This is a genomic window from Thalassobacillus sp. CUG 92003, assembly GCF_013618635.1.
Taxonomy (GTDB): Bacteria; Bacillota; Bacilli; order Bacillales; family Halobacillaceae; genus CUG-92003.
In genome coordinates this window covers 230,687-288,357 of the sequence record NZ_JABLSJ010000001.1, presented here as the reverse complement: position 1 = coordinate 288,357, position 57,671 = coordinate 230,687, and the positions used below count along the sequence as shown (strand labels likewise).

Sequence of the window (57,671 nt, the reverse complement as noted above, 5' to 3'; positions counted from 1 at the left end):
AATCAATCTTATGCAACTCCCCATCTAACTTGCCTGTTTGGGGGTTTCTTTTACGAAATTCTGTACCAAAACTTCGTTGACCATTTCCCATTTGCAAATTATTAATACAACCGAACCCTACATTATCAAATAGCATAACGTTGATTTTTTTATTTTCTTGGATACTTGTCACTAATTCGCTATGCAACATTAAGTAGCTACCATCTCCAACCATGGCATACACTTCTTTATTCGGCTCAGCCATTTTCGCTCCTAGAGCTCCAGCTATTTCATACCCCATACACGAATAACCATATTCCATGTGATAGGTTCCTGGTTGTTTGCTAATCCACATTCTTTGCATATCTCCCGGAAGGCTTCCTGCAGCACCTACTACAATGGCGTCATTTTCAACAGAGTGATTGATCTTTCCTAAAACAGCTGTTTGTGTAAGAGAGGAGTTAAGAACATCGCGATACTCTTCAAGCTCTTCATCCAAATGACCTGCTATTTCTGGAGCAAAACCTTCCGTATAAAATTCCGTTTCATAAAGTCGGTTCAATTCTTCTTTCCATTGTTGTTGAGCTGCCTCAATTTCACCATTATAACTGCTTTTGTATCCCGCCTCCTCTAGCGAATCAGCCAGAGACTTGATCCCTTCTTTAGCATCAGCAACTATTTTCGTGGCATCAAATTTCCCTGCATGGTATTCTGAAATATTGATCGTCACGAAATCTACACTTTCCTGTTGAAAAAGTTGTTTAGAAGCAGTAGTAAAGTCAGAAAAACGTGTCCCTATACCGATCACGACATCTGCTTGTCGTGCTAATTCATTTCCTGCAGCATTACCTGTAACACCCAATCCTCCAAGGTTTAGAGGGTGTGTGTTAGCAAGAGAGCTCTTCCCTGCTTGTGTCTCCGCCCATGGGATTTGAAACTGCTCGGCTAAAGTGGCCAAAACTTCACCTGCTTCGGAATAACGGACTCCTCCTCCACATACAATGAATGGTTTTTTCTTTAATTTAATGATATTCACTGCTTCATCAACCTCAGTTTGATCGGGTTCTAGACGTTTAACCCGATGAACGCGTTTTTTAAAGAAGTATTCCGGAAAGTCATATGCCTCGCCTTGGACATCTTGAGGTAGAGATACAGTCACTGCTCCTGTATCAGCAGGATTGGTCAGGACACGCATGGCGTTAATCATGGCGGTCATTAATTGTTCTGGGCGACTAATACGGTCCCAATATTTACTTACAGGACGGAAAGCATCGTTCGTGGTTAAAGTATGATCATGCAGCTGTTCTACCTGTTGCAGCACGGGATCCGGCTGTCTGCTTGCAAACGTGTCTCCTGGTAATAATAAAAGGGGGATTTGATTAGTGGAAGCCGTGGCAGCAGCAGTTATCATATTAGCTGAACCTGGACCTACTGAAGAGGCACAAGCAATTAATTGCCTACGACGATTTTGCTTAGCAAAAGCTGTGGCTGCATGAGCCATTCCTTGCTCATTTCTCCCTTGGTAGACCTCTAAATCTCCTGGATTTTCTTCTAATGCTTGACCTAACCCCAAAACATTACCGTGTCCATAGATCGTAGAAATTCCCTTGAACATTCTGTTCTCATTTCCCTCAAATTCTATAAATTGTTGATTTAAAAACTTTATTAATGCCTGTGCTGTGGTCATTTTCATATATGTTCACCCCATAATTAAAATTAAAAAAGGAGGAGTTTCCTCTCCTCCTTTAATTTTTTATACCCAACGAGAGGTAATGACTTTTTTTCTTGTATAAAATTCAATTCCATCTTTCCCGTTAGCATGTAAATCTCCGTAAAAGGAGTCCTTCCATCCAGAGAAAGGGAAAAATGCCATTGGAGCGGGCACTCCAATATTGACTCCAAGCATCCCTGCATCAATTGTTTCACGAAATTGCCGAACACTTCCCCCATTATTTGTAAAGATGCACGCTCCGTTAGCGAACTTAGATGAATTTGTTAGTTCTACTGCTCCCTCCAAGTTTTTCACGCGTGCTACTGATAGAACGGGAGCAAATATCTCATCTTGCCAAATTTTCATTTGACTGCTTACTTCATCGAATATGGTCGGCCCGACGAAGTACCCATGTTCTTGAACCTCATCTTCTCTGCCATCGCGAATCAACTTCGCACCTTCCTGCTCGCCTGTTTCGATGTATTGCAAGGTGCGTTTTTTATGCTCATCACGTATGACAGGACCGAGAAAGACACTCTCATCAAGACCATTTCCAATTTTAATTTCATTTGTTTTCTGTACCAGTTTCTCAACAAATTCATCAGCAACACTTTCTTCAACCGCTACTACAGAACAGGACATACATCGCTCTCCAGCAGAACCAAATGCAGCGTTTAGTACTTGAGTAGCAGCATTTTCCAAGTTTGCATCATTTAAAATAATAGAATGGTTTTTCGCCCCTGCCAGAGCTTGTACCCTTTTTAAATTTTCTGTGCCTCGCTTGTAGACATATTCTGCTACAGGTTGAGATCCAACAAAAGAAATAGCTTCTACTTCAGGGCTGTCCAGAAGCCCGTTCACCACATCATGTGCCCCGTGCACGATATTAAAGACGCCCTTAGGTAACCCTGCTTCTTCAAATAATTCAGCCAATCGATTTGCCAACAGAGGCGTCCGTTCAGAGGGTTTCAGTACAAATGAATTCCCTGTAACAATAGCGGTCGGAAACATCCAACATGGCACCATCATCGGAAAGTTAAATGGAGTGATACCTCCCACAACACCAATTGGGTAGCGGTACATCCCCGACTCTAGCCCAGATGCAATGGAAGGCAACTGTTCTCCCATCATTAAAGAAGGGGCACTGGCAGCAAATTCTACACATTCAATTCCGCGTTGAACTTCTCCGTATGCTTCTTTAAAGTTCTTACCATTTTCTTTGGTGATTAACTCAGCCAATTCATCCCAGTGTTCCACAAGTAACTGCTGATACTTGAACATTATTCTCGCTCGTTTTGGAACAGCTATCTCCCGCCATTCCTTTTGAGCTTCTTTGGCGACTTCGACGGCATCATCTAAATCTTCCTTAGAAGAAATAGGGACATGGGCTAACACTTCTCCGGTAGCTGGATTGTAGACCTCTTCTGATTTTTCGCTTTTTGCTTCCACCCATTTTCCACCGACATAATTCTTCATCAATTCCACTGTTGTATGAGCCACCTGATATTACCTCCTTGCTAAATTTATAAAGCTTTATGACCGTTGCTTAGCTTTTTCGATGAACGAATTTACCTCCGAAGTTGTGGGCATCGCATCAGAACAACTATGTTTTGAAATAACAATAGCTGCAGAAGCACTGCCATATTCCATCGCTTTGGGCAGTTCCCATTGATTCAACAACCCATATATGAAAGCAGACGCGTAGGCATCACCAGCGCCGAATGTTTTCAATACCTTAGTTTCAAAGGTGCCCCCGGTAAACGCTTGGCCAGCTTTTGTATAAGCAATTGATCCTTTTACTCCATGTTTAATCACCACAATCTCAGCTTTATGATTAAACCATTTGTTCGCTGTTTTATAATCATCATTTTCTTCTGATTCAAATTGCTCCATCATATCAAATTCTTCCCTTGTACCAATTATGACGTCACATTTTTCCGAGGCTAAATTGAAATATACTGCTGTTTCTCCTTCTGATGCCCAGGTGTAAGGACGGTAATCGATATCCAAAATCACTTTCGTGTCATGTTTGTTAGCATAATCCAATGCAAGGAATACAGCTTCTCGTGATGGATTTGCGGATAAGGCGGTTCCGGAAATTAACAAAGCCTTAGCACGCTTAATGTAATCCTCTGATACTTCTTCGGGTTTCAATAGTAAATCAGCTACATTGTCTCTATACATTAATATACTGCAGTCCTCGGGGCTTTTAATTTCTGTAAAAGCAAGCCCTGTAACAGCACCTGTTTTATCAACCGACACCCCTTCTGTACTTATTTCATTTTTTTTCAAATACCTCGTGATAAAGCGACCATGCTGATCATCAGAAATCTTACCGATAAAACCTGTTTGCAACCCTAACCTAGATGCACCAATAGTGATATTAGCCGGAGAACCTCCTACATATTTTGTAAAAGATTCCGTCTCTTCCATGGGGCAGTTTATTTGATCTGTATTTAAATCCAGACATAATCTCCCTAGCCCTACTAGATCGTATAAACGGTCTTGCACAAAATTAAGATTATACATGTACATCCCTCCTTACCAATTAAATAACCATTCATGTTGTGGATCTGTGTGAAATTTCCACGTTCTTTTTGGTCCTGCCATAACGTTCAAATAATATGAATCGTATCCTGAAATCGCAGATACTGGATGGTATCCTTTTGGTACGAGAACCACATTGTCGTGTCCTACTGCCATGGATTCGTCTAAAGAACGATCATCCGTGTAAACTCTTTGAAAGACGAAGCCTTTATCAGGGTTTAACTTGTGGTAATACGTTTCTTCCAATTTAGACTCGTGGGGTAAATTCAATTCATCATGTTTATGGGGGGGGTAACTTGATGTGTTGCCCTCCGGAGTGTAGACTTCTACGATCAGCAAACTGTCTGCCGCTTCTTCTTCCGGAAGGATATTGTGTATCTTACGTGAGGTGTTTCCTTCACCACGATCCTCTACTCCGACATCTTCGGGGGGAATAAGTCTCGCTCGATAGTTACCCTTACCAGGAGCTTTACAAAAAGCGACTTCTGCCACTGTTAAAGCTTCCACCTTAATATCATCCTTACTAGGTACGTAGACAGAATAAGGAGGTATTTTTTCAAACACATCCATTCGTTTTCCGATATTCTCAAATTTCTCTTGTGTGGTATTTACTGATACTCTGCCACTTAATACAACTACACATATTTCCTCGTCATTCGTCTGTTGATCGATAATGTCTCCTTCTTGCAACAGATATACTTGAAAACCAACATGTTCCCAACCTGCACTCGTTGGGTTTATGTCAATTCTCTTACCATCTTTTGCAGTTGTTTTAGACTGTACTAATAAATCTGACATTTTCAGCCTCCTAGATTAAAATAGTAAGGTAAGCGCTTAACTCAACATGTAAAAATTCAAACCTCACTCACTAAATCTAATTCAATTTCATCAATTGTTACTTTCCTTGCTTCTTCATATGATTTCTTAGCTGCATGTGCTAATAGTTCAGCTTTGAACCCATCTTCACCACTACACAAAACTTGGGCCTCACTCTTTATAGCTGATGCAAATGCTCTCACCTCTTCTTTATATGCTTCAATATATCGATCCAAAAAGAAATATTTTGGATGATCAAGTGTAACAGCTTCTTTGGTTTGGATAGTTACGTTAGTAGTCGCCTCGTTATCAGCAGAAACCACTCCCTCACTACCAAATACTTCAATCCTTTGATCATAACCATACACAGCTTGTCTGCTATTATCTATGACGCCAATCGACTCATCTGAGAAAGTGACTGTAATGATGGCTGTATCAACATCCCCCGTGCGTTTAAACCGTTCATCAACGAGCTGAGCTGCATTTACTTGAATTTCTACTACATCTTTACCTGTTAAAAAACGGATCATATCAAAATCATGTATTGTCATATCCATAAATAAGCCTCCTGAAGTAGTAATATACGCTTCGGGTGGCGGCTCTGGATCTCGCGAACTAATTTTCACTATATGAGGCTCGCCTATCTTTTTATTAAACACTGCATCTTTTACTTTTTTGAAATGCTTATCAAATCGTCGATTAAAACCCACCTGAAAAATGACATTCTGCTTTTTAGCAGCATCCACCGCCTCTTTAGATTCTTTTAAAGAAAAGCTAATTGGTTTTTCACAAAAAATGTGCTTACCCGACACTGCTGCTTGTTTTATTAATTGAGGATGCGTGCTCGTGGACGAACATATAAATACAGCGTCAATCCTGTCATCCTTAAAGATTGTCTCAGTATCATGTGTAAGATAATCTGCAGCAGATTCGTATTTCGTGTCTTTTATATGATCTGTAAATACATCCGCAATTGCTGTTAAGCGGAAGTCTTCTGATTCTATTAAATGGTCTGCATGCAATTTACCTATTCGCCCTGCTCCGATAATTGCTGCGCTAATTTGTTCCATTTCGTACCACCTCTATTATTAAAATTTACTACCCTTTGACCGCCCCCATAGTCATTCCTTTAACTAAGTGTTTTTGTACTAAGAATGAAAAGATTAGAACAGGCAGGATAGACATCGATGCAGCAGCCGTCAATGCTCCCCAGTTCGTCTTATACTGGGTTATGAATGTAGAAATCCCAGCAGGAAGTGTCATGACGTCTGTATTATTTAATAAAAACATCGCGAACAGAAATTCATTCCATGTCAGGATGATTGTAAAGATTGATGTTGCTACAAGCCCCGGAAGAGCAAGGGGCAGTACAATTTTAACGAAAGCCATGAAGCGAGAGGATCCATCCATCATGGCAGATTCTTCTAAAGAATCTGGGATTTCTTCAAAAAAAGCTTTAAGCATCCAAACAACAAATGGTAGGTTAAAACCTGTGTATACGATTAACATCGCCCATAGTGTATTTAAAAGCCCTAATTTTTGCATGATTAAATATAGTGGCACTACAATAACAATTGGAGGTAGCATCCTTGCTGTAAGGATAATAAATGATAGTCTTTCATTTCGTTTCCCTTTCATTTTGAAGCGAGCTAAGCTATATGCTGAGAAAGATCCAATCGTTAAACACAAAAGCGTAGAAACAAAGGCTACAATGGTACTGTTTAAAAAGAACTGCATAAATGGATTATTAGGCGAAAATATCCCCTCTACCGGATCTAAATAATATTGAAAGGTAAAATTCTCAGGGAAAAACGTTTGTTTGTCTGCAAATAATTCCCCTTCTGTTTTAAAGCTTGTAATAACCATCCAATAAAGAGGAAACAGAACAAAAATAATCGCTGTGGTTAAGAAGGAACCTCGCAATAATTTTATTTTCCAGCCTTCTTGTTTGGCGGAAATCATTGCCATAACAATTGCTCCTTTCTAGTTAGCTGCTTGAGAAGAATTCATTAACTTAATCAGAAGTGACGAAATAACGATTGTAATAACCAGAACAATCAGTAACCCTGCAGAAGCAAATCCAAATTCTGAGAATTTCATAGCTTGTCGATACATTAGAAAACTCACTGTTTCTGTAGCTCTTCCAGGACCTCCCTGGGTAAGCACAAATACTTGATCAAACGTTCTTAAGGCGTCCATTGTTCTAATCACAAGCGCAACGACAATCACGGGTTTTAACATCGGGATCATGACATACCTTATTGTTTGCAGCTTTGATGCTCCATCAATGTTTGCTGCTTCAAATGGATCTTTTGGCAAGGACTGCATGCCAGCTAAGATAATCAAAAAAACCATTGGAGTCCACTGCCATATGTCAACAACAACTAAAGATAAGAACGCCAACACAGGCTCTCCTAAGAAATTTATCTTTTGTAGACCCAAACCCTGCAACATATAGTTAATAATCCCCATATCCGTATTCAGCATTAGCCTAAATACAATAGCTACAACTAAAGGGGAAAGCATCATAGGAATAATGAGCAACCAGCGTAAATACTTCATCGCATTACTATCTCTCGACATAATTAAAGCAAGATTGAAACCCAAAAATATTTGAGATCCCACTGCTAGTGCAGTAAATAATAATGTGACATAAATAGAGTTCCAAAAAGTCCCATTAGTCAACGTTTTTATGAAGTTCTCCAACCCAACAAACCCTGTATGATTGCCAAACGTATCAAAAGAGGATAACGAAATATACACTGCATACCCGATAGGGAATAATGTAAGTAATGCCAACAATATGAATGTTGGCGTTAACAACCTTACAGCCAGTTTTTTATCACTGGATAAGCCAGGAGCAGAACCTTTTCTTTTGTTTAGCATGTTATTAGGCAGAACCTTTTTTAACGCTTGGCCCTTGGTATTCATTTAGTTCACCCCTAATAAGATAAGAGAGGAGTGAACCCCCCCTATCTAATTATGAATTTTAATATCCGTTTTCTTCCATTAATTGTCTTATCTTGTCAGCTGCCCCTGTGAGTGCTTCTTCTGCACTCAGTTCACCTGTTATGGCACGATTTAGATGCGTCCCGTAGATTTGCTCAATTTGAGAATACAAAGGAGTACGCGGGCGCCACTTAGCAGTTTGCAACCCTTCTTCTACAGCTTCTAAATACGGGTAGTCTTTCAATAATTCTTCATCCGTTAGGACGCTAGTTCGGGTAGGCAATCCACCCAGCTTCGTCATTTCTGTTTGCACGTCTTTAGATGAAGCCCATTTAATAAATGATAAAGCGCTTTCCTTCTTATCAGACCCTTTCGGAATACCAAAGAGCCAATTACCGATCATAGGCGCATGATCATGACCTTCCGCCTTAGGTACAAGACCATATCCCATTTTACCTACAACCTCTGATTTCTCTTCATCTTCCATTGTTTGTGCCCATACCGGCCATACAATTGACGTTAACCCTTCACCGTTGGCCATTGTTCGCCCTAAAGAATCTGCGTTATAATTCGCTATCCCATCAGGAGCATACTCTGTTAAACTTAAATACTTTTCGAGAGCTTCAACCGCTTCTGAACTATCTAAAGTTACGTTCCAATTTTCATCAAAGAAGTCAGCTCCATGAGACCACAGAAAAGCGTTGAAATTTGTAGCTATAGGGTTTCCTCTAGCCCCTCTGTGGACAAAACCGTAATCAGTTTCACCTTTATGCTCCTCTATGGCTGTCTCAAGGTCTTGCCATGTTTTAGGTATTTCCTCTAATATGTCTTTTCGATAGAAAAACAGCTGTACATTACCAACTTGCGGAACTCCATAATATCTAGATTCTTCATCTTCATCAGCACCAGGCAAACGAGGACCCTCTGGCGCTGGCCACATGCTAACCTGACGTGATGATTTAGCGAAATCGTCACTCGGTGTATAGCCTAATTCATCTAAAGGAGTTAGAAATCCACCACCTGCAAACATTGGCATCCAAGGATCATCAGCAAAAATTACATCATATGTTTTACCTCCATTTCTCAAGTCATTATTGATGCGTTCATATAGAGTGTTATAATCAAATTCATTCCATTCCACCTTAACCCCAGTCTCTTCTTCAAACTCTGGAATTAACTGTTTAATGGCCGAAGACTCAACCCCTGCCACCATAGCTACCGAAATAGTTTCCTCCCCTTCTCCTGAGCTTGTTTCATTCCCGCCACAAGCCGTTAAAACCAATACCATGAGGACGGTTAATGGAATCAGTAGTTTCTTCATGCTCATACCCCTTTTTCTATAAATTGTAAAAACTCCTTTCTATAACCTTAATAGTCTTTTCTTTGGCAATCCTGATGCATTCATCAGGTTCAAGTTCCCAATATTCCGGGCGAAAAACCTCTACTGAGACTGGACCTTTAAAGCCTTTTTGGTAAAGCGAAGCAAATATTCTGTGTAAAGGAATAACCCCCTCCCCTGGCCATAAACGATGGTAATCTCTTAAAACCCCAGGTAATTTCTCTTCACAATCATCTATATGAAAGAGGAACATCTTTTCAAGAGGCAAGGAATCTAAAGCAGTAAAGCTTGAATTCATTGCATGAAAATGAAAACAATCAAAGACTAAACCAAGTTGAGGATGCCCAATAGTTTCAATAATCTCTATAGACTGCTCTAATGTATTCACCGAACAATTTGGATAACCGACAAACTCTATCGCAAGATTTAATTCAGTTTGTTCGATGACTTCTAAAAATTCATTTAGTCTAGTAATAGTTTCTTGTTTGATTACCTGCCAGTCCTGTTCAATATTAAACGTGGGAACAGCGACAATCGTGTCACAATTAATCAATTTTGCCACTTCTATCATTAAAGCTAAATCTTCTTTCATTAAAGCAAGGTCCGTTTTATTTCTGAAAGTAAATTCTTCCAATGCATTTAATGATAGCGGTTTCAAAGATGAAGAGAAAAAAAACCTTTCCAGGTCGTTAACGGAATGTGTAAGTAAATACTCTTTCAGTTTATCGAGCCGAATTTCAATATAGTCAAACCCATGCTTTTCACAATAATATAAGTCATCTTCTAATCGAGAATTATCCAATGATGTAGCTTCATTAAATGCAATCTCCATACACTTCCTCCCCATACACATGTTAAGGTAAGCGCTTACCTAATATTTGATGACTATGTTACATAAATTATCTGATTATTTCAATAAATTTTTCGAAAAGTTATAAGAATGTCTTTAAAATAAGTAAAAAGACTTACACTTTTAAGTAAAAATGTAATAAGATGTCTGACTTCGCAAGGTAACCGCTTAACTAAATTATTTGGTTTACTCTTTCACTATTTAAATAGGCATTATCAAAAGCAAGAACTTCATTGCTTTTGATAATGCCTATTTAAAATTGATGTGACGCTAATTGCGAAGCATCTTTACAATTAAGAAATTATTCTAAAGGGTGGACAGGGAAGGATCGATCTCCCTAAACATACGAGCCAAAATAACTCCCAATATGAGCAATCACACCTGTCAATTAGCTCACAAACTCCTTATTAACCATCCCCGGCTCGTCCATAATGATGGTTCCATTTCATAAACCGAGCGCCTTTGATATCGTGGCCGCAGCATGGTGAACCTCCCGGGCGAAAACAGACAATTTGGCATCATCAACTCGCATGATCGGGCCAGCGATACTGATCCCAGCCACGACTTCGCCTTTATAATTAAAAAGAGGTGCAGCCGCACACGTGATGCCTTCTTCGTGTTCTTCCATGTCAAACGCAACACCGCGGCGCCGGATTTCTTCCAGGTGAGTTTTCATGTCGTCTGGATCGGTAATGGTTTGGTTTGTAAATCGCGTCATCGGACGTTCGCTTAATACGGCATCAATCTTATCTGGCGGCAGGAATGCTAACATGGCCTTCCCGACGCCTGTGCAATGCATGGGCGCGCGCTTGCCGATTCTTGAGAACATGCGTATGGTGGCATCGGGTTCGGTTTTATCGATATAAACAATTTCCAGATTGTCCATCATGACGAGGTGGACCGTTTCCCCAGTAGAGCCTGCCAGCTGTGTCAGGTACGGGGCGGCAATGCGGCGAATATCCAATTGGCTTGAGACGACTTCGCCCAGTTCGATTAATGTCAATCCGAGCGCATACCTTTCATGTTCGGCATCCTGTTTGACGTAACCTTGCTTCAGCAGGGAGCTGAGCAATCGGTGGATGGTGCTTTTCGAGACGTCCAGTCGGTGGGATAATTCCGTGACGCCTAACCCTTCAGGATGGGACTTTAATATATCTAAAATGACTAAGGCACGATCGACCGATTGGACCGTCGTTACTTCTTTGTCCGCCACAGCAGTGACCCTCCAAATCCAATTAAGTACCGGAATTATATCATATTCCCCTATAACAAAGGAGCAGAGATCGCCTCTGCTCCTTCTAGCCTGTCTTTTGTTGCAGCAATCGTTTGCGGTACAATCTGATGACGAGCTCCATGATGAGTTTAGGATACCGTTTCGGGAAGAACCGCCTTTGGTAATAGGCAAAATAAGCTTTTTTTAAATCGCTCCAATGCGGACAATTTTTATGTTGCGTGAACCGGACCACATCAATGACTTTCACAGTTTGATCGGTGGTGAAAATGATGTTTTTCAAATGAATATCCGACGGGTTCAACCCTTTTGACCTCGCATACTCCAGCGCCTCATCCACCATGCTTACCATGCGGGGCGTAATCGGAATGCCCGTTCGAAGGCAATCGTAAAATGTGGTGCCATCTAAATACTCCAACACAAGGTAACCATCGCCTGCCTCCCTCAATTCAGGATAGGCATGATGATGAGCCAGCCGTTGATACACGTCCGCTTCTTTCATCGCCAAGTACTCATATCCCGGATAAAATACTTTGATGGCTTGAGCAGCATCAGGCAGCTTAAACACAGCAGCGCTGCGGCCCTGCCCGATTAATTGAAGCTCCGCTGGTTGGGAGATCACGTGAGTCTGGTCAAATCGAATCGCTTTTACCCATTCTTCTATTGTTTCCATCCGAATCCCCTCTATGGTTGTATCATCTCATCTAAATGTGTCCTGTTATATCTGTTATGACAAAAAGTACGCGTTATGGGGGTAGTTTCATTGCGAAATTATTTATTAATCTTATTATACCAGTATTAAAGCATATATATGGCATATTTTGTGGTACCAAAATAAAAAAAGCCCCTCCGAGGAGAGACTTTTAAAATGGATGACTCGCCGAATCCCTTACCACGTGTCGCCCCCTGATGGAGGCGGCCAACTACCCAGTTGGCGACGCAGCAAGACGACCTGACCACCGTGATAGCTATTGTGAATAACCAGGTCCATGAGTAACGACTGTCGCGTCGTGTTGTCTGTACTACACATTTCATTTAAATCCTTTTCACATTCTTCCTCCGCTATTTTCACGTCATTCGTGAACCGCGAAACCTCTTCATCCCATTCCGCTTTACTCTGGGGCATTTTGTTCCTGGGCCACGATTCGTCACTATGTTCCGGATAAACAGGTTCTTTCCCCTGGATCAACTCTAGTAGGAAACGTTGCCAATAATTCATATGCCAGATCAGTTCCCACACCGTGTACGGTGAACGTTCAATCGTTTCCCCTGCAGTTTCCCAATCTAATTCCTCAAAAACGTTGGATGGATTAACGTGAGCTGAATCTCCTCTTAATCCATTTATTAATGTCTGACTGTTCATATATTCACCAACCTTGATTTCGTATTACGAGAAACCTAACTTAACTCCTTAATTGATTTTTAAAGAATAGTACAGTCTCTAACTCATCTTCCCGATCATCAAAAATGTTCAGTTCTTTTCCCACAGCAATCGCGAACTCAATATAAGCATTGCCTTCAGCCGTAATTAGATTTTCGCAAACCGTTACATCCTTCTCGCTGAGAAAATGGTCATTGAAATAATCTGCATACGCAGGGTTGTCATCAATCGAAGTTGAATATGTTCGTTCCCTCAGAACACCTGCAGCCGCTAAAAAGGTCGGGCCCCCGCAAATTGCTGCCATTCTTTTACCTTGTTCGTCAAACCCTCTAATGAGATTTAACACGCGTTCCTCTTTATGAAATGGGGCTGGCTCGCCGCCCGGTATGATTAAAATATCATAATCAGATGGGTCACATGCTTCAATCTCCACATCAACCTTCACGGTAAATTTTCCTTCGTGAGTAACTTCCTCTTTTAACGCCGTGGTTTTAATATCGACGTCTGAAATACTCAACATGTAAGATAAAGGACTGATTTCCCAATCAACATATCCTTCATATAAAAAGAATAATGCTTTCAATGACTCATCCCCTCATATGGTTTTAGACTAGAGAACAGGACGACTTGGGTGTACCACCTTATTTATGTATGTCATACGATCAGCCCCTTTTCAATTCAAATAATTTTCTGACAAATTAAGTTTACAGGATATCCTCATAAAAGAACACCCTTGTTTAGAGATTGTATTGCGTGAGACTGGAATGTAATCTAGACACGTCAACGTCTTACATTGGCGTGAGGATTCAGGAAACTACTCTGGACGCCGAGACTTTCTCGACTGTCTGAGTCCAAGCGGAAGAGTGGAATTTGAAAAATAAGCCAACTTAAGCCTGGAATGCTCCGTGGGCCGATGTATATAAGCCGTTTTCTGACTAATTAATCTTGCTATATGAGGGAGAAAAAAATTCAATCCAAGTGGTGGGGGATATAAGCCGAGATTGTTACGTTATAAGCCAGCTGGTTGTGTAAATAAGCAAGCTTCATAAGAAATAATCCTGCACTGAGCGGAAGGAAGGTTTGCATGCCACATTTGGATAGAAACGAGCCGAACGAAGCTTCCACCATGCCAAATCCGAACTACACCACGCCAAAATCAGCTACTCATACTCCCACTAGAGAATTTTATAATCTTAGGCCAATTTACAAGCCATCTACTGCGGAATACGATCCAAAACAGCGGCTAACCAATCTGGAAGAGCTACTCTCAGTTTTATCATCGCTTCTGCCGGGTTTATCGTCGTTCCCGCCCCGCATTCTGAAATCAAAACGTGTAAGAGTTCTACTTATTGAGCTATTCATCGTTTTTCAGTTCCTGAAGGGTATCCCAGTTGATAACTTTTTGCTCCTGTTTGCCATCTACTTCATATACAAACTTCAAACGCTCAGCACTATTTAATTCCTCATTTACATTCAATTCCATTATTAACGTTTGATGCTCTGATAATCTATACCCCTGGACATCTTGTTTTTCGCCGATTTTATCCCGTCGATATACACCTGTTTTTTTCGTTTCTGCCCCAATATAAAAATTGGCATTCATAGCTGTACGCTCATCGTTGTTGTTAAGAATATGTAGAGAATCTAATTCAGTACCTTCTTTTCCGCTCCATTCAAAAGGAACGACTAAAAAATAATGTTGCTTGTTTTTAAGTTCACTGGGGTAAATATTACCTAAACTAAATTCTGAGCTTTCTGCCTTACTCTGGCAACCGACAACTAACAAACTGGCCAAAAACACAAACAGGCACTTTTTCAACGAAGAGCACTCCCCTAATAAAGATCTATTTCATTTAAATATAATGACAATTATTTCAAATTTTTATCATTCTCGCAATGATATCTGGCGTTCGTTATTCATTCTCGATACAAAAAAGGGCGCATCCCCTTTTCAGGGGCTGCACCCTTTCATTTATATCTGGTTGATTCCAGCGACCAGCGTATTCACTAATAAGTGTACGTCTTCTTCTTCAATTGTCAGCGGCGGCGCAAGCGTAAGCACATTATTGAAACCTGCAACGGTCATGCCGTTCTTCCCGATAATGATCCCTTTCTCTTTGCAGTAACCGATCACTTGATCGACTTTATCAGAAGCGAGTGGGGCTTTTGTTTGTTTATTCTCTACTAATTCAATGCCTATCAGCAGACCTTTTCCTCTGATATCTCCCACATGGGCATGCGTCTGCAGGCGGTTGTTCAAGTCATTCTTCATAACGTCACCCAATTGTTTAGAGCGCTCAAACAGGTTTTCTGTTTCCATTATTTCAATGTTTTTTAGTGCAAGGGCACAGGAGGCTGGGTTTCCGCCGAACGTATTGACATGGCGGAAGAAATCATAGGTTTCTTGCCCACAAAAAGCTTCATAGATTTCCCGTTTTACGGCTGTGGCAGAAAGGGGCAAGTACGCACTTGTGATGCCTTTGGCCATTGTAATGATATCTGGTTTGACGCCATAATTCATGAACCCGAACGGCTCACCTGTCCTGCCGAACCCGCAAATAACTTCATCTACGATCATAAGGGCTCCGTGGTGCTCACAAATCTTCTTTACTTCTTTCATATACTGTTCAGGCGGGAAGAGGACGCCGCCCCCTGTAATGATAGGTTCCATAATCACACCAGCGATCGACTCGCTTTGTTCCCAAGTCATCACTTGATCGATCTCTTTTGCTCCCCAGCGGTCGAGCTCACTATGGTCATTCCGGTATTCATCTGGCGGGGCCACATGGAGAAATCCGGGTCCTAGTGGCTCGTATTTATATTTTCGTTGCGCCTGGCCAGTTGCAGCGAGGGAACTCGTCGAATTTCCATGGTACGCCCGATATCTGGAAATGAATTTGGAACGGTAATAGTCTCCTTTTTGCTGATGATATTGGCGGACCATTTTGAAAGCAGCTTCATTGGCTTCGGAACCGCTGTTCGAAAAGAATACGACATAATCTTCACCTAAGAGCTGGTTGATTTTTTCACCTAACTTGATAGCGGATTCGTGACTTTGTGTCATAGGCATATATGATAATTCCTTCATCTGTTCAAAAGCGGCCTGAGCTAATTCTTCTCTTCCATAGCCGATATTGACACACCATAACCCAGACATCGCATCTAAAAATTTGTTGCCCTCTACGTCTGTAAGCCATGAGCCTTTGGCACTTTTTATAATCATGGTCGCGTCAGGATTATAGGGTTTCATCGAGTGCCATACGTACTTTTCATCCTTGGTGGGCATTTCATGCTTAACCTCAGCTTTTGTCAACGGAGATACCTCCTTATTTGCTTGTAGATCATCATTTTTTGAATTGTCTCAATTATCTAATATTGATTGAGGTTTTTCATTAGACATTGTGTCAAATGGTTATTTTCTTTCTTTCATAATGACTTATCAATGCCAATAAAAAAACACTTATCCAAATCGATAAGTGAATGACGGTTCGCTTTGCTCTATTTTTTATGGTAAGGTTTCAGATCGTTCCTGAGGAATAGACTGCTGATACTCATAAGCTAAGAGAGCAAACTCGAGGACCTGCCTTTTCTCTGTTTCCATAAAATCGGCCCCAAGCAGTTTTTCCAGCTTTTCTAGCCGATGGTACAACGTTTGCCTGACAACGAACACTCTCGCGGCTGTTTCTTTTTTGGATCCGTTGCAGGCTAAATAAACTTTTAACGTTTCTAAGAGTGTGGTGTTATGTTTGTGATCATACGCGATGATGGGCTCTAAATATTCTTGAACCAGGCCATTTAAATTGCTGTGTTTATGTACAAGTGAAATCAACCGATACATATGCAAATCTTCATAAAAGTACTTCCCATGACCTGGCGGAAGTTTGTCTTGAATGGTCAACGTTTCCTGCGCGGTTTGAAAACTTTCGTATAACCGATCCAACTCCCTCACATATTTTCCACCCGCTACTTGAAAGGATGAAATGCTTGAGGCTTGGAGGAGGCTGATTTTTTCCAATCGTTGAATCCCTCTTTTAATTCTGCTCTTCCAATCTTCTTCGCCTTTTTTGTTCACGAGAATGAATGTGAGCAAATGACGCTTTTCTACCGGGAAAACGAAATAGCCATTTTGATCAAAAATGTTGTGGATCAGCATATTCAAGTACGTAATGTCCGGCGTAGCCTGGTGGTCTGCTGCCAATTTTAATTTCACGGTAAGCGTAACGGCTCCCGTAACCGAGCTATTGATTTTATAAGCCGCTAAGTAGCTTGTGATTTCCTCCAGGCTATGCCCGCCTTGCAGCCATTCAGTCAACCATTCCGTTTCCTGCGCCTTCCTCTTTTCCTCTGTATAAAGTTCACGCAAAAGAAACTGAGCAAGAGCTGTGGCTGTACGATCCAGCAAGAGCGACTCAAATTCACCGAACTCCCGGTGCTCCGACATTAAATAGATGTTCGCGAACTCGCGTTCAAACACTTGGACAGGCTGCTTCAACGTGCATTTTGAAGGGCATTGAGCCGGGTCATTTAAAAGAGAAAGTGTTTTCTCCCGCTCTTTTTCTCTTAGGGTGGGAATGGTGACCACCTTATGATCCTTGGATATGTAAACCAATTGACAATTAACATATTGTTGTAGATTTTTTAAGATGTCAAAATAGTTATCGATCGACAGAAGGCGTTTATTCAAACGTTGGGCATAATCTTCAAGATTCGCAATCAGTTCATATTGCTGGTTGATCAATGCAGCATGGACGTCTTGCGTGATTTCGACGAAGGACACTTCTTCGTTAAAAACCACAATCGGGAAGTCATGTTGATCAGCTAGTTCTATTGCTTCATCCGAAATATGATCGACGAAGCTCCCCAGTTCAATACAAATTCCCGCTACTTTCCGCTTGATCAATTGGCCCAACAAACATAGAAATAAGTCATCATCATTTTTCCAACCAAATCCCGTTGATAAAACTAATTCTCCACCTTTGAGGTTTCCCCTAACCTCAGTCATTTCGAATACGTGCACCCACTTGACTAAACGCCCGAGCCCTTTACGACCAGCCACGACTTCGGCAGACTCAAAGTGATCCCTTTGCAGAATATGTTCAATCGAAATGCGATACTTCATAGAAATACCCCTCTTTAAAGGTACTATAAAGTATCTGAAAAATCTAACCAATTGTGAGATAATCTTACAAAATGTAAGGGACCGAGCATCGTCGATCCCTTGCATGACAACCTATTATACTTTTTGCTTTTTTTGTTGCTGAACTAAAATGGTAGAAAAGTATTTCCTGGCGTCCGGATGAAGGATCTGCAAGACCTCTTGCTTATTTTTCTCTACTTCACTCCCCTGGTACTCGAATTCAAGAAAAGCCCCATTTAAGTTTTCTGTCACCCCTTTGATCATATAGCCTTGCTCGAGTAAAAAATCGATTTTCTCTCGTTCTGCTTCAAATTCTCGATAAGACGACATGGTTGACCCCCTTTAGACTTCTGGTTTTGGTACAATTCCTTCTGTACCCGTACTCTTTCTCTTTCCAATGCTTTCTTCTTCAAATCCTGGTCCGATCTCCCAATCGCGTCCTACTGTGATGCCAAGGTATTCGTCATCACTCGGATTATCGATTTCAGCTTGTGGGTACTTTTTGAAATACCAATATTTCGCTAACAGATAATAGCTGAGTGCACCGACGGCAAATCCGACAAAGAAAGAATAGGTACTGAATGTATACGCAAAGATACTCCCGATGACCCACGAAATACCTCCAGCCCAATTGATGCCTCCGTCATAGCGGTATTGCCCGCCGCTCTTATACAGATCATAGACATTCATCCTTCTTTTTCTTAACAGATAATAGTCGGCAAAAATGATCCCAACGATGACAGACAGGATGGCTGCGGCGATCAGCAAGACGGGAATCAGTAGATTAAATACGCTCCAAGGTTGGATAATTGTTCCCACAAACCCTGCGGCAAATACGCCTGCCCAAAAAGGAAGCTTCGGTCCTCCAACATTAGAGAAAATCGTCGCGGCCGGAACAATGTTGGCTGATACATTCGTCGACCATTGGGCCAGAACAATCATTAATAATAGAATGCCCAGCACTAAACCACTTGCCGATTCTTGTAAGGCTACCACAGGGTCAAAGTTCGAAACGGCAATATAAGAAACGGCACCCAATACAACGATGAACGTTTGCGTCAGAGGCAATGCTACTAAACTTCCTACCAACGCGCCTTTGTTCCGTTTAACCCAGTTCCGTTCATGCTTAGGAGCTTTAATGAAGCGTGAGATAGACGAAATATCAGCAGCCAGGGTGGCCCAATAGCCCATATTACTCACCACCACGACGACGAAAGCAGTAAAAGCTGCCCCGCCTGTGACCGGGCTTTCCACCCATGCCCAGATATCTTTTCCTTGGCTCGAAGCTGTGCCTGCTAAATTGAAATACATCCAAACACCGATAAGGATGATGATCGGAGCAGCCAAATCAGCAAACTTTTCAACTGCCTTGATGCCGAGTGCCGTATTGAATAATTGAAATAATGCAAAAAGCACGTAACAGATAAACCAGTTATCAAAGCCAGTCAAAATATTTAAAATGCCATTGATGGCGGTCGAACCAAAAAACGTATTGATCCCGAACCACATGGATGCTGCCAGACCTCTGACGACAGAAGGGAAATGCGTGCCTAAGGTTCCGAATGGCGCCCTCATATAAACAGGAAATGATATGCCATGTTCAATCCCTATATCTGCGGTCAGCGTAATGGCGAACCCAATCAAAATGGTGCCAAGGAGTGTGCCTAACACGACCCAGATAAGTGAGATCTCTTGAACTCCTGCACCCCCAATCGCAAATGCAGCTAATACAACGGCCATGCCCACCCACATAAACGTAAATCCAAGTGTTCCAATTTTCTTATCCTGATGAGGAATGGGCATAAGGTCCGGCGACATCAAATGATTATCTTTTTTGTCCATGGACAGGACTCCTCCTATTGATTCCTTTAATTTTTTTGACTTATGAAACGTTGTTGATGGACGATGAAATCGTTATTCATTGATCGAGCAAGCTCATGGTTTCGGAGGCTTACATCACGGATAGCGTTTTTCGAAGTGCCGGGACATCATTCGCTTTGGGCACTAAGCAAGCTTCCTTTTCCTGTTACGAGGGTTCGTTCATTTGTATGTCGATGGGGTGGCTTGGAAACGACGAGACTCCCGTGGGAAAAGGAGCTCGGCAAGACCCCACAGGGAGTGAAGCGACCGAGGAGGCTTGCCGGTTCCCCACAGGAAAGCGAGTTGTTTCCAAGCCACCCCTCCCCCTTATACGGTAACGAACCCCCATTATCCCAAAGCTGCTTAGCTTGTTGGTTAATAGCCAAGCAGCTAGGTCAATTTATTCTTATTGATAAAGTTCTTCTTGTGAAGGTTTCAGTTCACCAAAGCGTGCGCGTTTCAGATAGTTTCCGGAACCAACTTTCCCTACGAACTCCTTGTCACGAATAACAAATTCTCCACGTGATAACACACTGACAGGCTGGCCCGTTACGTTCATCCCTTCAAATGGATTGTAGTCTGCAGCCATGTGACTCGTTTCAACAGAAATGGTGCGCTCCACATCTGGATCGAAGATGACCAGATCGGCGTCTGCTCCAACTGAAATCGTTCCTTTTTGCGGGTAGAGGCCGAATGTCTTAGCAATGCGAGTCGAGGTGATATCCACGAACTGGTTCAAGCTGATTCTGCCTTTTTTCACGCCTTCCGAGAAGAGGATGCTCACGCGATCTTCGATGATCGGTCCGCCATTCGGGATCTTCGTGAAGTCTCCTTTTCCTAAATCTTTCTGGCCATTAAAGTCAAAGGAGCACTGATCGGAACCTAATGTCTGCAGTTCCCCATTCTTCAAGGCGCTCCAAAGGACATCTTGGTTCTTTTTCTCGCGAAGAGGTGGGGACCAAACATACTTAGCGCCTTCAAAGTCCGGCTTTTCTAAATAACTCTGATCGAGTACTAAATACTGTGGACAGGTTTCCCCTATGACTTGATAGCCTTTTTTCCTTGCTTCAGATATCTCTTTAACGGCGTCTTCGCACGACACATGAACGACGTACAACTGGGAATCAGCGAGACCCGTCAGTTGTGCCGCTCGACCGGTGGCCTCCCCTTCTACTTCAGGCGGACGTGTCAACGCATGATAGATGGGGTCAGTTTGTCCAGCGGCGAGCGCCTTTTTCACCAGGTGATCGATGACGTCCCCATTTTCTGCATGCACCATAACAAGGGCGCCTAGTCGTTTAGCTTCTTCCAGGGTTCGAAATAGTGTTTCATCATCCGCCTGGAACACATTTTTATACGCCATGAACACTTTAAAAGACGTGATGCCTTCCTCCTCTATAACGCTCGGAAGTTGTTCTAGCACACTATCATTCATTTCGCTGATCATCAGATGAAAGCTATAATCGATGACGGATTTATCCATGGATTTTGCATGCCACTGATCGATGGAGTCCTGGAGCGGTTGTCCTTTGTTGGTGAGGCAAAAATCAATAACTGTCGTCGTGCCGCCATGGGCTGCAGCGATCGTACCCGTTTCAAAGTCATCTTTACTTACCGTACCGCCAAACGGCATCTCTAAGTGCGTATGGGGGTCAACGCCTCCGGGGAAGATATAATTCCCTTTAGCATCAATGACTTCTGCCGCAGAATCGGTAAGATCTTTGCCAATCAAAACGATTTTTTCGTTTTCCACCATAATATCCGCTTTGTACGTGTCCGCTGCCGTGACGATAATGCCGTTTTTAATGATTTTTTTCATCATTCACCCTCCATTGAAAATTTATTTATTTGATTAAGTCCACATCGCATGAAGATACTGCACCGATGGCCGCCTGTCTTTCATTCCATGTCATCGGCGGTTTACCATTCGCGTACTCCACCATATCAATCGCACCATCGACCGGGCAGACGATGGAACACAGATTACACCCAACGCAATCTTCTTCCCTTACTTTCAAAATATCGTTGCCTTGTTCATCTTTAAGCATGTCGATACACTGGTGCGATGTGTCCTCACACGCAATGTGGCACTTATTACAGTTGATGCACACGTCGTTATTGATTTTAGCGACGATTTGGTGATTGAGATCCAAGTTCCCCCAGTCGGAGTACTTTTCGACCGATTGACCGACAAGATCCATCACTGAATTAATGCCTTTTTCATCGAGATAGTTGTTCAGTCCGTCTTTCATATCTTCGACGATACTGAAACCGTGGTGCATAGCCGCTGTACAGACCTGGACGCCCGTGGCGCCCATCAGCATGAATTCGACTGCTTCACGCCAGCTTGATACACCTCCCATGCCTGAAATCGGAACATTGATTCTCGGATGCCGCGCACATTCGGCTACCATATTAAGCGCAATCGGCTTAACAGCAGGACCACAATAGCCTCCATGGGCCCCCTTCCCGGCAACATTCGGAATCGTATCCCATGTATCAATATCTACACCGGCCAAACTATTGATGGTATTGATCATACTCACAGCGTCGGCTCCGCCTTTAACAGCTGCTTCTGCTGTAAACGTGATGTCGGTAATATTCGGCGTAAGCTTGACGATGACAGGCGTTTCCGCCACCTCTTTCACCCAGGCGGTCTGCTTTTCGACGAGTTCAGGAACTTGTCCAGATGCCGAGCCCATGCCGCGTTCCGCCATCCCATGCGGACAGCCGAAGTTGAGTTCCAAGCCGTCGACGCCCACATCTTCCACTTTTTTGACGATCTCATGCCACTTTTCCTGAGTCGGCTCGACCATCAGAGACGCAATAATCGCATGATTCGGGAACTTCTTTTTCGTTTCATAAATTTCTTTTAAATTCACCTCAAGCGGGCGATCGGTGATCAATTCGATATTGTTAAAACCCGCGACATTTTGTCCGTTAAAACCAACGGCCGCAAAGCGGGACGAAACGTTCAAAATCGGCTCCCCCAATGTCTTCCAAACGGCTCCGCCCCAGCCCGCTTCGAACGCCCGTTGTACCTGGTACCCGGAATTGGTCGGTGGAGCAGAAGCTAGCCAAAAGGGGTTGGGAGATTTTATTCCTGCAAGATTCAAACTCAAATCGGCCATGTATAGGTGCCTCCTATTAATAAGTATTAGATGATCGCCGTTGGGGTGGGGTCCAGCTGCTTATGGATCGCCATGGCAATCTCTTTGCCTTGCTGGGCAGCCGTGACGACCATCGCTTCGCCTTGTCCTTTGGCAAAAATCACATCACCCGCTGCATACACGTTCGGGTTGGACGTTTGTAACGTTTCAGGATCCACTTTGACAACGCCGCCTTCATGGTCGAGTCCAAACCCCTCGATCAAATCGGTGTAACGCGATTGCCCAATCGCTTTGATGACGGCATCGACTTCGATATTAAATTCGGAATTCTCTACTGGCACTGGTCTTCTGCGTCCGTCCTCGTCCGCCTCACCCAGATCCATCTTGACACATTTGAGCTGCGTCACCTTCCCAGTGTTATCCCCGATGATTTCGATCGGTTGAGTGAGCCAGTTGAATTCAACGTCATCCTGTTTGGCAAAATCGTACTCAAATTCATACGCCGTCATTTCCTTAGCTGTCCGGCGGTAAACGATTTTCACATCCGCTGCCCCTTTACGAGCCGCACACGTCGCTGCATCAATAGCTGTGTTACCGGCGCCGACTACCACGACATTTTTTCCGAGTAACTCCTTGGTGATGGCTCCTGATTTGGTCCTTTTCACAAACTCAATCGCATCGTGGACCCCTTCAAGGTTTTCTCCTTCAATTCCAAGCATCGGCACATTTCCCATTCCGATTGTTAGAACAATAGAATCATACTGTTCAGCTAGCTCATCAAACGTCACATCGGTCCCAACACGAGTATTCGTTCGGATCTCGACATCCAATTTTTCGACTTGATCCACTTCCCAGCGCGAAATATCCTGAGGTAACCGGAAGGAGACGATGCCATACGTATCTAAGCCTCCCGCTTCCTCTGCCGCTTCAAAAATCGTGACCTCATAACCGAATCGCGCAAGCTCCCGAGCTGCTGAAAGTCCTGCAGGCCCCCCGCCGACTACGGCGACCTTTCTCCCGTTCTTTTCACCTGGTTTGAATAAGATCTGTTCATTCTTAATCGCCCAATCGGTTGCAAATCGTTGTAAATCACCGATCACGATCGGTTCCGTCGAGTGGTTCAGCACACATGCCCCCTCACACAGCTCTTCCGTCGGGCAAACCCGTGCACATGAAGCCCCAACAGGGTTCGCGCTCATGATGGTCGTCGCGGAACCTTTTAAGTTGCCAGAAGCAATCTTTTTGATAAATTTAGGGATATCAATACCTGTCGGACACGCTTTGATACAAGGAGCATCGTAGCAATACAAACACCGATTGGATTCTTCCATTGCTTCCTGGGCATTCAGGCCATCATGGACTTCTTCAAAATTAAGCTTCAAATTCTCTAAGGATATCCCTTTACTCTTCAATGTGGTCAATGCCGTGAACCTCCTTTTAATAAACTGCCAGGTGCATCAATAAAAAAGTTCTACATAGAGAAAAATGATTTATTTTTCTTTGCTCTATGCAGAACTTCTTCTACTCACTGTGTCTACTGTTTTAAGGGAGAAGTTCGCCCATCTTTTCGTACGTTTCCGGCCGGCGATCACGATAAAATTGCCATGTGTCACGAACTTCTCGAATAAATCTCTTGTCCATTTCACCCACGATCACTTCGTCTTGATCCCGGCTGGCTGTAGCGACGAAATTCCCGCGCGGATCAACCAGGTAGGATTGACCGTAAAACTCGCCCATATTCCATGGACCTTCATAACCGACACGATTGATTGCCCCCAAATAATAACCATTAGCTACCGCATGAGCCGGCTGTTCCAATTTCCAGAGGTACTCCGATAAACCGGCAACCGTTGCAGACGGATTGAAGACAATTTCCGCTCCACTCAAACCGAGTACTCTAGCACCTTCGGGGAAGTGACGATCATAACAAATATAAACGCCTACTTTAGCAAACGCCGTATCAAAAACGGAATAACCTAAGTTCCCAGGTTTGAAATAAAATTTCTCCCAGAAGCCATACCCTTTATCTCCCACGCCAACTTGAGGAATGTGGTGCTTGCGGTACTTTCCTAGATAAGAACCATCTGCATCAATAACGGCCGCAGTATTATAGTAGGTAGCAATCCCTTCTCTTTCATAGATGGGCAGCACAATGACCACGCCCAGCTCTTTAGCAAGTTCCTGAAAGCGGATCGTCGTCGGTCCATTCGGAATTTCTTCTGCAGCGTCATACCATTTCGGACTCTGTTCCGAGCAAAAGTATGGACCATAAAAAATTTCTTGAAGACAAATGATCTGAGCCCCTTTATCCGCTGCTTCCCTGACGAGTTTAATATGTTTTTCGATCGATTCCTGCTTATGGACCTCCACCGGTTCGTTTCCATCAACATCATGAGACGCTTGTATTAAACCGATTTGCACTTTATCAGACACATTAACTCCTCCTTTATGTACCATGTAAATGCTTAAGTACGATTGTCAGAAAACGCCCCAGCCCTATCTTTTTTCTGACCATCCTCCCATTTTTTTAATTTTCATAATATTTTGTAACATATTCATACTTTACATGATTTTAATAAAAAATCCATTATACATAATGTAAAATGTTTCTCTTGGTGTGCTGTATGTTTCGTAAAAAATGAAAAGCGGAAATCCCTGAGAGACTTCCGCTTTTCATAGCTATCAGTACCACCGCTGTGTGAGCATTTTTCGCTTCGTATAAAAATTCAATCCATCTTTCCCGTTGGCGTGAAGATCACCATAGAACGATTTTTTATTTCCAGAGAATGGGAAGAAGGCCATAGGAGCAGGAACATTGACGTTCACACCAAGCATGCCGGCGTCCATCTCTTCCCGGAACTGTTGCACAGCCCCGCCACTCGACGTATAAATGACAGCACCGTTTGCGAATTCTGATTTGTTCGCGGTTTCAATGGCCTCGTCGAGCGTATCCGCTCTCACGATACTCAGGACTGGAGCGAAAATTTCATCTTTCCAAATCTTCATATCCTCCGTCACATAATCAAAAATAGTGGCGCCTAAAAAATAGCCGAATTCATTGTCACGAAGTTCGACCCTGCCATCACGGACTAGTTTCGCGTTATCCGCCTCTCCCGCTTCGATATAGCTAAGCACACGGTCCCTGTGCGAATCACGAATTAAAGGCCCTAAATCCGTCTCCTTGTCTAGCCCGTTTCCAACATTAAGGTTATCGGCAGCTTCCTTCAATTTCGCTACAAGCTCGTCGGCCACATCACCGACGGCTACGACAACGGAACAAGCCATACAACGCTCCCCAGCACTACCAAAGGCAGCGTTAATAATACCTTCAACAGATTTATCCAGATTGCAATCTGGCATCACGATCGAGTGATTTTTCGCTCCTGCCAAGGCTTGCACACGTTTCCCATGGTTGGCAGCCGTTTTATACACGTGCTCTGCCACCGGTTGAGAGCCTACGAAAGAAATTGCATCGACCTCCTCGTGCTCAAGCAACCCGTTCACAACATCATGCGCCCCGTTCACCAAATTAAGCACGCCCTTTGGCAGACCTGCTTCATGAATCAGTTCCACTAACATTTTCGCTAAAATCGGCGTGCGTTCCGAAGGTTTCAATACGAAAGTATTCCCACATACAAGGGCAAGCGGGAACATCCATAACGGCACCATCATCGGGAAGTTAAACGGTGTAATGCCCCCGACAACCCCGACCGGATAGCGATACATACCAGAGTCGATCCCTTCCGCTATGTCAGGTAAAACATCCCCCATCATCAAACTCGGAGCCCCAGCCGCAAACTCCACACACTCAATGCCACGTTGAACTTCCCCAGACGCATCCTTATACGTTTTCCCGTTTTCCTGGGTCAACGCTATTGCTAAATCTTCACGATTATCTTCCAGAAGCTGGTGGTACTTGAACATGATACGCGCCCGCTTCGGGACCGGCGTTTTCTTCCAGCTTCTGAACGCTTCACGCGCCGATTGTACAGCTTTATCTACATCCTCATGCGATGAAATCGGAACACTCGCTATGACTTCTCCTGTAGCAGGATTGAACACTTCCTCCTGTTGATCTCCTTCAGACGAAACCCATTCTCCATTAATAAAATTCTGAATAACTAACTGATTCGATTTTGAGAACGTTGTCTCCATTTTTTCACCTCGATTGAAAGATTCTCTTCCTTTTGAAGCTTCCAATCTAGTATAAATTCAGAATATTTTTACATCAATGGACGAAGTGTCAAATGAATCTGCACTTAAATTAACAGTGTGACATGCTTTGCTAAAAAAATTGGGTGGGGTGGCTTGTATTTAGATTGTTGGGGAATGTAAGACGTTACTTCTGGCTCGTATTTCGTCTGGGGCACGTAAGCTTCTTGATTTGGCATGTAAATGGCAGGTTTTTGGACTGGTTTTCTGCAGACTGGAGCGGTAATGTGCTATTTCGGCATGATCCTTGTTCGCTCCTGCTCGTAATTACCGGGCATGCTCTTGTGATGCTTGAATATTGCTTGTTTTGGCTTATATCTAAATCAGATTGGATTATAAAACCCCTCCTCGGAGGGATTTTTCTTGATAGCCAGGGGCGGGGATCGTATTTCGGAATGAGGGAGTCATAACTGATTGGACATGGCATTAATGCTGTCTTTCTGGATTGTATTATTTGCTTGGCACGTAAACTTCTCGATTTGGCATGAAAATCTCAGCAATTGGCGTGGTTTTTCTGCAGACTGGGGCGGTGGTCCTCTGTGTCGGCATGAAACACTCCCAATTCGGCTCGTATTGCCTATGCCCGCTCTTGTGATGCTTGAATGTTGCTCGTTTTGGCTCGTATCGCTCACGTTTCAGCTTATATCCAGCTTAGTTAGAATCGTAACCCCCCTCCGCAGAGGGATTCTTTTTGATAGACAGGGGCGGGGGATCGTATTTCGAGCGGAGCGGACTATATCTGAGTAAAAATGGCATGTAATGCTACTGGCTTATACGCTTCACGATAAACGTCAATCTCCTCCCACTTGAAGGACGACATCTCCATAACGTATCCCATCCAGCTCCACTACATACCTCCACAACCCTTTTGAAGGGAGGTCAAACGTTGCTGTGAATCTTTCAAGTGTTTGATAACCTGGGGAAGGTTCAGAAATCAATGTGGGTTGAACAGCTGTTATTTTCTCGCCCGATGTCTTATGATAAGCGTAAACCGCCAATTCTTTACCTTCGTACGTTTCAAATTGTTCCTTAAAGCTAAAAGTATATCCAAATGGTTTTCCTGAAGTCAGATTAGGGTCTGGTGAAACGTCAAAAAGAACCTTATCGTCTTCGGTATACTCAGTGCTTACCTCCCAATCACCTTCTGTAGGACTTTCATTCTCACCTGAAAATGGCTGTTGAAAATACGGCAAATATAAAATTGAAAACAAGAGGACCGCCAGCAGACCAACCATGCCTAAGCCAATTTTTTTTACAGGGAGTTTCCACTTATTATCCTTATTCTTTTTATCCATGTCATGCATGAGATTGTGATGAATGTTATCTTGAGCTTGTTTAGTGTAATCCGGGTCTGGAAGCGAACCAAGTTCATCAATTAGTTCATCAAAATTATGATCATTTTGATTTTTCATTGTGACAGCCTCCCCTTTACTTTTTGTAATGCTTTGAGTGCTCGATGAAATGTTATCCGAACTTTGTTTTCGTTCCACCCGAGAATGTCTGAAACTTCCGTTACGGTTAGGTCTTTAATCCCTCTTAAAATAAGTACATCTCTATAATTTTTCTTCAATGAGAGAATGGCCTTGTAAAGAATTTCTTGTTTCTCACTTATGAGGCATAAATCTTCTGGGGTCATATCAAGCTTCGGCTCATCTTCGTTGCCAAACGATAATGTATGTTTCAAATGTAATCGTTTTTGTTTTCTTATTTCATCAATACCTACATGCCTTGCAATTCCGAACAGCCAGGTTTTGGGCACAGCTCTCCCATCATACGAGTCTAAGCCTTTGATGGCACGATAAAATACCTCCTGCACCAAATCTTCAACATCATGGGACCCCGTAAAATAAATTAAATAATGGTAAATATCTGTACTGTACATATAAAACCATTCGGATATTTTATTTTTGTCAGTCTCCATTCGTTAACCCCCAATACCATTCACCTCTGTTAATTAGTCGGAATACAATCAAGATTATTTCACTTTTTTCACAAAAAAAAACGCGTCGGTGTTAAACGCGCCTACTCTAATAAATGCATATATTATATATGTATTACTATGTGAAGAGCCATATCAATACTAGAATGACAGCTATTATACTCCAGAACATAAATTGTTTATTTCTCAAGCTTTCACCTCCATCTATCAGAATTGATATTGGAAGACTTAATTCAATTTAACTTTCTTGATGTTTTAATGCTTGCTTAGTTCCTTTATTGACGTAACTAATTTGCTTTAATTCTTTTGTATTTTTATGGTAGGAATAGAAATACTCAACCTTTGGTTCATCGGTAAACGTAACAACGGATGAATATATCACTTCATCTTGTCCCATATTTACAACATATATGTCTGCTATGTCCTTCTCGGTATCGTAGCCTTTTTCCGATAAGTATGAAGTGGTAGCCTTTTTGAGTTCGTTTTTCTCTGGATTCGCCATAAATAATCGACCGCCATTAAATAATACAAATACTATAACAAACATGAGAACAATATATTTTTTCTTGATGGTCATCCCACCTTTGTTTATTTAAGTAAATCATTTAGCTCGTAATCTATCAACTAAACAAAACTGCTCATTTTCCCAGAAACTTCACAAGCCTGACGATTTGATAAATGAAGAACCCGATTATGTATAACCCGAAAATGACACAGAGATAAGAAATGGGATTATTTTTTAATCCTATTAGAAAAACGTCAATCGGATAGATGTCGCTACAGTATTGCACAGTTTCTGGAGTGAAGATGAATTTCGGCTTACATTCAGCTTGCGGCAGATAGGCAATCTTTGATGTTAAAAAGAATGAATACAAATAGGTGAGCAAGAACATTGGAATACTTAAAATCCACAATAGCCACCACTTTTTCAAAACGAACCACCTCCAATTAAGTGTAATTTTACACTTAATTGGAGGTGGTTACAATTCATTATTGTGCTGGGTCCTTTTAAGTCGTTCTGTGACTGCTCTCGTGCCTTCGAGAAGTTAGGCTGTCCATCACATAATACAATACGATTCCAAGAGCGATAGAAATGACGAAGCCCATCGCTGTCGTTTGGGAGTTGAATTCATTTCCGCTTACTTGAACGGCGTATAGTTTGGCATTCATCACTTCAGGTTGGGATAGAAAGTTCGTATTACCGCTGAACCGGATGATGAAGGGTGCGATCAAAATGGCCAAAATGTACAGCAGTGCTACACTGACGCCACTCAAAACGGATTTAAATAGTTTAATCATTTTTTCTGCCCCATTTCTTCTAGAGATTGAATGATGTTCTTGCCATCTGGCAGACTTGGGTGCATAAAGAGCAAGTTGAATAAGGCGGTAAGGAGAAAGATGGTGCTAAAGTTATCGCCTCCGGTATTGATTAATAGAATCGCTAAACCCACCGGCGCCAGGGGGCCAGCAAGTGCCACAATCAGATTGGATAACGGATTCGGATATTTTTTATGAATGACGTATAGGTACTTTATGTTCAGCTCCATTTTAAACTGAAAAATATATCGTTGCTCCTTGAGATTAATGGCCATTATGGCGAGCATATGGCCTAATTCGTGAACGATCGCAGTGAGTAATACGGCTAATATAAACGGTATCATTTTATAATCGGCTTCCTGACATAGAAAAGCTTAATCACCATCAAAAAGACAACGCTCATAAGGGCGTAGAATATGGTCAAATGACTCTCTGTACTTAGGTAATTTCCAAGCACAAATTCCAGTAAACCTACAAAAATGAGCGTGCCGATCAGTGCTGCGGCCTTGTTTCGTTCGTTGATGACAAAGTTGAACCCTACCCAAACGGACACAAGGGTGACAAATAAGATGGAAGCGACTGCATTTAAACCAAACGCGAAATTCTGGTTCAGCGCTATGTAATTGATGAGCACGAACGTAAGGTGAATGGCTACATTGATTCCTAGAGCCATGCCTAGGCGCGGCAACAAAAATGTTAGGGCACGATCGTTCAAATTGTAAAAAGCAAGGTGATGTTCCCTGTAGTGCATCCCGATATAAAGGGGCGCAATGATCATGATTTCCTTTACACCTATATTCAGAATAAATGAATAGAGATAGACAAACGTTGTTGCATCAAACATCAGGTGAAACGCGAAGGTGACGATGATCAACACCAGGAATGTAAACACCAATTCACGCAATAGCCCAAATCGGTAATAATATAGAGCATCTAACGCGGCATGGATCATGGGCCGCTTTTGCGGTAAAGTATAGCTTTTTGTTTCCTTAGAAGCAATGCTGTTTTGACTGCTTTTGAATAGCTGCATCAAAAAACCAGTCGATAATTTCAACATAGAGACTAGCGACAGGGCAGTTATTAAAACAAGACCAGCCCCTAATAAAAATGAGGAGCCTGACATGGATGAGAGCTCACGCAAGGCAAAAAAAGTCAGCCATAGCAAGGTTAAAAATAAGATGGCATGCAGATAAAAATTGTCATGATACTTGTTTATCAACTTATAGCAAATTCGCGTGCTCACCATCCACGTGGAAAGTGAAAACAGGAAGACGATCGTTAAACATATAAATAAGAGCAATAAATAAAGGACGACCGCATTCCCCTGCAGATAAAAAGCCACTAGAACAGGTGAATACGTTAAGAAAAACAACACTTGAAAGAAAACATATAAAGGAAAATAACTCGCTATGATCAGCTGATGAGCTTTCACATGTGAATTAAAAAATAAACCGACAACATTGTGATCCCCTAACTTCCCTCGCGAAAAGATGATGAGAAAACACGTAAAAAGCAAGCTTAAAATAGCTGCTGCATGAACAGTGTCACCGACATTCAACGGAAACGAGGTCAAGTACCTGACGACTATGGTAAAAAACAACGTATAGAGGAGAAGTGCCGATAGCGAACCTGTCAGCATCGGCAAAGGGTAACGAAAGAACAGCCTTTTCATGTTTTTAGTGTGCTTGGGCAGTTCGACCCGTCTGATCACTTCAATTGTAGAGTTCATTTATGACCTCCTCTACATGTTGATAATAATCCTGATTGACAGATTGATAGATTTGTTCCACGTTCATCGGCCCTAATCGATGGTAGATATTCGTTTTGGAGTCGTTGAGTTTTTTATCGCCATTACGCAAGATGATCAGATGATCGTACAAATCTTCACCAAAATTAAGATGGTGAGTCGATAACATGATCCCCTTTCCGCGTTCTTTTAAAAGGGAGAGGGTTTTCTTCAGGACGATCACCATATCAGGATCTAACCCATTTGTTGGTTCATCAAATACAACATAATCGCTTTCTCTAAAGAGTTGCGAAACGATCTGAGTTTTTTTCTTATTCCCATGCGACAATTGGTCGATGGGGAGATCAAGATATTGCTCTAATTCAAAGATTTCAATGAACTTTTCAAGCAAATTAAGGTTCACCTTGGCAGGAAAGGTTTTTTCAATCAGCGAAAAATATTCGCGCGGCGTCAGATATTCAAATAAGCCTATACCATCTGAGATATAAGCCACGTGTTGTTTTAAATAATCAATATGGTTGGACTGGTTCATATCCACTGCTTGGCCATTGATAGACAACGACCCTGCGTAATCCATAAGACCGAACATCGACTTGATGATCGTCGTTTTCCCAGCGCCATTATGACCCAAAAGCAACGTAATTTCACCAGGGTTGATTTCGACATTGATATCTTTTAATTGAAAATTTTGTCCGTGATTCTTCTCTTCTATATTTAATAATAGCATCGAGGTCACCTATCTTTTCTTACTAGGGAAGCATAATGAGGAGAAAGCCAGGCTTTCCCCTCTCCCTATCAGTTAAGTACCACACTTGATTCGGACTTTCGCGCCAAGAATCTCAAAAGACCCTTCGAACGTCCCATCAACAAAGTGACTGCACGCCCACATCAACCCTGCCAGCGTCAGACCGCCTACCAGGACAATGATGGACACCGTAATCCAGACAGCGAGTGCGTTTTTTTGTTCGCCTTGCGTCACTTTTTCTTCAACCGTGTTCATGAAAGACTGCAGAAAGGTAAACAAAAAAGCACTTAAGAATTGAGTTTTCCCCATTATATGAGCCATGGATACCCTCCCTTCTTTAAAGCTAACCATAATTTAACATATCCTAACCTTTCTTAGGGACTAATTATGGAAAATATAACCATCGCGCTATTTTTGATGAAAATGATCGACGCAGACCAGAGGTAGAATGTATTCACTTCAATAGATTTTGTTATTTTTCCTGGGTGTAGTAATGAAATTATGACTTTTGATTTAATTGTAATTTGTAAATTGGTCTCAGAAAATCGGACTACATGCTATCTTACTAAAGAAAATTTCCAAATCAATGCTCTCTTCCCGGCTAGATTTCTACCCCGGGCATGTAAGATGCTCAGTTCGGCATGAACATTTCAGCATCTGGATTGGTTTTGCTTCGGATTTAGCGCGGTGCAAGCCGGATTCGGCATAAACCACTCTCAATTCGGCTTATTACCACCCCGCCCACACTCGGTTGGCTAATATATTGCTGTTTCGGCTCGTACCGCTTCCACTTCAGCTTATATTTGACGCTGGTTGACTCGTAAAATCCCTCCGTGGAGGGATTTATTCCTTATGAATCGGAGCTTGTCTTGTATATGGAGTAGAGTGGATTATATCTGCTCGGAAGTGGCTTATAATGTTCCCCTCCCGGATCGAATCCTTTGCCAGGAACGTAAGATGCTCAGTTCGGCATGGAAATTTCAGCATCTGGATTGGTTTTGCTGCAGATTGGCGCGGTGCAAGCTGGATTCGGCATAAACCATTCCCAATCCGGCTTATTTCCACCCCGCACGCTCTCGTTAGCTTATATTTTGCTGCTTTGGCTTGTACCGCATCCACTTAGGCTTATATCTAACGCTGGTTGAATCGTAAACTCCCTCTGCGTAATGAGTTTTTCATTATAGAAAGGAGCTTGGCTTGTATATGAAGCAAAGTTGATTATATCTGATAGGAAGAGGCTTATAATTTTCCCCTCCCAGATCGAACCCTTATCCAGGTAGTGAAGGGCCTTACTGTTCCATTTTGCTCTGTTTCCGTAAAGTATGGTTCGTTCCCCATTCGTGCATGGCTTCCAAAATAGGTTCTAGGCTTCTGCCGTAGTCGGTTATGGAATACTCGACTTTAGGCGGAACTTGCGGATAGACGACACGTGCAATGATGTCTTCTTCCTCCAGCTCCCTTAATTGTTTCGTCAGCATCTTTTGTGTGATGTCTGGCATGCTGCGCTTCAGTTCGTTGAATCGTTTGGTGCCTTCTTGCAAGAGGTATAATAAAATGATCGGTTTCCATTTTCCCACTAAAATACTTAAGGCATCTTCTACACGGCAATTTTCCGGTCGCTTCTCCACCTCTTATCCTCCTTGGTATCTTTTTAGATACTATACCACTTTTAAGTGCGTACTTAATTGAATGGCTATTATAGTCTAAACTAACATTGTATAGGGTAAATTCAAATGTTCTAGAGGAGTGAAAAAATAGATGGAAAACTATCGCATTGATCAAAGCAAGGGAATGGAGTTTGGAATTTATACATTGGGGGACCACCTCCCGGATCCGTCGACAGGCGAACGAAATTCTGCTGGGGAGCGCATTCATGAATTCATTGATTATGCGAAACTGGCTGAACAGGCGGGGATCGATTTTTTCAGTGTGGGGGAAAGCCACCAGGCGTATTTTGCGTCTCAGGCTCACGCCGTTGTGCTGTCGGCCATTGCTCAGGCTACCGAGAAAATCAAAATCGGGAGTTCGTCGACCATTATCGGCACGTCGGACCCGGTGCGGGTTTACGAGAATTTTGCGACGGTTGATTTGATTTCGAAGGGACGTGCCGAGATTGTAGCGGGCCGTGCGTCACGAACGGGGCTTTTTGATTTATTGGGTTACGATATTCGGTATTATGAGGAGTTGTATGAGGAGAAGTTTGATTTATTGTTAAAACTTAATCAAGAGGAAGTCGTGGATTGGTCAGGGGAGTTTCGGGCACCGTTGAAAAATGCCGAAGTTCTTCCCCGTCCCCAGAACGGATCGCTGCCGATTTGGCGTGCGGTCGGCGGCAGTCAGTCGAGTGCCATCAAAGCTGGACGCGCAGGTGTGCCCATGTTTCTGGCTCATTTAGGCGGACCTGCTTCAGCATTTAAACAAGCGATTGATGCCTACCGGGAAGCAGCGGAGCAGAACGGCCACGATCCAGCGCAGCTACCGGTGGCAACGGCTGGTTTTTTCTATGCGGCGGAAACGTCCCAGCAGGCTATACGGGATATGTATCCGCATATCAATGAAGGGATGAAGCGCGTGAATGGGCAAGGCTTCTCGAAACAGCTATTCGCTCAAGGGGCCGACCCTCATAGCGTCATGAACATCGGAAGCCCGCAGGAAATCATTGAAAAAATTCTGTATCAGCACGAAATGTTCGGTCATCAACGTTATATTGCCCAAATCGATTTTGGCGGAATGCCATTTGAGCATGTCAGGAAAAACATTGAGATCATCGGCACGGAGATTTTACCGGCTATTAAAAAGTACACAGCCAAATAAAGCCGAAGAGACAGGGTCAAATAATTCCTGTCTCTTCGGCCTCCCTGATTATCGTTTGATCCCAAGCTTCACCGTTACATTCCATTCTTCTTGAAAAACGCCATCCGGCTGAATAGCGAGCAGGGCATTGCTAAGATCGTGCTCAAAAGCTGCTATATGGTCGCCAAGAAAACGTTTTGATCCGTAAGACGTGGAGTACAGGTTGCCGAGGATGGATTCGATTGTCCAGGTGACGTCAAAGGGCGGTAACGAATGGACCTCAACGTCAAACTTCGATTGCGCTATGACCTCTTCGTGATCGACGGTTGGATGGTGATACGTCGTTTTGCCGGCTCGTCTCTCTGTTCCGTACCACCTTGTGATCACATCATTTAACTGTTCTTCCCACGGTGTCAGTTGTTTGTTCGGCTCGTAGTTATCAATGATCGCAACGCCGCCCCCTTCTGGAACGATGTCATACACCTGTTCCAAAACCTTGGGACGGTCCATCCAATGAAACGCTTTCGCGATCGTCACGAGCTCAAACGTAGCGTTGTTCTCCTGTTTATACTGATCTAAATAACCGACATACCAGTCGATGTTACCTAATCACAACTCTTGATGGAGACGTTGCGCTTCCTCAATCATCTCGGGTTCTGGATCGACGCCGACGATTTTTTCACACCAATCGGAAAACCTTAGGGCCAAACGCCCTGGTCCACATCCCAAATCAAGCAGGTTCTGCGTACCATTCAATGAAAAACGATCGACCAAAAAACGGATTAACGATGATGGATACGTCGGTCTGTATGTAGCATAATATGACGCTGCTCCTTTAAATAAATCGGGCCCATAGTCACTCATCATGTTCACCTCTTACAGCATAGGTTTAAGTTCCTCGACCTCGTTCCCACGACATTCCACGTAGAACGGTTGAATGGCTTCATTTAAGCAATACGCGATTCTCTGGCTGAAATTTTTCCACGTGACGCGTTCTAGCGCTTTTTCTACCGGAAAGAACCCAACCTCGAGGCTTTCGCTGCTTGTAGTCGGCTTTCCCCCGATGGCCTTGCCCCAAAATAAGGTATTGCAAATGGAGCGATCAACATTTTGGAACACGCCGCAAAAGCGAGTCACCTCAATGTCGATCCCCGATTCTTCCTTCGTTTCTCGAATGGCCGCTTCCTTCAGGGATTCCCCTTCTTCCACTTGCCCTCCGGGAATCTCCCAGCCACGCTTCGGTCCTTTGATTAATAAAATGTCACCGTGTTCATTGAATGTAATCGTAGCTGCGGAAACAATATGTTTGGGTGGTGCCATTATGCGTCCACCTACCTCCCTGCTTTTTTCCTTAGACATCTCTCATTATTACAAAACCCAATCGATGGCTCAACGACTTAATCAGCTTTTCGCAAAATCGGAAACGTGATAAATAAGAGCGTAGCGCTAAGCATCAGCGGGAAGGAACTCCACATCATGATAGTGTGAATCTGGATGCCCAGCCCTAATATGGATGATGTTGCAGCGTACGAAAGTGGGATCAGGCCTAACGAACCTGTGCGGATTAAACTCATTACGCGTCCGACTTTTTGTGGCTCGGAATACGCTTGAACCATCGAAATCAATGGAATATTCACAGCGGGGTTGATCATCCCGATAAAAACAATGATCCCGATCGCCATGATAATCGACTGTGTCTGGCTGAAGACAAGCATGCCCACACCCTGGAGGGCGATTAAATACAACGCGTAAGCCCCTCTTTTTCGTTTCAAGTTAATCAACCCGATCACAATCGACCCCATAATCATGCCAAACGTCAGGCCTCCCTGAACGAAACTGAAATCAACCGAATTACCGTTCAGGACGCCTTCCACGAAAATCGGCAGCCCCATCATAAGCGGACCTGAAATGAAGAAATTGACGATAACCGTGATAATGAACAAAGCCCTGAGCAATGGAGACTGCCACATATAGACGCATCCCTCTTTAAGCTGGTGCTTGAAAGGAACCTCAGGCCTTTCCTCAGCTTGCGGCTGGTCAGCCATTTTCTTAATAAACAAAACACCAATCCCCGCAACGCACAGTAACAAACTGATGACGATAAACAGCACGCTATAGCTGACGAGGCTGATCAACACGCCTGCTAGCAGCGGTCCGGTGAACAAGGCGACCTGGATCGCACCCTGAATGACCGAGTTGGCCCGCGTCAACTGGTCGGTTTGCACGACTTTCGGTAACAGCGAATCCCGTGCCGGCTCGAACAATCCCCCGAGCACACCGAAACACGCGGCATTCACAGCAAGCATCCAAATCGGAACTTCCCCTAACCAGAGAAAAAGGAGCGCCAACAAAAGGACGAACACGGCGCGTGACGTATCCGACACAAACATAATGAACGTCTGCCGGCTTTTGTCTGCAAGCACACCCCCGACTAACATGGAAACCATACGCGAACCCGTCAAACACATCAATACAATGCCAAGAGCTGCTTCAAGTCCGAGACCTTCCACGACGTACCAAGATTGGATAAACATAAACATCGACATACTCAAGCTTGATACGACAGTCGCTCCCGCTAATAGCATAAACGATAACGATTTTGATAAAGGAAGGACGATGCCTCCTTCAACTTTCTCGGCCTGTTGCATGACCCCTCACCCCATATCATTTTTTTACTCGGTAAAAATAAATTGACCGTTCGGCGAAAAAAGAGTCCGTTTTAAGACTCTCCTTTATTCTTGGTAAATTGACTTTCCTCAATTTGCAGCCCCAAAATATGAAAATAGTACAGTTTGGCATCAGGAGACGGTTCCGGCCGCTGAATGTCCGCAAGCTCCTCTATCAAAGCTGATAATTTCTTCTGCCAGGCCAAAAAATCTTCTTCTCTAGCATGAATTTCATAAGCACTGGAGCGATACTTCCACTCATCGGGATCCTTGGAGCCAGACGGATCTTCCAGTGATTCCTCCGGTGCCGACAGAATTCTCCGCTTCGATTGATCCAGCATGCTCACCATCATTTGCCTAACTGTTTCCGTCATCTCCGAATAAGGAAGCAGCGACGGATCAGGCACGAATCCACTCGAGACAGATTGATAAAACTTTTGCACAATGCCGTTCTTTTCTTCTTTGTGCACGATTTCAACCAGTTCATTTTTCTCCAGTTCTTTTAAATGATAATGAATCCGTGCTCTTGAGATCGAAAAGAGTTCTGACAGCTGCTGGCCTGTCTTCGGGTTTTCCATCAAGCGCAGCAGCAGCTCAGAACGGAACGGGTCACTTAGAGCCTTCAGTTGTTCATAGGTTGTTAATAATTTGATGTCTTTCATCTGTCCACTCCATTTACTCGGTAAAATTTATTTAACTGTAGTATCCTACAATATCCCGTTGATGTCAAACGCTCTCCCCCGAAGGGTTACAGTATTCCATGAGCCAGCACTCCCGATAGGCGCCCTCATGCCATTCGTGCTTGGGGAGCAGCTTCACTTTTTTGAAACCGCTCTTTTCATAACATCTGATTGCTCTCTCGTTTGTTACATGTGGATCCATAACAACGCGCTCCGCTTGTTTGTGGTCACATAAGAAAACCGCCATGGAACTGACAAGCAACGTGCCAATGCCCCTGTTCCAATAGCTTGGTTCTCCTATAAATTGATCGATTCCGTAAATTAATTCATCAGCGTAACCATAATCGTCACATACATAAAATTGAATATATCCGATTCTAACCCCATCGTACTCCACCATAAATCCCGTCACATCATCGTTGTGTTGAAAAAACTCGGTCTCTACTTTGTTCACATCAAACGGGCGATCGCGTCCTTCATAGAATTCCAGTACGGAAGGGTCCGACAACCACTTTGCTAATATCAGCTTATCCCTTTCTTCTAAGGATCGGACCCTTAGTTTGCTCTGTTGGAATAACAACGTAAAAACCTCCCCGACTCACTCCTCTTTGTACTTATCTTTGACAATACCTGAGCCAATCCCTCCAACAAGCATTAAAAATAAAGAACCGAAATTCCAGACAAACGACCCACTGATGGGAATGTCAACTCCCGTAAAATTATTTAACAGTAATATTCCGATCTTAATCGCTAAAAATGCAAACCCGAATAAGAACACGACATCAAACATGAATTTTAATCGCGGATAGGCCAATTGTTTACTATCTCTAATGACTTTCTCCTTCAATTCCTCATCACTCCTTAAAAGTTCATCAATGGTTAAACCTAAAAGATCACTTACCATGATAATGATTTCAATGCTCGGATAATTCTGCCCGTTTTCCCATTTGGATACAGACTGTCGACTCACATAAAGTTTTTCCGCAAATTTTTCCTGAGACCAGCCTTGCTTTTTCCGCTCACTCTTTAACTTCTCACCAAAATCCATATCAGCATTCACCTTCCTATAAGCTATACTCCATTTTGTAATGACGGGTGCTAAAAGTAAAGATACCTGTAGTTGCAAAGCCCTGCAACCCCTTGTTGCCAGGGCGATTTTCCTTTAATTGAGGGTTTATGTAATTTGAAAGGGTGCCAGCGAGGACGACTTGTATTAGAGATGGATTGGCACGAAAAGGTGTAAACCTGGCGCGTAAGCAGAGAGCAGATCGAGGTTTGGATTGAATGTGAATGGAATTGGAGCGAAAATAGGTTTCCCGACTTGTTATCCCTCGTTTTGGCACGGAAACCGAAATAATACAATAAAAAAATCCCACGGCTGTGGGATTTATCAGAGCTTTGGCTCGAAAGGCTCACTAGCGGCGTGTATTTTCTTTGAGTGCCAGTAACCAAACCTTGCTAGCTTCTAAGTTAGTCCGTGAATTTGGGGTGATTACTAACATACTCAACTTTCGCACCTATAAATAACGAATACGAACAGTCAGCTCTAGGAATATCAACTCTTAATTTATTTTTGCGAGTATGCAATAATGATAATATCCTCAGATGTTTCATTCTTCATTTGCTGCTCGAGCTGCTGGATTTCTTTGATTAACTCCTGTGATAGAGATGCAGCATTATATCCTTCAAACTGATTCATCTTCGTGTCCTCCATTTCTTTTTTCATAGCATCTACAAAATTGCTGATATTACCCGCTGTATTTTCGCTTAACACGCTACTCTCATTTTTTCCGGATTGTATTTGACTTGATTTGGCTTGTATGTGGTCTCCTTTGAAATGTAAATCTCCCGCGGCATATAAGTCCGGGTTTTTGGCATGAAAATTTCAGCATCCGGCTTGGTGAGGGCGCAAACTGGCTCGGTGTCACGCTGATTTGGATTGAAAACCCACAAATTCGGCATGTAAGCTAGCTCTGGATCTTGGTTTGGCATGTATCTGGCTTGATTTGGAACGCATCCTGAAATTCTAGCTTGTAATCCGCTCATTTCGGCTCGAAAGCCAGAGTCCAGCAATCAGGGATGAAGCGTCAGGATCGGTAAGTTGGCCTGAGGGATCGTATTTAACATGATTTGACTTGTATTTGGTCTGGATTGGAATGTAAACTCCCCGCGTCATGCTTATTCAAGTTCATCGCTCGAAAACCCGTTTAATGCCCATAAAAAAATCCCACTCCAATGGGATTTTTCATCGTTACAGCGACTCACTTCGGTAGACGACCTCCCCTTCTGTCATCGTTAACACAGCCTGCCCATTTTCTGTTAAAGGATGGCGGTTCCACATGACGAGGTCGGCATCTTTCCCTGTGGTAATGTCACCTTTCGTGGCCGATAGATTAAGAATATCAGCTGCATACGTGGTTACGCTTTTCAGGGCGGTCTGGGGATCCAGGCCGTGGGCAATGGCTTGCTGCAGGGAGGTTTGCAGCTGGTTAATGGGGACCACGGGGTGATCGGTTATGGTCGAAAAGGGGATGTGGTGCTCGGCGAAGGTTCGGTAGGCATCCCAGGTGAGTTGGTTCAGTTCGACTTTTTTTCGGCTGGACAGGGTGGGTCCGAGTGAGAACTTCACCTTATCCTTGTAGGTGGCGAGGGTTTCTGCGATGAGATATCCTTCTGTGACGTGCTCGATATGGAGGTCGAGGTCGAATTCTTCGGTCAGCCGGATGGCGGTCATGATGTCGTCGGCGCGATGGGCATGGATGCAGACGGGGATCTCTTGTTTGATGGCTTTGCTGAGCGCTTCGCGTTTCAAGTTGCGTTCGTGCTGCGAACCATGAGCGTTTTGAGCGTCGACCAGGGCATCTCTGATCAAGGCGGCGATGCCCATCCGTGTCATAGGAGCTTTGCCGTTTTTACCGTGAAAATTTTTCGGATTTTCACCCAGGGCCATTTTCAATCCGGCTACTTCGTTGATGATGATGTCAGAGAGCACATGATTCGGTTTGACTTTGACGATGGCGGTGATGCCACCGATCACATTGGCGCTGCCGGGCAGGACTTGGACTGTAGTAATGCCGGCGCGGGCTGCATCGTGAAAGCCTTGATCGAATGGGTTGATGCCATCGATGGCGCGCATGTGCGGGGTAATGGGGTCGGAAATTTCATTAAAATCGGAACCCTCCCAGGCGATGCCTTCTTCATCAATGCCGAGGTGTGTATGGGTATCAATCCATCCCGGGGTGATCACGCGGCCGGCAGCGTCGATGATGTCGTCGCATGGACTGGTATCGAGTTGAGCTTGAGGTCCGACTGCTTTTATTTTTCCGTTTGCGATGATGATGACGATGTTTTCCTGAAGCGGTTTATCGGCTGTTGCGATTGTGGCGTTAATGATAGCTAGCATGTTTGTCATCCTTTCTACCGGTTGTGGTTGTTGAGAAATTGATACACATGGTAGGCCAATTGGACATTGAACCATTCATCGGTGTTCGTGACGTCCATGTCTAAGATGTCTTGGATCCGGTTCACCCGATAATAAAGGGTGTTATGGTGAATGTTCAATGCGTCCGTGATAGTTTTTAAATCCTTGTCATACTTGACATATGCGGCCAATGTCTTCATGAGCTCGCCATTTTTCTTTTCGTCATACTGCAGCAACGGGCCGAGGATGTCCTCGATGAACAGACGCAATTCTTCGTTGCTATGCTGAAGCAAGAACCGGTAAATCCCGGCATTAATAAAACTGATGACACGCTGATCCGTATTATGACCGAGCAGTTCCAGACATTTCTCGGCGTCAACATACGATTGATTGACGTTCGACAAATGCTTATACACGCGCCCGATGCCAAGCTGGATCGGGAGGGTCATGGCATTTAACGTGTCTGCGAATGCTTTCATTTGGTCGCGGGCGTTCGCCTTCCCAGCTTGTTCTGAAAAACTGATCATCGCAAATATGTAGGATCGATTCATTGAGATGATCCCGTTCATGTCCCGCTTCTTCACTTCGTTTTCTAAAAATTGCACGGCTTCTCTTCTGCTGCGTTTAATATGTTCCGGCATCATGCCTTCTGCGCCATCGGATGGGAGCCTGCCTAAGATCATAACGTAATAGTCGGATAAATCAAGGCCGAGGTTGGAGGCCTGAACTTCCAGCATGCTCGGGGACTGGCCTGACAAAATGCCTTCCACCAATTCGCCTTTGGCACGCAATTCCGCTTCCTGGATGGCTTCTTCTTTCGTAAGTTCCAATGATAAGACGGTTGCGCCGTACTCGAACAGCACAATATCATTTTTAGCTAATTGATCTTCTTCGGTCCAGACACACATAAAGCCCCAGATGGACTCGACCCCGATGATGGGCAGGACGATCAGTTTTTCCTCCTGGAGCGGGATTATCTGCCACTTATGGGTTTTCATGACGTCCTGAACGCGTGGATGGTGCAAAAATCTCGGTGGAAGTGACTTGGTTTCTGCCACTTCTGTCATATAATACGGCTGCAAGAGCGCATCATAAATAATGAACGGCGATGGCACGGTCTGTTTCAACGTGTTGACGATGGCTTCGGCCCCTTCACCTCGTGCCGCGATATTCGTTAAACGATGGTGGAAGTCGGTCGTGCGCTGCATTCGTTCGTGTTCTTGGCGCAGTGCCTGCAGCGTCTGTTCGAATGCCTCGCGTTTTTTCCGTTCATTTTTATATAGGCGAGCATGCGTAATGACGATGGCGACGTGGTCCGCAAGCGTTTCTAATAGCAGCAGATCGCTATCCGTAAAAAAAGCGTTGGCTTCAAAGCTGTCGATGGTTAACACGCCGATGGTTTCATGTTGAAAGCGTAAGGGCACGGACATCATACAATCAGGGTACCGTTCCTGCCTGTGCTCGATCGCTTCCACATAGTACCGATGATTAGTCGGCGACATGTTGTTCATAGCCTGACGGATATCGTTTTTTCCGTTGATGATGATCGGTTCCCCTTTTTCAAAAACGCGTCCACTCACGCCTTCACCCGTTTTCAGGCGGGTCTTTTTATAACTTTCTTCCCGGAACCCGATGGCCGCCTGGACTAACAGTTTTTCGATTTGACTGTCGTATAAAAATAAGAAGCCGGTGTCGGCAAATTGGACCGCTTCGACGACCGATTGGATGACAACTTCCAAAATGTCATCCTGATACATTTCGGATGCCAGCGTTTTGGCTGTGTGCATGAGTAAATAGAGGAACTCATCGTCCTGTTTCTTGTGATCGTAGTCGAGCAGCAGGTTGATCCACATTTCCTGATCCTGAAAAAATTGATAGGCTTCTGTCTCGTCAAAGCTTGCCTCTCCCTGCATCCAGATGAAAAAATCCGTATAGGGAAAAACGACTTCTTGCGGGCTGAGGCGCAGCCACGTCTGAGAAGCCTGAAGGGGAAGCTGATACAAGGCATGCAGCGACATGGTCTGATCGCTTGCGAGTATCCGTTTATAATCGTTTTGGACAATACAGATCGATTGCTGCTGGTAGCGGTCTTTTAAGGTGTTCAAAATCGTTTGCTGCATCTTTTCACCCCAAATGATAGTCGAGCCTCTATAAGATTATCCCCTGCTTTACCGCATCTACCCACTCATAATAGCGTTCAATGAGCACAGATTTGTTTTTTTCATAAATACGCCGCAATTCCTGGACAGGTTCCTCATGGTCATCAACGCGGAAGTCGACATAAGGAAACTGATCGATATCCACCACTTTAATGACGGCCGACTGTTTGCCGCGGATTTCCCCGCCGGCTTCGTCGCCTGCTTTGAGCGCTTCTAATAACCTGACTTCGATCGGACCTGCCGCTTGTTGGTAAGCGTCAGCCATGGCTTCCAATACGTCCGGTCCGGTCAACAGGTTGCCGTGGACCGACCATTGATCGCCGATGATGTGGCCTTTGTATGCATCATTCTCCACACCGGTATAGGCACTGCAATTCCCGAATTGATCCATTACAGCGACTTGCCGCAATTCTTTTCCCGGGTCATGGATCAACAAATGGTTCAACGTATCGTTCGCCGTATAGCCTTTTTTCAGGTAGTTCAACCCTTCCTGGCCCAAAGGCGGGTTCACCCACCCCTGGGTGATGACAGCTCCGGTACCTGCTTCAATATGAGGCGAATGCGCGCCTACGCCCGGGAAGCATGTGGAGACGGCTGCCCCGAATTTGCCTGTTTCCTTACATCTCGCGATTATCGAAAAAGTCATTATTTACACCTCATGACAAGCCACATAATGGCCTTTAGTAATCTCTCTGAATGCCGGCATTTCGTGTTTGCAATAGTCCTGTGCAATGGGACACCGCGTGTGAAACGGGCATCCGCTTGGTGGGTCGTCGGGGCTTGGAATTTCCCCTTCGAGCAGGACACGATCCTTTTCATGATGAATATCCGGTACAGGCAATGAGGAAAGCAATGCCTGCGTATAAGGGTGTAACGGATTTTTATATAACTCATCGCTGTCACTTAATTCTACCATTTTCCCTAAATACATGACGCCGACCCGGTCGCTGATATACTGGACGACACTTAAATCATGCGCGATAAATACGTGAAATCATATTCTTGTTGCAGATCGATCAGCAGGTTGATGATTTGAGCCTGGATGGAGACATCGAGCGCAGCGACAGGCTCATCTGCCACGATGAATTTCGGCTTCAAAGCCAGAGCGCGGGCGATGCCGATCCGCTGGCGTTGTCCTCCGGAAAATTCATGCGGGTACCGGCGTCGATAATCTTCTGGAATGCCGACATCCTTCAATAGCTGTTTTACACGGGCTTTCCGCTCTTGTTTGCTCATCTGCGTTGTCGTCAGCGGCTCTTCGATGAGTTCTTCCACCACCATCCGCGGATTTAACGATGCATAGGGATCCTGGAAAATCATTTGGAAGTCCCGTCTGCGCTGCTTCAGTTTTTGCTTATCCCAAGCGTTCATATCTTCGCCTTCAAAATACATATGTCCTTCGGTGGCATCCACCAGGTTCATCAAGAGGCGGCCGGTCGTGGACTTCCCGCACCCCGACTCGCCGACGATCCCCAGTGTCTCTCCTTTATATACGGAGAAATCCAGCCCGTCGACAGCCCTTACCACACTTTTCTTCTGTAAAAGGCCATTGGAGACGTTAAAATGTTTCTTCAGGTTGCTGACGCGGACGAGTTCTTCGGTTGTCATCCTCGACTCCCTCCTTTTCCAGCCAACAGGCTACGGTATGGCCCGGGGTTTCGGTCGTTAACAGATCTGGCTGCTCGTTGCGGCATTGCTCCATCACGAAAGGGCAACGGTCGGCAAAGCGACAGCCTTCAGGCAAATCGTGCAAGCTCGGCGGCTGCCCTTCAATCGGCTGCAGTCTCTCGGCATGCCCGGGACGCGGAACAGAATGCAACAACCCTTGCGTATACGGGTGTTTCGGCCGGTCAAAAATGTCTTCGCTCGTTCCTTCTTCGACGATTTTTCCGGCATACATGACCGCCACCCGATCACACAGCTCAGCCACAACGCCGAGGTCATGCGTAACTAACATGATCGCAGTTCCGGTCTCATCACGGAGCCGGCGTAACAAATCCAGCACCTGGGCTTGAATCGTCACATCGAGTGCCGTCGTCGGTTCGTCAGCGATAATCAAATCGGGGTCGCAGGAAAGTGACATCGCAATGACCCCGCGCTGCCGCATGCCCCCGCTGTATTGATGGGGGTACTGGGACGCACGCTTATCAGGGGAAGGAATGCCGACTTTCTTCAACATTTCAACGGCCCGCTGCCATGCCGCTTTTTTTGGCTTGTTTTCATGGATTTGCGGCATTTCGGCAATTTGGGTGCCCACGTTATACGCCGGGTTCAACGAGGTCATCGGATCCTGGAATACCATCGAAATATGCTTCCCGCGGATCTTCCTCATCTCCGCTTCTGTTTTCTGCAGTAAATCCTCACCATGGTAAAAGACTTCCCCGCTCAGCTGTTCGCTTTTTTTCTGACCGACAATACGCATGATCGACTGAGAGGTGACGCTTTTGCCACAGCCTGATTCACCGACGACCGCCAGTATTTCGCCAGGTTTTATCCGCAAATTGACGCCATCGACGGCTTTGACGATCCCTTGTTTGGTATGAAAGTGGGTCTTCAAATCGTTCACTTCCATGATATATTCAGACATGAGCTGACTCCTTTCTCCCCTTGCACGTCTTAACTTCAGGAGGATTCATTTTTCAATTTCGGATCTAAGGCATCGCGCAGCCCGTCCCCCATGACATTAAAGCTAAAGACCGCCATCGTGATGGCAATCCCCGGAAAGACTGCAATCCACCAGGCGGATTCCATCCAGTTTTTCCCCTCACTCAGCATGATCCCCCACGACGGTGTATCCGGGGAGACGCCCAAACCGAGAAAGCTTAAAGCAGCTTCAGCAAGAATGGCAAACGCGAACGACAAGGTAACTTGCACAATCAGCGGGGCCATACTATTAGGCAAAATATGCTTCCACATGATTTTCACATTGCTGATGCCCATCGACTTCGCCGCATCAATGTAGAGCGAATGTTTGATCGTAAGCACCGACCCGCGTGCAATTCGCGCAAATATCGGCGTATAGACGATGCCTATCGCAATCATCAGGTTGGTCAAGCTCGGCCCTAAGATGGCCATGATCACTAAGGCAAGCAGGATATCCGGAAATGAGAACATCACATCCGTCAAGCGCGATAACACGTGATCCACCCATTTGCCATAATAGGCCGCCACCACGCCGATGATCGTTCCGGCGACGAGCGAAATCCCGACAGAAATGATGCCGACTTGCAATGAAATCCGGGTCCCGTAAATGATCCGGCTGAGAATGTCACGGCCAAATTGATCGGTTCCTAGCCAATGAGCCAGACTCGGACCTGCCAAGGACTCGCCGCCCGACATTTTGTACGGATCATAAGGGGCAAGAATCGGCGCCACGATAGCCGATAGGATGAAGATGCTGATCATGATTAGGCCGAACATGGCGATTTTATTTTTCTTAAATTGATACCATATATCGTTCATGCTTCCTACCTCCTTAGTACCTTATCTGCGGATTCAAAAACCCGTACACGATATCGACAATGAGATTGATGATGACGAAGGCGCTTCCAATAAACAGTATCGTCCCTTGAAGCAGAGCATAATCGCGGTTGGTGATCGCTTGTAAGGCAAGCTGCCCCACTCCCGGGAGTCCAAAGATCTGTTCCACGACAACCGAACCGCCCAATAAGTAGCCCGTTTGAATACCAAGCACGGTCACAACAGGCACGAGCGCATTCTTCAACGCATGCTTGATGATGAGTCGTGAATTCGAGACCCCTTTGGCGCGCGCCATTTTAATATAATCCTGATTCGTCACTTCCAACATAGACGAGCGTGTCATCCGCATGGCTACCGCCGCAACAGCCGTTCCAAGCGCAATAGCCGGCAAAATCATACTCTGCAAGTTGCCCCAGACACTTTCTGCCAGTCCAACAAATCCACCTGAGGGAAAAAGGCCTGCATACAATGATAGGAAAAGAATCATCAAAGTACCCAACCAGAAATTCGGAATCGAAATCCCCAGCATCCCAAACAGGCTCGCGCCATAATCAAACTTGCTATTTCGTCTGATCGCCGCAATCGTCCCTAATGGAATCGCGATGATGATGGCAATGAGGACACTGAGCGTCGCTAATTCAATCGTAATCGGTAAACGGGCCAGGATAGCTTCCAGCACTGGTGTATTCGTGAACTGAGAATACCCGAAGTCCCCTTGCACGACATTTTTCAGCCACAATGCATACTGCGTAATCAGAGGTTCATCCAGGCCATATTTGGCCCGCAAGGCCTCAGCCTGCTCCGGCGTATAACTGTTGCCCAGCATGGCGGTTACGGTGTCCCCGGGTACTAACCGCACCATGAAAAAAACCAGCACAGAAATGCCAAACAGCACAGGAATCGATATCAGCAGACGTTTAATAATGTAGGCAATCATCCGAGTCCTCTCTCCTTTCAATCGAAAGAGAAAGCGACCCATGAGAGATTAAAGGTCGCTTTTTCCAACATTACTGTGCTACTTTCGTATTTTCTAAAGAAATCGTGGTAACCGTTGGATCGACGTTGAAGCCTTCGACACGATCACGGATGGCTGATATTTGCGGATTCGCATACAAGAACACCATCGGCGCATCTTCAGCAATGATTTTTTGAGCTTCTGCATAGATTTCTTTTCGTTTTTCCTGATCCATCTCTTTACGCCCCTGTTCGAGCAATTGATCGACTTCCGGATTCGAGTAATTTTGCTGATTGTACATGCCTTCCGTATGGAATATGTTGTACAAATACTCATCCGGATCAACAAACCCGACCCAGCCGACGACCGTCGATTGGAAATCCCCGCTGCCTAACTGTTCAAAAAAGACACTGTTTTCCTGGGACACAACTTCGAGCTCAATCCCAACCTCTTTAAGCTGCTGCTTGATCATTTGAGCCGCATCAATCTGGGATTGGTTGTTGCTCACTTTCATCGACAGCTCCAGGCCATCGCCATAGCCTGCTTCTTCAAGCAGCTCGCGGGCTTTATCAAGATCCCGTTCCGGATAAACCTCTTCCTCCATGTGAGCCCAATGATTTTCGGGAATGTTGCCGCCACGCAGCGGCACAGCTTGTCCAAACTTCACGGTCTCATTAATGGCATCCCGATCGACTGCCCACGCAATCGCTTGACGCACCTGTTTATTTTCCATGACGTCATCTTCCACATTAAACCCGACATATTCCCAATACGTCCCGAGCACCTCTTCGACATTGACACCTTCCGCTTGCTCAAGCCGCTCCACATTCTTCGGCTGCGCTTGCAAGATGATATCAATTTCACCATTACGGATCGCTGTCGTCCGTGCCGTTTCATCAGGAATGGCACGCCACACCACTTGATCAAGATGAGGCTTGCCTTCTTTGAAGTAATCATCAAATTTATCCAGCACCATCTCCTGGTCCTTCGTCCATTCATTCAATTCAAAAGGACCACTGCCCGCATCGACACTATCCAATTCTCCGCCATTTTCCTCTACAACCGTCTGATTCACAATCGCATTCATCGGATAAGCAAGAAACGTCAAAAACGGAGCAATCGGCTGTTCCAAGTTCACAACGACTTCGGTTTCAGAAGGCGTCTCAATCGATTCTACCGCCGAAAACTGATCCTTTCTGACACCATCCTCCATCATCCGTTCAAACGAATATTTCACATCCTCTGACGTCAACGCATCCCCGTTATGGAACGTCACACCCTCATGCAGCGTAAACGTATAGGTTGTCTCATCTTCAGAGAGCTCATAATCTTCAACCAACTCCCCTTCAACCTCACCATATTCACCCGCAACATAACGGAACATCGTACTATACATATTTTCAATATAGCGCATCGACGCCGCATCCGTTACCATATGAGGGTCCAGACTCTGAGCCTCAGATAAATCCGAAATCGTCAACGTCCCGCCATCGCCCGCTTCCTGATCTCCACTATCATCGCCTCCAGAATCTGTACTCTCCGTCGGATCCGTGCAGCCAGCCACAACAAACAGCAACGCAATCATGACTAAAATAAATGATTTAAACCTCACGACTTCTCCCCCTCATGATTTTTCATAGAATATTCAGAAAATAGTGTAAATTCATCATACCTGAAAATCCGACACATTTATTCGTTATATCCTCTGAAATTAAAGCCTGTTGTTTGTGAGATCTACCAAATTGACTGGTTTGATAGACTTTCAAAATTCCACGATTGTGGAATTTTTTCATTATGTGATGCGGTTTTTGTGGGATGGAGCAGGGCGGGGATTGGGCGGGCGAATTATATTGGGAGTGATCTGGCTTGATTTTGTGCTGGTTTGGAATGTATTACGGTTCTTTTTGGATTGTAAATGTGGTGAGGCATGTAAATCTCTCATTTCGGCTTATAAAATCTAGTAACCGGGATGGTGCTGTACTGATTTGGATCGGTGCAGGGCTGATTCGGCTCGAAATATTGAGAAACTGGCATGTAAGGTGGGAGCTGAACCTAGTTTGGCTTGTAAATCTAGTTACTTGGATTGTAATTCTCTCACTTCGGGGCGTAATGCTCACGTTTCAGCTTGTAAGCCAGCGGGGTTTTTGCTATCTTTCGAGGGTCGGCATGGATTTGTTGAGGTTTGGCATGAATAGCGGGATGTTCGGCTCGTAAATCTAGCATGGTGGATTGCAAACTAATCAAAGTTCAATAAGAAAATCCCACGGCCGTGGGATTTTCCATTTGGATAGGTTCAGGCAATAGCTGGGCTGGGAGGGCCGGCTTATATTGTGGGGGAGCTGGCATATTTCGGTGGTGGCTTAGCCTATATTTGATGGTTCTTGAAATGTAAATGGGTGGAGGAATATAACATGCTGAATCTGGCATGTAGCAGGCCCGATTCGGCATGGTGTAGCGGTAATTTGGATCGGTGCAGGGCTGATTCGGCTCGAAATGTTGAGAAACTGGCATGTAAGGTGGGAGCTGAACCTAGTTTGGCTTGTAAATCTAGTTGCTTGGATTGTAATCTTCTCAGTTTGGCGCATAATGCTCACGTTTCGGCTTGCAATCCAGTGGGGCTCTTGCTCACTCCCGATGTCCGGCATGAATACTTAAGGTTTGGCTCGAATAGCAGTATGTTCGGCTCGTAAACCTAGCATGTCAGATTGCAAACCAATCGAAGTTCAATAAGGAAATCCCACGGCCGTGGGATTTTTCATTTGGTTAGATCTTGACTTGCTTTGCTTGCATTGTTGAGGAGAAATGATGGTGGAGGCCTCTCATTTGGCTGGAAAATCTCCTCCTTCGATGTTACCTCTAAATATATCAGTCTAACTTACTCAGATATCGGTCTAAATCCTAATATATCAGTCTAACTCGCACTCTTATCGGTCCAACCCGCCTTTTATCAGTCTAACCACCACATATCAGTCTAATTTCTCGTATATCGGTCACAACGCTCTAGATATCGGTCCAAATCCCGATATATTAGTCTAACTCGCACTCTTATCGGTCCACCCCGCCATTTATCGGTCTAGCCACCACATATCAGTCAAACCTCTCGTATATCGGTCACAACGCTCCAGATATCGGTCCAAATCCCGATATATCAGTCAAGCTCACACTTCAAGTCCAACCTCCCCTCCCCAACATAAAAATCCCACCGAAGTGGGATTTTTACATGTAATCTATTTATCCTGAGGATAGCGGTCAAATTTACTAGGGTTCCGCATAATGAAGATCAGCGAAAGGATACTGAATATCCCCAGGAACAGGGCGGGAAAGCCGCCAAGATACGATAGGGTTTTGATCCCTTCGACATCGAGCGTTGCGATGAAGATGAGGGCGACGGCTCCGACGATGACACCCCAGGTAATTTTGATCAAGACAGGTGCTTCCTGTGCGCCCTGGGTGATGCCTTTGGTACTGATACTGGCCATGGCGTTCGTGGTGGAGTCGGTGGCGGTGATGAATGAGAGCATGACGGCCAGTAGGTACAGGGCGATGAGTATGCTTGAGAATGGCAGTTGTTCTAGAACGGCATAGGCTGCGGCTCCTGTGCCCTGGGAGTCGATGATGCCGGCGATGTCAACTTTTCCGGTCATTTGGAAGTTGATGGCTGAGCCGCCGAGGACGGTCATCCAGAGCACGCTGAAAAAGCCGGGGATGACAAAGTTCATCATGATGACTTCTTTTACTTTGTAGCCGTAGGCGATTCTGGCCAGGAAGACGGCGGTAACGGGTGCCCAGGCCATCCAGTTTGACCAGTAAAATGTGGTCCAGCCGCTGGCCCACGTGTCGCCGGCTGCTCCGCCGGTAAATAGGGCTTTTTCAAAGAAGTGAGAAAGAAAGCCGCCGAAGCTTTCGGTACCGACGCTGAACATGTATACGGTCGGACCTAATATGATCAGGGCTGCGATGATAATGTAATAGATATAGATGTTAAAGTCGGCTAGGACGCGGATGCCTCGTAACAGCCCGGTACTGGAGGAGATGATAAACGCGATGGTCCCTACGATGGTGATGACGACCCAGAGTGCGCGGCCGTTATCGATTCCGAGCAGGGAATTGATGCCTCCTCCCATGTTCATGACGGATGTTCCGAATGATGATGAGATGGCCGCTGATACGGCGAATAAAATGACCGCGTCGACGATCACGTTCAGTTTGTCTTGGTTGTAGTTTTTAAAGGCTGGCGATATTTGCGTGCCGACACTGAACGAACGATTCATATTATAGTAGGCAAATGCAAATACGATGGCAGGGACGGAATAGAAGGCATACGGAATGAATGTCCAGTGCAGGTATAGGGTTTCCATGGCAAATAGCGCAGCTTCAGCTGACATGGGTTCGATCCCCAATGATTCAGGCGGGCTCGTCAGGTGGGAAATCGGTTCGGCTGTTCCCCAAAATAAGATGCCGGCTGCGATCGTGGTCGTCAAGGTGACCGCGAACCATGTTTTCTTGCGCAGCAACGGTTTGGCGTCTGGTCCGCCGATTCTGACGTCTCCCAGCGGGGAAAAATACGCAAATATGATTAAAATTACACATACGACGCCGGCGATGCTGAAGATCCAGCCCATGTCATTGGTCATGAACGTCGTAGCGGTCGTCGTTACGTCTAAAAACCACTCATAGCTAACAAAATTCAGGATAATGGTAATCAATAGTAAGATGAACGCCGGTAAGAAAACCAGCGGGCGAATCGCATTGTCTTTTAAAAAGTTCACTTTTTTCCTCCTCAAAAAAATCGCTTTCATAACGTGATGATCAGGCAGGTGCGACCGGGCTAAGCTAAGCCCTGGCCCCTACGCTGATGTTGGATTAATCGTCTGTTGGAAAAATGGTTCCTTTGTTCATAATGCATTTTGGATCGAACGCTTTTTTCAATGTTTCCAGGATGTAGTACGACGAACCGTATTCATCCTTGATCCACGGCGTTCTATGCTTGCCGACACCGTGGTGATGGACCATCGAACCCCCGGCTTTGATTGTTTCTTCGACGATGATCTTGTTGATCGGATAGTGATAGGCCGTGATTTCTTCTTCTGGTTTAATATCAACGAGATCGTAATAGTATACGAAATACATGTTGGTGCCATTCAAGTAACTGTGCGACGAATGGCCGCCGAGCATCGTGATGTGCGGGATCTCTTCGCGAATGCGTGTGATGCAGCGTTCATAAATATCATGAATGACGCTCCATGATCCGGACACTTCCGTCGTGAAGCCGATGTTATTGGAATCTTTGATCGCTTGGCGTTCTTCCTCCACTTTGGACGGATCCCAGTTCAGATTTTCAAACCATTCCTGGATCAGCCGGCTTTCCACGCGCTCGCTTTCACTGTACTGCGCGACGATAGCTTCGATCGCTTGCCCGGTGGCTTCGGCAATCCGCTGCGGACCTTCTGCCATGAAAATCAGCACGCATTTGCCTTGGGAAAAATCGAAATGATCAGCCGCGTCTTCCGGGTCATAGAGACGCGCGACAGAAGGACGGTAGCCTTGCACCATCACCTCACGTAAAATGTCGAAGCCGGTTTTCATGTTATCGAGGACGTAGCCATAGTACTGATTGTGCTCAGGCTGGTATTGAAACACTTTGACCGTGACCTCGGTAATGTAGCAAAGCGCGCCTTCATTTCCGATGATGACGTGGCGGATATCCGGTCCGGCTGCCCGTCGCGGGATGTTCTTGATTTTCGTGATCTCTCCATTCGGAAACACGGCTTCAACACCGACGACCATATCCTCGATGCCGCCATATAACGTGGAGAGCTGGCCAATGCTTCGGGTCGCCACGAGCCCGCCCATTTGAGCCAGCGGTTTCGATTGAGGGGAGTGTCCTGTCGTCAGCCCTTGTTTTCGCAATTCCGTTTCCAAATCCTCTAAAGGTACGCCGCATTTCACTGTGGCCAGCATGTCATAGGAATCAATGCTGACGATGTCATTCATCGGCGAGCCGTCAATGACGAGCGAGTTTTCCACGGCTGTTTCCAGGCCGCCTTCAGTCGCTGATCCCCCGGTCCGCGGGACAGCATTGATGTTATGGTCGTTCATATACTGCAGCAGGCGCGATATTTCCTCAGCGCTCGTCACCTTCACCACCGCAGCCGGAAGCGGCTGGGTGTATATATCGTGGATCGTTTCAAATTTTCTGAACCGGTCCGCACTGTTTTCTTTCAATACAGCTTCATCAGTAATAATCTGCTCCTGAGGAAGCATCGCTTGTACATCGTTGACAATCTGTTCGCGCGTTAATGCCATTGAATAAAACCCCTTTGTAAGTTAGTCATTGAAAAAGGCGGACGCTTTTTGCAAGAGGCCGTCCGTATATGTGGTGATCTGTTGATAAACCTCGTCATTGAAGCGATTGTAGAAAGCTTGCTTGTCTGGGTCCGGTGTAAATGTGTCGCGCACCTTAACCATGTGCCGGGTTGCTTCTTCATAGCTGTCATATTCGCCAAGCGCTACTACGGTATTGATCGCAGCCCCTAAGCTGGCAGCCCCGTTGACGGTATTCCGCTTAGCCGGCAGACCGAATGCATCGGCAAATAGCTGCATCATCAGATCGCCGTTCGACCCGCCTCCTGAGATAACGAGGTTCTTCAGCTCCATATCTTTCTCTTCACACATCGCCTCGACATTCGACTTCATCGTCAAGGCGATCGCCTCTAATATGGAATGATAGATATGGGCACGCGTATGCCGCCCGTCAAAGCCAATCATCATCCCTTTTTTATAAGGCGCATCTGCTGGCGGGAGCCAATCGAGGACCGTCATCAACCCGTCGCTCCCGGCTGGAACTGTATCAGCCGCTTCTTCATTCAACAGATCCTCAGACGACAGGGCGCGTGCTTGCGCCTGTTTGTTCAATTCATCTCCAAACATCTCCTTGAACCAGCTGACCGTCCACATCCCGCGACGAATGCCGTTACTCTCATGCAAATATTCACCAGGGATGGCCGCAAAATTGGACCAAAAATACGTACTCTCCTGCGGGTTTTCGCGCCCATGGACCATTCCGGCAATATACGTCCCCAACGAAATCAGCGCTGTATCTCCTGAAAGGATGCCCGCGCCCAACGCCTCCACCGCTTTATCGTTGGCTGTGGCAACGACAGGCAGACCCGCAGGAAGGCCCGTTTGTTCCGCCGCCGTTCCCGTAACGTGCCCGAGGACCGTGCCCGGATTTTGCAGCGTAAACAGGCGCTCACGTGGGATGTTGTAATTATCAAAGACTTCTTCATCCTCGCTCCAATCCCACATCTCCGTATCTATGGGCCACATCCCCTGGTAGTTGGCCGCCGTATCTCGGAATTCCCCTGTCAGGCGATGCGTGATATAACCGGATGATGTGGTTACATAAGCTGCCTCCGGATGGGTCGGTTCATAAGGCTTGGACACTCGCTTATCCATCCAGCTCATCGCCGGTGAAACGAGTGTGCCATCTTCCTTAAGTACGCACCGGCAAAATCGAATCGTACACAATCCGATGCCGATGATGTCCGATTTGTTGCCCGGAAAATTGGTTAAGGCCTTTTGACTGGCCTCGACAATCGCATCCCACAAATCATCGTCCGGATGCTCCACGTGTCCTGGTTCGGGCATGCTGACAGGCCGCAAAGCCTCGGTACCTTCGCTGACAACGTTTCCTTCCAGGTCGAAAATCACAATCTTCGCGCTTTGCGACCCTTCGTCGATACCAATCACATATTTATTACGCATACCGTTAACACCCTCCTTTCCGATGGTTTACCTGACGAGGTAGCCGCCATCCACAGCTAAAATGTGGCCGTTCACATAGTTGGAAGCCGGACTGGCAAGAAATACGGTCGCACCCATTAAATCCTGTGGTTCTCCCCAGCGACCAGCAGGCGTATGATCAATCACCTTTTCGTTCGCTTTCGGATCCTGCCGCGTGCCTTTGGTAAGGTCCGTCGCATAATACCCAGGCGCGAGCCCATTGACTTGAATGTTGTACTGGGCCAGCTCATCGCAATAAGCTTTCGTCAATCCAGCTAAGCCGTGCTTCGTCGCCGCATAGGCCGGAGATCCCTGGCCGCCATGGAACGAAAACATCGAGCAAATGTTGATAATTTTGCCATGCCGCTGCGGGATCATCTGCTTAGCCGCTTCATGGCTGATCTCAAAAGCAGCCGTCAAGTTGACGTGAATCATCGGATCCCACTTTTCTTTGTCAAACTCCTCAAAACTGGCTACTTTATTCAACCCCGCACTGTTCACGACAATATCAACTGAGCCGAACGCCTCCGTACACGCTTCGATGATCCGTTTCGGCGCTCCAGATTCCGTCATATCCACTTTCATAAATTCCATTTGGACGCCTTCCTGTTCAATCAGCTCCCGGGTCGTGCCATCGTCCTCGGCAAGACTCGGAATGAAAATATTCGCTCCAGCCTTCGCCAATGCTAAGGAAAACGCCTGCCCCAGGCCGGAGTTCCCACCCGTTACGAGAGCGGTCTGACCTTTTAATGAAAAGAAATCCATGTTGAAATCGGTCATACTCATATGCCACTGTCACAATCCCTTCTGTTACTACCCATGAGCAATTTTAGAGCCAAAAAAAAGAGAGAAAAGCATACCT

53 protein-coding genes and 1 pseudogene (1 of these 54 cut by a window edge) are annotated in these 57,671 nt (G+C 45.0%); 1 reads left to right on the top strand and 53 read right to left on the bottom strand.

The genetic code is table 11. The annotated features are described in order from the left end of the window. From iolD to HOP45_RS01150, 33 genes are all read right to left on the bottom strand, one after another. On the bottom strand, nucleotides 1-1,672 hold the 5' portion of the coding sequence (gene iolD / locus HOP45_RS01310) for a 3D-(3,5/4)-trihydroxycyclohexane-1,2-dione acylhydrolase (decyclizing) (RefSeq protein WP_181347050.1). The gene continues 254 nt to the left of window position 1, outside the view; the window shows 1,672 of its 1,926 coding nt (coding positions 1-1,672); the start codon lies at nucleotides 1,670-1,672; its stop codon lies beyond the left edge, outside the window. Nucleotides 1,673-1,732: 60 nt separating this feature from the next. Then, a complete protein-coding gene (locus tag HOP45_RS01305) occupies nucleotides 1,733-3,190 on the bottom strand; it encodes a CoA-acylating methylmalonate-semialdehyde dehydrogenase (RefSeq protein ID WP_181347049.1) in 1,458 nt (485 codons plus the stop codon). 33 nt (nucleotides 3,191-3,223) lie between these two features. Continuing rightward, nucleotides 3,224-4,219, bottom strand: a complete 996-nt coding sequence (gene iolC, locus HOP45_RS01300; protein WP_181347048.1) for a 5-dehydro-2-deoxygluconokinase — start codon at nucleotides 4,217-4,219, stop codon at nucleotides 3,224-3,226. 12 nt (nucleotides 4,220-4,231) lie between these two features. After that, a complete protein-coding gene (gene iolB, locus HOP45_RS01295) occupies nucleotides 4,232-5,035 on the bottom strand; it encodes a 5-deoxy-glucuronate isomerase (RefSeq protein WP_181347047.1) in 804 nt (267 codons plus the stop codon). Nucleotides 5,036-5,091: 56 nt separating this feature from the next. Beyond that, nucleotides 5,092-6,123 (bottom strand): inositol 2-dehydrogenase, encoded by a 1,032-nt coding sequence (iolG, locus tag HOP45_RS01290; RefSeq protein WP_181347046.1) that lies wholly within the window; start codon nucleotides 6,121-6,123, stop codon nucleotides 5,092-5,094. 28 nt (nucleotides 6,124-6,151) lie between these two features. After that, nucleotides 6,152-7,021 (bottom strand): carbohydrate ABC transporter permease, encoded by an 870-nt coding sequence (locus HOP45_RS01285; RefSeq protein WP_181347045.1) that lies wholly within the window; start codon nucleotides 7,019-7,021, stop codon nucleotides 6,152-6,154. A gap of 15 nt (nucleotides 7,022-7,036) precedes the next feature. Beyond that, nucleotides 7,037-7,984, bottom strand: a complete 948-nt coding sequence (locus tag HOP45_RS01280; protein WP_181347044.1) for a carbohydrate ABC transporter permease — start codon at nucleotides 7,982-7,984, stop codon at nucleotides 7,037-7,039. A 58-nt stretch (nucleotides 7,985-8,042) separates the two neighbouring features. Then, complete coding sequence (locus HOP45_RS01275; protein ID WP_181347042.1) at nucleotides 8,043-9,323, bottom strand: extracellular solute-binding protein; 1,281 nt, start codon at nucleotides 9,321-9,323, stop codon at nucleotides 8,043-8,045. Nucleotides 9,324-9,339: 16 nt separating this feature from the next. Beyond that, nucleotides 9,340-10,173, bottom strand: coding sequence for a sugar phosphate isomerase/epimerase family protein (locus tag HOP45_RS01270; protein WP_181347041.1), 834 nt, complete (start codon nucleotides 10,171-10,173; stop codon nucleotides 9,340-9,342). 463 nt (nucleotides 10,174-10,636) lie between these two features. Then, nucleotides 10,637-11,404 carry an IclR family transcriptional regulator gene (locus tag HOP45_RS01265; RefSeq protein WP_181347038.1) on the bottom strand — a complete coding sequence of 256 codons (768 nt, stop codon included), beginning with the start codon at nucleotides 11,402-11,404 and terminating at the stop codon, nucleotides 10,637-10,639. An 85-nt stretch (nucleotides 11,405-11,489) separates the two neighbouring features. Continuing rightward, nucleotides 11,490-12,095: a serine/threonine protein kinase gene (locus HOP45_RS01260; protein ID WP_181347037.1), complete on the bottom strand. Its 606-nt coding sequence runs from the start codon at nucleotides 12,093-12,095 to the stop codon at nucleotides 11,490-11,492. 216 nt (nucleotides 12,096-12,311) lie between these two features. After that, the gene (locus HOP45_RS01255; RefSeq protein ID WP_181347035.1) at nucleotides 12,312-12,785 is read right to left on the bottom strand and encodes a DinB family protein; all 474 of its coding nucleotides are present in this window, start codon (nucleotides 12,783-12,785) and stop codon (nucleotides 12,312-12,314) included. A 40-nt stretch (nucleotides 12,786-12,825) separates the two neighbouring features. Further along, nucleotides 12,826-13,386, bottom strand: a complete 561-nt coding sequence (locus HOP45_RS01250) for a DJ-1/PfpI family protein (protein ID WP_181347034.1) — start codon at nucleotides 13,384-13,386, stop codon at nucleotides 12,826-12,828. A 771-nt stretch (nucleotides 13,387-14,157) separates the two neighbouring features. Next, on the bottom strand, nucleotides 14,158-14,622 hold the full coding sequence (locus HOP45_RS01245; protein WP_181347033.1) for a hypothetical protein: 465 nt from the start codon (nucleotides 14,620-14,622) through the stop codon (nucleotides 14,158-14,160). 153 nt (nucleotides 14,623-14,775) lie between these two features. Beyond that, a complete protein-coding gene (locus HOP45_RS01240) occupies nucleotides 14,776-16,116 on the bottom strand; it encodes an aspartate aminotransferase family protein (protein ID WP_181347032.1) in 1,341 nt (446 codons plus the stop codon). Nucleotides 16,117-16,308: 192 nt separating this feature from the next. After that, nucleotides 16,309-17,922, bottom strand: coding sequence for a PucR family transcriptional regulator (locus tag HOP45_RS01235; RefSeq protein ID WP_181347031.1), 1,614 nt, complete (start codon nucleotides 17,920-17,922; stop codon nucleotides 16,309-16,311). A gap of 114 nt (nucleotides 17,923-18,036) precedes the next feature. Beyond that, nucleotides 18,037-18,270 (bottom strand): hypothetical protein, encoded by a 234-nt coding sequence (locus HOP45_RS01230; RefSeq protein WP_181347030.1) that lies wholly within the window; start codon nucleotides 18,268-18,270, stop codon nucleotides 18,037-18,039. A 12-nt stretch (nucleotides 18,271-18,282) separates the two neighbouring features. Next, the gene (locus HOP45_RS01225) at nucleotides 18,283-19,782 is read right to left on the bottom strand and encodes an NCS1 family transporter (protein ID WP_181347029.1); all 1,500 of its coding nucleotides are present in this window, start codon (nucleotides 19,780-19,782) and stop codon (nucleotides 18,283-18,285) included. Between the two features lie 424 nt (nucleotides 19,783-20,206). Continuing rightward, nucleotides 20,207-21,619 (bottom strand): dihydropyrimidinase, encoded by a 1,413-nt coding sequence (gene hydA, locus HOP45_RS01220; protein ID WP_181347028.1) that lies wholly within the window; start codon nucleotides 21,617-21,619, stop codon nucleotides 20,207-20,209. Nucleotides 21,620-21,644: 25 nt separating this feature from the next. Further along, nucleotides 21,645-22,931, bottom strand: coding sequence for an NAD-dependent dihydropyrimidine dehydrogenase subunit PreA (gene preA / locus HOP45_RS01215; protein WP_181347027.1), 1,287 nt, complete (start codon nucleotides 22,929-22,931; stop codon nucleotides 21,645-21,647). A 26-nt stretch (nucleotides 22,932-22,957) separates the two neighbouring features. Further along, nucleotides 22,958-24,331, bottom strand: a complete 1,374-nt coding sequence (locus HOP45_RS01210) for an NAD(P)-dependent oxidoreductase (protein WP_181347026.1) — start codon at nucleotides 24,329-24,331, stop codon at nucleotides 22,958-22,960. A gap of 121 nt (nucleotides 24,332-24,452) precedes the next feature. Continuing rightward, a complete protein-coding gene (locus tag HOP45_RS01205; protein ID WP_181347024.1) occupies nucleotides 24,453-25,343 on the bottom strand; it encodes a nitrilase-related carbon-nitrogen hydrolase in 891 nt (296 codons plus the stop codon). 249 nt (nucleotides 25,344-25,592) lie between these two features. Next, the gene (locus HOP45_RS01200) at nucleotides 25,593-27,065 is read right to left on the bottom strand and encodes a CoA-acylating methylmalonate-semialdehyde dehydrogenase (RefSeq protein ID WP_181347022.1); all 1,473 of its coding nucleotides are present in this window, start codon (nucleotides 27,063-27,065) and stop codon (nucleotides 25,593-25,595) included. 848 nt (nucleotides 27,066-27,913) lie between these two features. After that, nucleotides 27,914-28,534, bottom strand: coding sequence for a hypothetical protein (locus HOP45_RS01195; RefSeq protein ID WP_181347021.1), 621 nt, complete (start codon nucleotides 28,532-28,534; stop codon nucleotides 27,914-27,916). Then, nucleotides 28,531-29,043 (bottom strand): RNA polymerase sigma factor, encoded by a 513-nt coding sequence (locus tag HOP45_RS01190; protein WP_181347020.1) that lies wholly within the window; start codon nucleotides 29,041-29,043, stop codon nucleotides 28,531-28,533. The genes HOP45_RS01195 and HOP45_RS01190 overlap by 4 nt, the downstream gene beginning before the upstream one ends. Nucleotides 29,044-29,299: 256 nt before the next feature. Beyond that, nucleotides 29,300-29,638: a DUF3139 domain-containing protein gene (locus HOP45_RS01185; protein WP_181347018.1), complete on the bottom strand. Its 339-nt coding sequence runs from the start codon at nucleotides 29,636-29,638 to the stop codon at nucleotides 29,300-29,302. Nucleotides 29,639-29,699: 61 nt separating this feature from the next. After that, nucleotides 29,700-29,993 carry a DUF4306 domain-containing protein gene (locus tag HOP45_RS01180; RefSeq protein WP_181347016.1) on the bottom strand — a complete coding sequence of 98 codons (294 nt, stop codon included), beginning with the start codon at nucleotides 29,991-29,993 and terminating at the stop codon, nucleotides 29,700-29,702. Nucleotides 29,994-30,069: 76 nt separating this feature from the next. Then, the gene (locus HOP45_RS01175; RefSeq protein ID WP_181347015.1) at nucleotides 30,070-30,360 is read right to left on the bottom strand and encodes a hypothetical protein; all 291 of its coding nucleotides are present in this window, start codon (nucleotides 30,358-30,360) and stop codon (nucleotides 30,070-30,072) included. Further along, a complete protein-coding gene (locus HOP45_RS01170) occupies nucleotides 30,357-30,722 on the bottom strand; it encodes a zinc metalloprotease (protein WP_181347013.1) in 366 nt (121 codons plus the stop codon). Before HOP45_RS01170 ends, HOP45_RS01175 begins: the two co-directional genes overlap by 4 nt. Beyond that, nucleotides 30,719-32,107 carry a hypothetical protein gene (locus HOP45_RS01165; RefSeq protein ID WP_181347011.1) on the bottom strand — a complete coding sequence of 463 codons (1,389 nt, stop codon included), beginning with the start codon at nucleotides 32,105-32,107 and terminating at the stop codon, nucleotides 30,719-30,721. The genes HOP45_RS01170 and HOP45_RS01165 overlap by 4 nt, the downstream gene beginning before the upstream one ends. Beyond that, a complete protein-coding gene (locus HOP45_RS01160) occupies nucleotides 32,091-32,852 on the bottom strand; it encodes an ATP-binding cassette domain-containing protein (protein WP_181347009.1) in 762 nt (253 codons plus the stop codon). The genes HOP45_RS01165 and HOP45_RS01160 overlap by 17 nt, the downstream gene beginning before the upstream one ends. Nucleotides 32,853-32,924: 72 nt before the next feature. After that, entirely contained in the window at nucleotides 32,925-33,191 is a 267-nt protein-coding gene (locus tag HOP45_RS01155; RefSeq protein WP_181347008.1) for a hypothetical protein, read from the bottom strand. A 968-nt stretch (nucleotides 33,192-34,159) separates the two neighbouring features. Beyond that, nucleotides 34,160-34,498: a winged helix-turn-helix transcriptional regulator gene (locus HOP45_RS01150; RefSeq protein WP_181347006.1), complete on the bottom strand. Its 339-nt coding sequence runs from the start codon at nucleotides 34,496-34,498 to the stop codon at nucleotides 34,160-34,162. A gap of 130 nt (nucleotides 34,499-34,628) precedes the next feature. Here HOP45_RS01150 and HOP45_RS01145 point away from each other — a divergent pair, with 130 nt between their 5' ends. After that, nucleotides 34,629-35,684 (top strand): LLM class flavin-dependent oxidoreductase, encoded by a 1,056-nt coding sequence (locus HOP45_RS01145; RefSeq protein ID WP_181347004.1) that lies wholly within the window; start codon nucleotides 34,629-34,631, stop codon nucleotides 35,682-35,684. Nucleotides 35,685-35,732: 48 nt separating this feature from the next. Here the strand turns inward: HOP45_RS01145 and HOP45_RS20600 are convergent, their stop codons facing one another. The 20 genes and pseudogenes from HOP45_RS20600 to HOP45_RS01055 all read right to left on the bottom strand — a co-directional run bounded on the left by HOP45_RS20600 (nucleotide 35,733) and on the right by HOP45_RS01055 (nucleotide 57,595). Then, nucleotides 35,733-36,173, bottom strand: coding sequence for a hypothetical protein (locus HOP45_RS20600; protein WP_255437434.1), 441 nt, complete (start codon nucleotides 36,171-36,173; stop codon nucleotides 35,733-35,735). Nucleotides 36,174-36,272: 99 nt separating this feature from the next. Next, entirely contained in the window at nucleotides 36,273-36,527 is a 255-nt protein-coding gene (locus HOP45_RS20595) for a class I SAM-dependent methyltransferase (protein ID WP_255437433.1), read from the bottom strand. A gap of 12 nt (nucleotides 36,528-36,539) precedes the next feature. Beyond that, nucleotides 36,540-36,983, bottom strand: a complete 444-nt coding sequence (locus HOP45_RS01135; protein ID WP_181347002.1) for an NUDIX hydrolase — start codon at nucleotides 36,981-36,983, stop codon at nucleotides 36,540-36,542. 77 nt (nucleotides 36,984-37,060) lie between these two features. After that, nucleotides 37,061-38,311, bottom strand: a complete 1,251-nt coding sequence (locus HOP45_RS01130; RefSeq protein ID WP_181347001.1) for an MFS transporter — start codon at nucleotides 38,309-38,311, stop codon at nucleotides 37,061-37,063. Between the two features lie 71 nt (nucleotides 38,312-38,382). After that, entirely contained in the window at nucleotides 38,383-38,991 is a 609-nt protein-coding gene (locus HOP45_RS01125) for an ArsR/SmtB family transcription factor (RefSeq protein ID WP_181346999.1), read from the bottom strand. Between the two features lie 64 nt (nucleotides 38,992-39,055). Beyond that, nucleotides 39,056-39,589 (bottom strand): GNAT family N-acetyltransferase, encoded by a 534-nt coding sequence (locus tag HOP45_RS01120; protein ID WP_181346997.1) that lies wholly within the window; start codon nucleotides 39,587-39,589, stop codon nucleotides 39,056-39,058. Nucleotides 39,590-39,607: 18 nt separating this feature from the next. Further along, nucleotides 39,608-40,057, bottom strand: coding sequence for a helix-turn-helix domain-containing protein (locus HOP45_RS01115; protein ID WP_181347343.1), 450 nt, complete (start codon nucleotides 40,055-40,057; stop codon nucleotides 39,608-39,610). 519 nt (nucleotides 40,058-40,576) lie between these two features. After that, complete coding sequence (locus HOP45_RS20590; protein ID WP_255437432.1) at nucleotides 40,577-40,708, bottom strand: hypothetical protein; 132 nt, start codon at nucleotides 40,706-40,708, stop codon at nucleotides 40,577-40,579. 552 nt (nucleotides 40,709-41,260) lie between these two features. Continuing rightward, a complete protein-coding gene (locus tag HOP45_RS01110) occupies nucleotides 41,261-42,412 on the bottom strand; it encodes an amidohydrolase (RefSeq protein ID WP_181346996.1) in 1,152 nt (383 codons plus the stop codon). 14 nt (nucleotides 42,413-42,426) lie between these two features. Beyond that, on the bottom strand, nucleotides 42,427-44,550 hold the full coding sequence (locus HOP45_RS01105; RefSeq protein WP_181346994.1) for a helix-turn-helix domain-containing protein: 2,124 nt from the start codon (nucleotides 44,548-44,550) through the stop codon (nucleotides 42,427-42,429). Between the two features lie 28 nt (nucleotides 44,551-44,578). After that, nucleotides 44,579-45,235: a DUF1028 domain-containing protein gene (locus HOP45_RS01100; RefSeq protein WP_181346992.1), complete on the bottom strand. Its 657-nt coding sequence runs from the start codon at nucleotides 45,233-45,235 to the stop codon at nucleotides 44,579-44,581. Nucleotides 45,236-45,238: 3 nt separating this feature from the next. Continuing rightward, nucleotides 45,239-46,197: pseudogene (locus tag HOP45_RS01095) on the bottom strand (ABC transporter ATP-binding protein). Continuing rightward, the gene (locus HOP45_RS01090) at nucleotides 46,148-47,176 is read right to left on the bottom strand and encodes an ABC transporter ATP-binding protein (protein ID WP_181346990.1); all 1,029 of its coding nucleotides are present in this window, start codon (nucleotides 47,174-47,176) and stop codon (nucleotides 46,148-46,150) included. The pseudogene HOP45_RS01095 and the gene HOP45_RS01090 overlap by 50 nt, the downstream one beginning before the upstream one ends. Before the next feature lie 35 nt (nucleotides 47,177-47,211). Next, on the bottom strand, nucleotides 47,212-48,051 hold the full coding sequence (locus HOP45_RS01085) for an ABC transporter permease (protein WP_181346988.1): 840 nt from the start codon (nucleotides 48,049-48,051) through the stop codon (nucleotides 47,212-47,214). Nucleotides 48,052-48,064: 13 nt separating this feature from the next. Beyond that, entirely contained in the window at nucleotides 48,065-49,006 is a 942-nt protein-coding gene (locus HOP45_RS01080; protein ID WP_181346986.1) for an ABC transporter permease, read from the bottom strand. Between the two features lie 70 nt (nucleotides 49,007-49,076). Next, entirely contained in the window at nucleotides 49,077-50,636 is a 1,560-nt protein-coding gene (locus HOP45_RS01075) for an ABC transporter substrate-binding protein (protein WP_181346985.1), read from the bottom strand. Between the two features lie 1,615 nt (nucleotides 50,637-52,251). Next, a complete protein-coding gene (locus tag HOP45_RS01070) occupies nucleotides 52,252-53,793 on the bottom strand; it encodes a BCCT family transporter (RefSeq protein WP_370457923.1) in 1,542 nt (513 codons plus the stop codon). 94 nt (nucleotides 53,794-53,887) lie between these two features. Then, nucleotides 53,888-55,330 carry an FAD-binding oxidoreductase gene (locus HOP45_RS01065; protein WP_181346981.1) on the bottom strand — a complete coding sequence of 481 codons (1,443 nt, stop codon included), beginning with the start codon at nucleotides 55,328-55,330 and terminating at the stop codon, nucleotides 53,888-53,890. Nucleotides 55,331-55,351: 21 nt separating this feature from the next. Continuing rightward, nucleotides 55,352-56,791, bottom strand: a complete 1,440-nt coding sequence (locus tag HOP45_RS01060) for an FGGY-family carbohydrate kinase (RefSeq protein ID WP_181346980.1) — start codon at nucleotides 56,789-56,791, stop codon at nucleotides 55,352-55,354. Between the two features lie 27 nt (nucleotides 56,792-56,818). Next, nucleotides 56,819-57,595 (bottom strand): SDR family oxidoreductase, encoded by a 777-nt coding sequence (locus tag HOP45_RS01055; protein ID WP_219914432.1) that lies wholly within the window; start codon nucleotides 57,593-57,595, stop codon nucleotides 56,819-56,821. Nucleotides 57,596-57,671: the final 76 nt, after the last annotated feature.

Excerpts from the sequence above, each read along its gene's own strand:
- HOP45_RS01085 (WP_181346988.1), bottom strand. The coding sequence starts at position 48,051 with ATGAACGATATATGGTATCAATTTAAGAAAAATAAAATCGCCATGTTC.
- HOP45_RS01080 (WP_181346986.1), bottom strand. The coding sequence starts at position 49,006 with ATGATTGCCTACATTATTAAACGTCTGCTGATATCGATTCCTGTGCTG.
- iolG (WP_181347046.1), bottom strand. The coding sequence starts at position 6,123 with ATGGAACAAATTAGCGCAGCAATTATCGGAGCAGGGCGAATAGGTAAA.
- HOP45_RS01115 (WP_181347343.1), bottom strand. The coding sequence starts at position 40,057 with ATGGATTTTGGTGAGAAGTTAAAGAGTGAGCGGAAAAAGCAAGGCTGG.
- HOP45_RS01110 (WP_181346996.1), bottom strand. The coding sequence starts at position 42,412 with ATGCTAGCTATCATTAACGCCACAATCGCAACAGCCGATAAACCGCTT.
- hydA (WP_181347028.1), bottom strand. The coding sequence starts at position 21,619 with ATGAAAAAAATCATTAAAAACGGCATTATCGTCACGGCAGCGGACACG.
- HOP45_RS01190 (WP_181347020.1), bottom strand. The coding sequence starts at position 29,043 with ATGGAGACTGACAAAAATAAAATATCCGAATGGTTTTATATGTACAGT.
- HOP45_RS01195 (WP_181347021.1), bottom strand. The coding sequence starts at position 28,534 with ATGAAAAATCAAAATGATCATAATTTTGATGAACTAATTGATGAACTT.
- iolB (WP_181347047.1), bottom strand. The coding sequence starts at position 5,035 with ATGTCAGATTTATTAGTACAGTCTAAAACAACTGCAAAAGATGGTAAG.
- HOP45_RS01255 (WP_181347035.1), bottom strand. The coding sequence starts at position 12,785 with ATGAACAGTCAGACATTAATAAATGGATTAAGAGGAGATTCAGCTCAC.
- HOP45_RS01060 (WP_181346980.1), bottom strand. The coding sequence starts at position 56,791 with ATGCGTAATAAATATGTGATTGGTATCGACGAAGGGTCGCAAAGCGCG.
- HOP45_RS20600 (WP_255437434.1), bottom strand. The coding sequence starts at position 36,173 with ATGGACCGTCCCAAGGTTTTGGAACAGGTGTATGACATCGTTCCAGAA.
- HOP45_RS01230 (WP_181347030.1), bottom strand. The coding sequence starts at position 18,270 with ATGTCGTCTTATCGAGAATTTGAAGCAGAACGAGAGAAAATCGATTTT.
- HOP45_RS01285 (WP_181347045.1), bottom strand. The coding sequence starts at position 7,021 with ATGGCAATGATTTCCGCCAAACAAGAAGGCTGGAAAATAAAATTATTG.
- iolC (WP_181347048.1), bottom strand. The coding sequence starts at position 4,219 with ATGTATAATCTTAATTTTGTGCAAGACCGTTTATACGATCTAGTAGGG.
- HOP45_RS01235 (WP_181347031.1), bottom strand. The coding sequence starts at position 17,922 with ATGAAGTATCGCATTTCGATTGAACATATTCTGCAAAGGGATCACTTT.
- HOP45_RS20595 (WP_255437433.1), bottom strand. The coding sequence starts at position 36,527 with ATGAGTGACTATGGGCCCGATTTATTTAAAGGAGCAGCGTCATATTAT.
- HOP45_RS01270 (WP_181347041.1), bottom strand. The coding sequence starts at position 10,173 with ATGGAGATTGCATTTAATGAAGCTACATCATTGGATAATTCTCGATTA.
- HOP45_RS01225 (WP_181347029.1), bottom strand. The coding sequence starts at position 19,782 with ATGGACAAAAAAGATAATCATTTGATGTCGCCGGACCTTATGCCCATT.
- HOP45_RS01260 (WP_181347037.1), bottom strand. The coding sequence starts at position 12,095 with ATGGAAACAATAGAAGAATGGGTAAAAGCGATTCGATTTGACCAGACT.
- HOP45_RS01125 (WP_181346999.1), bottom strand. The coding sequence starts at position 38,991 with ATGAAAGACATCAAATTATTAACAACCTATGAACAACTGAAGGCTCTA.
- HOP45_RS01145 (WP_181347004.1), top strand. The coding sequence starts at position 34,629 with ATGGAAAACTATCGCATTGATCAAAGCAAGGGAATGGAGTTTGGAATT.
- HOP45_RS01175 (WP_181347015.1), bottom strand. The coding sequence starts at position 30,360 with ATGATTAAACTATTTAAATCCGTTTTGAGTGGCGTCAGTGTAGCACTG.
- HOP45_RS01065 (WP_181346981.1), bottom strand. The coding sequence starts at position 55,330 with ATGGCATTAACGCGCGAACAGATTGTCAACGATGTACAAGCGATGCTT.
- HOP45_RS20590 (WP_255437432.1), bottom strand. The coding sequence starts at position 40,708 with ATGAATCAGTTTGAAGGATATAATGCTGCATCTCTATCACAGGAGTTA.
- HOP45_RS01165 (WP_181347011.1), bottom strand. The coding sequence starts at position 32,107 with ATGAACTCTACAATTGAAGTGATCAGACGGGTCGAACTGCCCAAGCAC.
- HOP45_RS01155 (WP_181347008.1), bottom strand. The coding sequence starts at position 33,191 with ATGGCTCATATAATGGGGAAAACTCAATTCTTAAGTGCTTTTTTGTTT.
- HOP45_RS01100 (WP_181346992.1), bottom strand. The coding sequence starts at position 45,235 with ATGACTTTTTCGATAATCGCGAGATGTAAGGAAACAGGCAAATTCGGG.
- HOP45_RS01130 (WP_181347001.1), bottom strand. The coding sequence starts at position 38,311 with ATGCAACAGGCCGAGAAAGTTGAAGGAGGCATCGTCCTTCCTTTATCA.
- HOP45_RS01280 (WP_181347044.1), bottom strand. The coding sequence starts at position 7,984 with ATGAATACCAAGGGCCAAGCGTTAAAAAAGGTTCTGCCTAATAACATG.
- HOP45_RS01170 (WP_181347013.1), bottom strand. The coding sequence starts at position 30,722 with ATGATACCGTTTATATTAGCCGTATTACTCACTGCGATCGTTCACGAA.
- HOP45_RS01105 (WP_181346994.1), bottom strand. The coding sequence starts at position 44,550 with ATGCAGCAAACGATTTTGAACACCTTAAAAGACCGCTACCAGCAGCAA.
- preA (WP_181347027.1), bottom strand. The coding sequence starts at position 22,931 with ATGGCCGATTTGAGTTTGAATCTTGCAGGAATAAAATCTCCCAACCCC.
- HOP45_RS01055 (WP_219914432.1), bottom strand. The coding sequence starts at position 57,595 with ATGAGTATGACCGATTTCAACATGGATTTCTTTTCATTAAAAGGTCAG.
- HOP45_RS01185 (WP_181347018.1), bottom strand. The coding sequence starts at position 29,638 with ATGACCATCAAGAAAAAATATATTGTTCTCATGTTTGTTATAGTATTT.
- HOP45_RS01090 (WP_181346990.1), bottom strand. The coding sequence starts at position 47,176 with ATGTCTGAATATATCATGGAAGTGAACGATTTGAAGACCCACTTTCAT.
- HOP45_RS01200 (WP_181347022.1), bottom strand. The coding sequence starts at position 27,065 with ATGGAGACAACGTTCTCAAAATCGAATCAGTTAGTTATTCAGAATTTT.
- HOP45_RS01275 (WP_181347042.1), bottom strand. The coding sequence starts at position 9,323 with ATGAAGAAACTACTGATTCCATTAACCGTCCTCATGGTATTGGTTTTA.
- HOP45_RS01135 (WP_181347002.1), bottom strand. The coding sequence starts at position 36,983 with ATGGCACCACCCAAACATATTGTTTCCGCAGCTACGATTACATTCAAT.
- HOP45_RS01160 (WP_181347009.1), bottom strand. The coding sequence starts at position 32,852 with ATGCTATTATTAAATATAGAAGAGAAGAATCACGGACAAAATTTTCAA.